This is a genomic window from Paenibacillus sp. GYB003, from assembly GCF_036577625.1.
Classification (GTDB): domain Bacteria; phylum Bacillota; class Bacilli; order Paenibacillales; family NBRC-103111; genus Paenibacillus_AB.
Map to the genome: position 1 here is coordinate 57,672 of NZ_JARBDC010000011.1, position 56,919 is coordinate 114,590.

53 protein-coding genes and 2 riboswitches (2 of these 55 running past the window's edge) are annotated in these 56,919 nt (G+C 60.1%); of the genes, 23 read left to right on the forward strand and 30 right to left on the reverse strand.

From position 1 onward, the window contains the following. Positions 1–640: the 3' portion of a sulfite exporter TauE/SafE family protein gene (locus PV407_RS06730; protein ID WP_332089135.1), read on the forward strand. It extends 125 nt beyond the left edge of the window; 640 of the gene's 765 nt are visible here — the last part of the coding sequence; its start codon lies off the left edge, out of view; it ends in the stop codon at positions 638–640. An 845-nt stretch (positions 641–1,485) separates the two neighbouring features. On the opposite strand, the gene PV407_RS06735 is transcribed toward PV407_RS06730, so the two are convergent. Beyond that, positions 1,486–2,535, reverse strand: a complete 1,050-nt coding sequence (locus PV407_RS06735; protein ID WP_332089136.1) for a HAMP domain-containing sensor histidine kinase — start codon at positions 2,533–2,535, stop codon at positions 1,486–1,488. Between the two features lie 189 nt (positions 2,536–2,724). On the opposite strand from PV407_RS06735, the gene PV407_RS06740 reads away from it, so the two are divergent. From PV407_RS06740 to PV407_RS06760, 5 genes are all read left to right on the forward strand, one after another. Then, positions 2,725–3,927 carry a hypothetical protein gene (locus PV407_RS06740; protein ID WP_332089137.1) on the forward strand — a complete coding sequence of 401 codons (1,203 nt, stop codon included), beginning with the start codon at positions 2,725–2,727 and terminating at the stop codon, positions 3,925–3,927. A gap of 41 nt (positions 3,928–3,968) precedes the next feature. After that, entirely contained in the window at positions 3,969–4,487 is a 519-nt protein-coding gene (gene lepB / locus PV407_RS06745) for a signal peptidase I (protein ID WP_332089138.1), read from the forward strand. A gap of 155 nt (positions 4,488–4,642) precedes the next feature. Continuing rightward, positions 4,643–5,911, forward strand: coding sequence for a DegT/DnrJ/EryC1/StrS family aminotransferase (locus PV407_RS06750; RefSeq protein WP_332089139.1), 1,269 nt, complete (start codon positions 4,643–4,645; stop codon positions 5,909–5,911). A 155-nt stretch (positions 5,912–6,066) separates the two neighbouring features. Next, a complete protein-coding gene (locus tag PV407_RS06755) occupies positions 6,067–6,393 on the forward strand; it encodes a winged helix-turn-helix transcriptional regulator (RefSeq protein WP_332089140.1) in 327 nt (108 codons plus the stop codon). A gap of 218 nt (positions 6,394–6,611) precedes the next feature. Continuing rightward, entirely contained in the window at positions 6,612–6,857 is a 246-nt protein-coding gene (locus tag PV407_RS06760; protein WP_332089141.1) for a hypothetical protein, read from the forward strand. 65 nt (positions 6,858–6,922) lie between these two features. Here PV407_RS06760 and yyaC read toward each other — a convergent pair whose 3' ends face one another. Then, complete coding sequence (yyaC, locus tag PV407_RS06765) at positions 6,923–7,435, reverse strand: spore protease YyaC (protein WP_332089142.1); 513 nt, start codon at positions 7,433–7,435, stop codon at positions 6,923–6,925. 139 nt (positions 7,436–7,574) lie between these two features. Here yyaC and PV407_RS06770 point away from each other — a divergent pair, with 139 nt between their 5' ends. Next, the gene (locus tag PV407_RS06770; RefSeq protein ID WP_332089143.1) at positions 7,575–8,747 is read left to right on the forward strand and encodes a glycosyltransferase; all 1,173 of its coding nucleotides are present in this window, start codon (positions 7,575–7,577) and stop codon (positions 8,745–8,747) included. Positions 8,748–8,789: 42 nt separating this feature from the next. On the opposite strand, the gene PV407_RS06775 is transcribed toward PV407_RS06770, so the two are convergent. Then, complete coding sequence (locus tag PV407_RS06775) at positions 8,790–9,011, reverse strand: DUF1128 domain-containing protein (protein WP_332089144.1); 222 nt, start codon at positions 9,009–9,011, stop codon at positions 8,790–8,792. 245 nt (positions 9,012–9,256) lie between these two features. On the opposite strand from PV407_RS06775, the gene PV407_RS06780 reads away from it, so the two are divergent. Then, positions 9,257–9,403, forward strand: coding sequence for a hypothetical protein (locus PV407_RS06780; RefSeq protein ID WP_332089145.1), 147 nt, complete (start codon positions 9,257–9,259; stop codon positions 9,401–9,403). Between the two features lie 96 nt (positions 9,404–9,499). On the opposite strand, the gene PV407_RS06785 is transcribed toward PV407_RS06780, so the two are convergent. The 3 genes from PV407_RS06785 to map form a co-directional block, all read right to left on the reverse strand. Continuing rightward, the gene (locus tag PV407_RS06785; protein WP_332089146.1) at positions 9,500–10,705 is read right to left on the reverse strand and encodes a glycerate kinase; all 1,206 of its coding nucleotides are present in this window, start codon (positions 10,703–10,705) and stop codon (positions 9,500–9,502) included. A gap of 58 nt (positions 10,706–10,763) precedes the next feature. Beyond that, a complete protein-coding gene (locus PV407_RS06790; protein ID WP_332089147.1) occupies positions 10,764–11,723 on the reverse strand; it encodes a D-2-hydroxyacid dehydrogenase in 960 nt (319 codons plus the stop codon). A 190-nt stretch (positions 11,724–11,913) separates the two neighbouring features. Next, on the reverse strand, positions 11,914–12,726 hold the full coding sequence (map, locus tag PV407_RS06795; protein ID WP_332089148.1) for a type I methionyl aminopeptidase: 813 nt from the start codon (positions 12,724–12,726) through the stop codon (positions 11,914–11,916). 127 nt (positions 12,727–12,853) lie between these two features. Between map and PV407_RS06800 the strand changes: the two genes are divergently transcribed. Further along, the gene (locus PV407_RS06800) at positions 12,854–13,912 is read left to right on the forward strand and encodes an acyltransferase (RefSeq protein WP_332089149.1); all 1,059 of its coding nucleotides are present in this window, start codon (positions 12,854–12,856) and stop codon (positions 13,910–13,912) included. 59 nt (positions 13,913–13,971) lie between these two features. Here PV407_RS06800 and PV407_RS06805 read toward each other — a convergent pair whose 3' ends face one another. Continuing rightward, positions 13,972–14,346, reverse strand: coding sequence for a LysM peptidoglycan-binding domain-containing protein (locus tag PV407_RS06805; RefSeq protein WP_332089150.1), 375 nt, complete (start codon positions 14,344–14,346; stop codon positions 13,972–13,974). A 210-nt stretch (positions 14,347–14,556) separates the two neighbouring features. Between PV407_RS06805 and PV407_RS06810 the strand changes: the two genes are divergently transcribed. Next, positions 14,557–15,243 carry an MOSC domain-containing protein gene (locus PV407_RS06810; protein ID WP_332089151.1) on the forward strand — a complete coding sequence of 229 codons (687 nt, stop codon included), beginning with the start codon at positions 14,557–14,559 and terminating at the stop codon, positions 15,241–15,243. Between the two features lie 101 nt (positions 15,244–15,344). Here PV407_RS06810 and PV407_RS06815 read toward each other — a convergent pair whose 3' ends face one another. Beyond that, the gene (locus tag PV407_RS06815) at positions 15,345–15,611 is read right to left on the reverse strand and encodes a hypothetical protein (RefSeq protein WP_332089152.1); all 267 of its coding nucleotides are present in this window, start codon (positions 15,609–15,611) and stop codon (positions 15,345–15,347) included. A 76-nt stretch (positions 15,612–15,687) separates the two neighbouring features. Beyond that, positions 15,688–15,774: riboswitch (cyclic di-GMP riboswitch) on the reverse strand. Positions 15,775–16,169: 395 nt separating this feature from the next. Here PV407_RS06815 and PV407_RS06820 point away from each other — a divergent pair. Next, on the forward strand, positions 16,170–17,690 hold the full coding sequence (locus PV407_RS06820; RefSeq protein WP_332089153.1) for a DNA-3-methyladenine glycosylase 2 family protein: 1,521 nt from the start codon (positions 16,170–16,172) through the stop codon (positions 17,688–17,690). A gap of 72 nt (positions 17,691–17,762) precedes the next feature. Then, positions 17,763–18,422, forward strand: a complete 660-nt coding sequence (locus PV407_RS06825; RefSeq protein WP_332089154.1) for a methylated-DNA--[protein]-cysteine S-methyltransferase — start codon at positions 17,763–17,765, stop codon at positions 18,420–18,422. 29 nt (positions 18,423–18,451) lie between these two features. On the opposite strand, the gene PV407_RS06830 is transcribed toward PV407_RS06825, so the two are convergent. Both PV407_RS06830 and PV407_RS06835 read right to left on the reverse strand, forming a co-directional pair. Beyond that, positions 18,452–19,735: an ABC transporter substrate-binding protein gene (locus PV407_RS06830; protein WP_332089155.1), complete on the reverse strand. Its 1,284-nt coding sequence runs from the start codon at positions 19,733–19,735 to the stop codon at positions 18,452–18,454. Between the two features lie 153 nt (positions 19,736–19,888). After that, entirely contained in the window at positions 19,889–20,737 is an 849-nt protein-coding gene (locus PV407_RS06835) for an AraC family transcriptional regulator (RefSeq protein ID WP_332089156.1), read from the reverse strand. 419 nt (positions 20,738–21,156) lie between these two features. Between PV407_RS06835 and PV407_RS06840 the strand changes: the two genes are divergently transcribed. Then, a complete protein-coding gene (locus PV407_RS06840; protein WP_332089157.1) occupies positions 21,157–21,429 on the forward strand; it encodes a hypothetical protein in 273 nt (90 codons plus the stop codon). Between the two features lie 164 nt (positions 21,430–21,593). Here PV407_RS06840 and PV407_RS06845 read toward each other — a convergent pair whose 3' ends face one another. Then, positions 21,594–22,934 carry an ABC transporter substrate-binding protein gene (locus PV407_RS06845; RefSeq protein ID WP_332089158.1) on the reverse strand — a complete coding sequence of 447 codons (1,341 nt, stop codon included), beginning with the start codon at positions 22,932–22,934 and terminating at the stop codon, positions 21,594–21,596. A gap of 283 nt (positions 22,935–23,217) precedes the next feature. On the opposite strand from PV407_RS06845, the gene PV407_RS06850 reads away from it, so the two are divergent. Next, positions 23,218–24,120 carry an AraC family transcriptional regulator gene (locus tag PV407_RS06850; RefSeq protein WP_332089159.1) on the forward strand — a complete coding sequence of 301 codons (903 nt, stop codon included), beginning with the start codon at positions 23,218–23,220 and terminating at the stop codon, positions 24,118–24,120. A 175-nt stretch (positions 24,121–24,295) separates the two neighbouring features. On the opposite strand, the gene PV407_RS06855 is transcribed toward PV407_RS06850, so the two are convergent. The 3 genes from PV407_RS06855 to PV407_RS06865 form a co-directional block, all read right to left on the reverse strand. Continuing rightward, on the reverse strand, positions 24,296–24,946 hold the full coding sequence (locus tag PV407_RS06855; protein WP_332089160.1) for a thiamine diphosphokinase: 651 nt from the start codon (positions 24,944–24,946) through the stop codon (positions 24,296–24,298). A gap of 97 nt (positions 24,947–25,043) precedes the next feature. After that, positions 25,044–25,676 carry a YigZ family protein gene (locus tag PV407_RS06860; RefSeq protein WP_332089161.1) on the reverse strand — a complete coding sequence of 211 codons (633 nt, stop codon included), beginning with the start codon at positions 25,674–25,676 and terminating at the stop codon, positions 25,044–25,046. A 96-nt stretch (positions 25,677–25,772) separates the two neighbouring features. Then, the gene (locus tag PV407_RS06865) at positions 25,773–27,128 is read right to left on the reverse strand and encodes a glucose-6-phosphate isomerase (protein ID WP_332089162.1); all 1,356 of its coding nucleotides are present in this window, start codon (positions 27,126–27,128) and stop codon (positions 25,773–25,775) included. Between the two features lie 232 nt (positions 27,129–27,360). Here PV407_RS06865 and PV407_RS06870 point away from each other — a divergent pair, with 232 nt between their 5' ends. Next, a complete protein-coding gene (locus PV407_RS06870) occupies positions 27,361–28,671 on the forward strand; it encodes an NAD(P)-binding domain-containing protein (RefSeq protein WP_332089163.1) in 1,311 nt (436 codons plus the stop codon). Here the strand turns inward: PV407_RS06870 and ppnP are convergent. The 3 genes from ppnP to PV407_RS06885 all read right to left on the reverse strand — a co-directional run bounded on the left by ppnP (position 28,641) and on the right by PV407_RS06885 (position 32,529). Further along, complete coding sequence (ppnP, locus tag PV407_RS06875) at positions 28,641–28,961, reverse strand: pyrimidine/purine nucleoside phosphorylase (RefSeq protein ID WP_332089164.1); 321 nt, start codon at positions 28,959–28,961, stop codon at positions 28,641–28,643. The genes PV407_RS06870 and ppnP overlap by 31 nt on opposite strands. Before the next feature lie 190 nt (positions 28,962–29,151). Next, positions 29,152–31,167, reverse strand: coding sequence for a transketolase (gene tkt / locus PV407_RS06880; protein ID WP_332089165.1), 2,016 nt, complete (start codon positions 31,165–31,167; stop codon positions 29,152–29,154). A 579-nt stretch (positions 31,168–31,746) separates the two neighbouring features. Beyond that, the gene (locus tag PV407_RS06885; protein ID WP_332089166.1) at positions 31,747–32,529 is read right to left on the reverse strand and encodes a CAP domain-containing protein; all 783 of its coding nucleotides are present in this window, start codon (positions 32,527–32,529) and stop codon (positions 31,747–31,749) included. Positions 32,530–32,536: 7 nt separating this feature from the next. Further along, positions 32,537–32,672: riboswitch (cyclic di-AMP (ydaO/yuaA leader) on the reverse strand. Positions 32,673–33,549: 877 nt separating this feature from the next. Between PV407_RS06885 and PV407_RS06890 the strand changes: the two genes are divergently transcribed. After that, positions 33,550–33,945, forward strand: a complete 396-nt coding sequence (locus tag PV407_RS06890) for a LuxR C-terminal-related transcriptional regulator (protein ID WP_332089167.1) — start codon at positions 33,550–33,552, stop codon at positions 33,943–33,945. A gap of 745 nt (positions 33,946–34,690) precedes the next feature. Here PV407_RS06890 and PV407_RS06895 read toward each other — a convergent pair. From PV407_RS06895 to PV407_RS06910, 4 genes are all read right to left on the reverse strand, one after another. Further along, on the reverse strand, positions 34,691–35,176 hold the full coding sequence (locus PV407_RS06895) for an anthrone oxygenase family protein (RefSeq protein WP_332089168.1): 486 nt from the start codon (positions 35,174–35,176) through the stop codon (positions 34,691–34,693). A gap of 84 nt (positions 35,177–35,260) precedes the next feature. After that, on the reverse strand, positions 35,261–35,689 hold the full coding sequence (locus tag PV407_RS06900; RefSeq protein ID WP_332089189.1) for a MarR family winged helix-turn-helix transcriptional regulator: 429 nt from the start codon (positions 35,687–35,689) through the stop codon (positions 35,261–35,263). Between the two features lie 135 nt (positions 35,690–35,824). After that, on the reverse strand, positions 35,825–36,724 hold the full coding sequence (gene purU, locus PV407_RS06905) for a formyltetrahydrofolate deformylase (protein WP_332089169.1): 900 nt from the start codon (positions 36,722–36,724) through the stop codon (positions 35,825–35,827). Between the two features lie 63 nt (positions 36,725–36,787). Beyond that, positions 36,788–37,915, reverse strand: a complete 1,128-nt coding sequence (locus PV407_RS06910) for a deoxyribonuclease IV (protein ID WP_332089170.1) — start codon at positions 37,913–37,915, stop codon at positions 36,788–36,790. A gap of 114 nt (positions 37,916–38,029) precedes the next feature. Here PV407_RS06910 and PV407_RS06915 point away from each other — a divergent pair, with 114 nt between their 5' ends. Beyond that, positions 38,030–38,458, forward strand: a complete 429-nt coding sequence (locus tag PV407_RS06915) for a DUF2621 family protein (protein WP_332089171.1) — start codon at positions 38,030–38,032, stop codon at positions 38,456–38,458. Positions 38,459–38,825: 367 nt separating this feature from the next. Here the strand turns inward: PV407_RS06915 and PV407_RS06920 are convergent, their stop codons facing one another. Then, positions 38,826–41,936, reverse strand: coding sequence for a glycosyl hydrolase family 95 catalytic domain-containing protein (locus tag PV407_RS06920; protein WP_332089172.1), 3,111 nt, complete (start codon positions 41,934–41,936; stop codon positions 38,826–38,828). Between the two features lie 125 nt (positions 41,937–42,061). Between PV407_RS06920 and PV407_RS06925 the strand changes: the two genes are divergently transcribed. The 4 genes from PV407_RS06925 to PV407_RS06940 all read left to right on the forward strand — a co-directional run bounded on the left by PV407_RS06925 (position 42,062) and on the right by PV407_RS06940 (position 44,872). Then, positions 42,062–42,910: an AraC family transcriptional regulator gene (locus PV407_RS06925; RefSeq protein WP_332089173.1), complete on the forward strand. Its 849-nt coding sequence runs from the start codon at positions 42,062–42,064 to the stop codon at positions 42,908–42,910. A 133-nt stretch (positions 42,911–43,043) separates the two neighbouring features. After that, the gene (locus tag PV407_RS06930; protein ID WP_442951634.1) at positions 43,044–43,571 is read left to right on the forward strand and encodes a LemA family protein; all 528 of its coding nucleotides are present in this window, start codon (positions 43,044–43,046) and stop codon (positions 43,569–43,571) included. Then, positions 43,568–44,332, forward strand: a complete 765-nt coding sequence (locus PV407_RS06935; RefSeq protein WP_332089175.1) for a TPM domain-containing protein — start codon at positions 43,568–43,570, stop codon at positions 44,330–44,332. The genes PV407_RS06930 and PV407_RS06935 overlap by 4 nt, the downstream gene beginning before the upstream one ends. Positions 44,333–44,434: 102 nt before the next feature. Further along, positions 44,435–44,872 (forward strand): NUDIX domain-containing protein, encoded by a 438-nt coding sequence (locus PV407_RS06940; protein WP_332089176.1) that lies wholly within the window; start codon positions 44,435–44,437, stop codon positions 44,870–44,872. Between the two features lie 630 nt (positions 44,873–45,502). On the opposite strand, the gene PV407_RS06945 is transcribed toward PV407_RS06940, so the two are convergent. From PV407_RS06945 to PV407_RS06960, 4 genes are all read right to left on the reverse strand, one after another. Beyond that, entirely contained in the window at positions 45,503–47,989 is a 2,487-nt protein-coding gene (locus PV407_RS06945; protein WP_332089177.1) for a family 78 glycoside hydrolase catalytic domain, read from the reverse strand. 649 nt (positions 47,990–48,638) lie between these two features. After that, a complete protein-coding gene (locus PV407_RS06950) occupies positions 48,639–49,013 on the reverse strand; it encodes an MmcQ/YjbR family DNA-binding protein (protein WP_332089178.1) in 375 nt (124 codons plus the stop codon). Between the two features lie 22 nt (positions 49,014–49,035). Next, positions 49,036–49,584: a DUF1697 domain-containing protein gene (locus tag PV407_RS06955; protein WP_332089179.1), complete on the reverse strand. Its 549-nt coding sequence runs from the start codon at positions 49,582–49,584 to the stop codon at positions 49,036–49,038. 223 nt (positions 49,585–49,807) lie between these two features. Next, positions 49,808–52,057 carry an FAD-dependent oxidoreductase gene (locus PV407_RS06960; RefSeq protein ID WP_332089180.1) on the reverse strand — a complete coding sequence of 750 codons (2,250 nt, stop codon included), beginning with the start codon at positions 52,055–52,057 and terminating at the stop codon, positions 49,808–49,810. 134 nt (positions 52,058–52,191) lie between these two features. On the opposite strand from PV407_RS06960, the gene PV407_RS06965 reads away from it, so the two are divergent. Together PV407_RS06965 and PV407_RS06970 are read left to right on the forward strand one after the other, a co-directional pair. Further along, complete coding sequence (locus tag PV407_RS06965; protein WP_332089181.1) at positions 52,192–53,064, forward strand: AraC family transcriptional regulator; 873 nt, start codon at positions 52,192–52,194, stop codon at positions 53,062–53,064. Between the two features lie 400 nt (positions 53,065–53,464). Beyond that, positions 53,465–53,809 carry a hypothetical protein gene (locus tag PV407_RS06970; protein ID WP_442951633.1) on the forward strand — a complete coding sequence of 115 codons (345 nt, stop codon included), beginning with the start codon at positions 53,465–53,467 and terminating at the stop codon, positions 53,807–53,809. A gap of 99 nt (positions 53,810–53,908) precedes the next feature. On the opposite strand, the gene PV407_RS06975 is transcribed toward PV407_RS06970, so the two are convergent. The 4 genes from PV407_RS06975 to PV407_RS06990 all read right to left on the reverse strand — a co-directional run. Further along, the gene (locus PV407_RS06975) at positions 53,909–54,589 is read right to left on the reverse strand and encodes a DUF4166 domain-containing protein (protein ID WP_332089182.1); all 681 of its coding nucleotides are present in this window, start codon (positions 54,587–54,589) and stop codon (positions 53,909–53,911) included. Between the two features lie 15 nt (positions 54,590–54,604). Beyond that, the gene (locus tag PV407_RS06980) at positions 54,605–55,528 is read right to left on the reverse strand and encodes a DoxX-like family protein (protein WP_332089183.1); all 924 of its coding nucleotides are present in this window, start codon (positions 55,526–55,528) and stop codon (positions 54,605–54,607) included. A gap of 16 nt (positions 55,529–55,544) precedes the next feature. Beyond that, positions 55,545–56,066, reverse strand: coding sequence for a thiol-disulfide oxidoreductase DCC family protein (locus PV407_RS06985; RefSeq protein ID WP_332089184.1), 522 nt, complete (start codon positions 56,064–56,066; stop codon positions 55,545–55,547). Between the two features lie 282 nt (positions 56,067–56,348). Continuing rightward, positions 56,349–56,919: the 3' portion of a response regulator transcription factor gene (locus PV407_RS06990; protein WP_332089185.1), read on the reverse strand. 107 nt of this gene lie beyond the right edge of the window; the window shows 571 of its 678 coding nt (coding positions 108–678); the start codon falls outside the window, past its right edge; the stop codon is at positions 56,349–56,351.

Consider the following 56,919-nt stretch of genomic DNA (forward strand, 5'->3'; position numbering starts at 1 on the left):
GCCTCCGGCCGTGGCGCTCGGCACGAACAAGCTCGGCGGAACGATTTCGTCGCTCACCAGCTCGATTTCGTTTTTGCTGTCCGGCAAAATGGACGTCCGGCTCGTCCTCAAATGGTTTCCGCTGTCGCTGATCGGCTCCGTCGCCGGAGCGTACACGGTCCGGCTCATCCCGCCCGACTTTTTAAAGCCGCTCGTCGTGGCGCTGCTCATCGCCGTCGCCTTGTACACGCTGTTCGGAAAAAAACGCGCGGCCCCGCGGGGCGTTCCGCGGCTGACGAACAAAATCGTCGTCGCCGGAGGACTGGTCGCATTGGCGTTCGGCTATTACGACGGCTTCTTCGGACCGGGCACCGGCTCTTTCCTGCTGTTCGCCTTCTTGCTGCTCGGCTTCGATTTCGTCATGGCGGCCGGCAACGCCAAAGCGCTCAATTTGGCCAGCAACGTCGGCAGTCTCGTTACGTTTGCGCTCATGGGGAACGTCAATTTGTATTACGGCATACCGATGGGACTGGCGATGGTCGCGGGGGCATTGATCGGCTCGAGGGTGGCGATTCGCAAAGGGGCCGCTTACGTCAAGCCGCTATTCATCGTCGTGACGACGGTTTTAATCGGCAAGCAATTGTGGGATTTGCTCCATTGAAGCGCCGGGAGCGACTCCGGGTGTTCAATGAGATTGTTCAATGGGAATGTTCAATGGGAATGTTCAATGGGAATGTTCAATGAGATTGTTCAATCGGATTGTTCAATCGGATTGTCAATGAAATCAATCCATGATAATGCTTCAACGAGAATCGAATCGGAGTCCGTACAATTACAAAGCAAAATTCGCTATTAGTGAATCTTCTGCCCTTATTTTCAACGGATAGCCGAATATTCGGTCAACTATAAACCTCGCTTCGCTATTTTGAAAATTATGTTCAGTATTTACGATATGAGGTTCAGTAGAATCGGAGTCCGTGCAATTACAAAGCAAAATTCGCTATTAGTGAATCTATTGCCCTTATTTTCAACGGATAGCCGAATATTCGGTTAACTATAAACCTCGCTTCGCTATTTTGAAAATTATGTTCAGTATTTACGATATGAGGTTCAGTAATTTCAAAAATCCCCTAAAATCCGGGGATTTAGCGTTGTTCAAGTTCACTAATAATGAAAAACGGTTCACTCACTCGATTCATTCGATCATTCGATCATTCGATCATTCGATCATTCGATCATTCGATCATTCGATCATTCGATCATTCGATCATTCGATCATTCGATTCATTCATTCGGTTCTTTCAATCGGTTCCTTCATTCGGTTCTTTCATTCGATTCATTCAACTCATTCGACTCATTCGACTCATTCGACTCATTCGACTCATTTGACTCATTCAACCCACTCGACTCACTCGACTCACTCGATTCACTCGACTCACTCGATTCACTCAAGTTCATTCGATTCGCCACGGGCACGGCACATTGGAGACGCATGCCCGGGACCGGTTACTCCGCGGGCATTTTCGGCAGCACGATGCGTACGAGCGTTCCGTTCTCATCCCCCGACAGCTCGTAATGGCCGCCCATTTTTTGCAGCACGACCTCGCAAAAGTTGAGCCCGAGTCCGATCGAATCTTCCTTGGTCGTAAAAAAGGGGTCTTTCACCAGCTTCATCATGTCGGCGGCGATGCCCGGCCCGGAATCCCGGATCAGGACGGTCGCCGTTTTTTCGTCCATATGAACCGACAGCCTTACGGCGCCGTCCGTGCCGTTCGTCGCGTCGAACGAATTTTTGACGAATTCGTCGAGCACCTCGCGCAAATAGTGAGGGTCGATCAGCAGCTGGCCGTCCGCGGAAGGAAATTCGCAAACGAGCGGCACCCCAAGCTTGATCGCTTCCCGCTGCAAGCCGGGAATGTAGCTTTCCAGAAACACCGACACCCATACCGGACGCAAGTCGAGCTGAAACGGCTTGCCCAGATGGAGCCAGCGCTGCACGTAATTGTTGATTTCCGTCACTTGATGGTTGGCGAGCGTAATGTAATGATCCACGCTTTGGGCGACGAGGCGATCGGCCAAATGGTTGGAAGCGAGATTCGTTTTCAGCGTCGTCTCGATCAGCTGCAGGCTCCCGCGCACGACCGCCAGCGGGTTCAAGATGCTGTTGGCCGTACCGGCCGCCATCTCGCCGATCAGCTTCCGCTTCTCGTTCGTCAGCTGCATTTCGTAAAACTGGCACAGTCCGGAAATGTCGAAAAGCGCGATTTGGCACCGCTCCTCGCCCCGCTCCTCCGTCCGGTAGCAATAGGCCATCAATCGATACGCCCGATCCCGGACGTTCTCTTCGATGACGACGCCGGCCACGTCCTGCTTCTGCTTGACCGCGAGCGCGGCGACTTTGCGAAGCTGGGACGATTCCGGTAGCGGCTGCTCCTCTTCGATCTGATAGATGGCTTTCATTTTGGCGTTTCCGTACGCCAACTGCATTTGCCCATTTATCGAAGCGATGGCAAAATCGATATTCGGGGATTGCGCGATGAAGTCGATAACGTTCATTCCGTCAACGTCCTTTGGTTTGTGGCTGAAATCGATCCAGCACGGGTTATGTCGAAAATTATTACTTGAAATTAATTCGAGTGTACCATAGAGGAGCGGCAAAGAAAAAGCTATTTCCGTTCGCACGAATCGTTCGGTATAATGATGGAGAACCAAACGGACCTTATTCGGCGAGAGGAGCGACCTTCCATGAATACTTTACATAACGCCGTCTGGCTCTATCTCGGTTCGGAAGCCCGAAACGGCGAAGAAATCGCCGCTTTTGTCGATTGGTGCGGGCGAAACCGGGTCGGCAAAGCGCTCGTCCACTTGAGTTTGGGCGGAAGCGCGGACGAATCGACCGAGCGGCGGATCGCCGCGCTCGCCGAGGCTTGCGAGGGCAAGGGCATCGAGCTGCACGGCATGGTATCGACGCTGCACAGACGGTTAAACGACAAGAACAAGCTGCCGTTCGCGGACCCGGCCTGCTACTGCGTCGACGCACACGGCATTTCGAATTACGAGGAGCCGATTTGCGGCCACGGCTACGTGCTGGACCCCCGCCATCCGGACGTCGTCCGGACCGTATCGGAGCAATGCGCCGAGCTGCTTCGTCGGTACCCGGGATTGAGCGGCATCCATTTGGACTTTATCCGCTACTACCATTATGAAAGCAAGCTGACGATCGATACGAAAAGCGCCGGCCATTGGATAGGGTTGCCGAAGGCGGGGCAGTCGATTCGCCTCGAAACGCAGGACGGAGTCCGGACGACGTATTTTATCGAAGAAGCGCGCAACCGGTACAACGATCCTCCGGTCGGGGACAAGCTCGTGCTGTCCCGCAGCTATCGCTATTGCTTTTGCGACGATTGCCTGGCCGGCTTCGAAACGTTCAGCGGCATCGCCATGCCCGCCTCGCTTCCGGATACCGCGGCCAAAGCCGGCTGGCTGCTCGGGGAGCATCCCGCCGAATGGGCGGAATACCGCGCGGGCATCGTTACCGATCTCGTCGGCTCGATCCGCGCCGCCATCAGGCGCGAGCGCCCCGATGCGCAGCTGTCCGCCGCCATCTGGTACAACGCCCCGTACGGCAACGAGCTGCGGGGAGAACCGCTTCGCCCCGAAAGCGAGTTCGAATGCTTCGGGCAAAAATGGTGGGAGTGGGTACGCCGCGGATATGTCGACTTCGTCTGCCCGATGGACTACTGGCTGAAGCCCGGCAGCTTCGGCGGCGTCGTGGACGGTCAAATCCGCAAAACGGAAAACCGCGTCCCCGTTTACGCCGGCCTGCTCAAGACGCCGGAATACGAAATCGACAAGGCCGGCTACGAGGAATATGCGAGGCGCGCGGCAGCGGGCGGGGCCGCCGGAATTTGCTTTTTCCATTACGGTTCCTGGAAGCAGCTGCTATGAACCGTTCCGTTCGTCCGCTAAGGGAAGGAGCTCAGCAGCCGATGCGCTTGAAAGCGATTTTGAAAGAATGGGTGCCGCCGCTCTTGATCGCCGTCGTTCTCAGTCTGCTTATCCAGACGTACGTGGCTCAGGCGGTCAAAGTGCCGAGCGGCTCGATGGAACCGAATATTCAGATCGGCGACCGGCTCGTGATGGAGAAGATGCTGAAGTTCACCGAATTCCGCCACGGAGACATCGTCGTATTCAATCATGCCGCGGAAAACAAAGAGAAAGTCCGCTACGTCAAACGGCTGATCGGCCTCCCCGGCGATACGATCGAGGTGAAAGACGGAGCGCTCTACCGGAACGGCGAAAAAGTCGACGAGCCGTATTTGACCGTCAAAATGGCGTACACGTTCGAGAAAGTGACCGTTCCCGAAGGCCATTATTTCTTCCTCGGGGACAACCGGAACAACAGCTACGACGGCCATTTATGGCCGAACCGCTTTGTCGCCGAAAGCGAGCTGGTCGGCAAAGTGATGTTCCGGTTTTTCCCGTTTCAGCACGCAGGACCGTTGTAATCGCAACGGTTCTTTTTTCGCTCATTTTTCGACATGATAAAGATAGGAAAGCGCGGCGAAAATACGGTACAATAACGTTACAGGTTCGATACAACTTAGCGACAACCCCGTCCGCGGGGTCCGCTTACCCCCACTCAGAAAGCGAAGGTGAGCCCATGAGCAAGCTGGCTATCGACGGAGGCGCTCCGGTCCGCGGCGCTCCGCTGCCTCCGAACTATCCCGGCGCCGTCGTGTACGGCAAAGAAGAAGCCGATTTCGCTTCGAAAGTCATTTATTCGCAGTCGCCGTTCCGGTATTACGGGCCGAACCTGCAGGGCGCCGTCGAAGCACTCGAAAACGCGATGACGTCCGATCTCGGCGCGGCGTACGCGCTGGCCGTCACCTCCGGCACCGCGGCGCTGATCGTGGCGATGAAGGCGCTCGGCATCGGCTACGGCGACAAAGTGATCGTCCCGGCGAATACGTTTCTCGCCACGCCCGGCGCCGTCGTATGCTGCAACGCCGTTCCCGTCTATTGCGACGTCGACGACAGCTTGAACATCGATCCGACCGACCTGGAGCGGGTATACGACGAGGACGTCAAGGCGATCATCGTCGTGCCGATTCTCGGCAACCCGGTCGACATGGACCCGATCGTCGCGTTCGCCAAAAGCAAACATATCGCCGTCATCGAAGATATGGCGCAATCGTGCGGCGTCCGCTACAAAGGCCGCTACGCGGGAACGATCGGCGACATCGGCACGTTCAGCTTCCAGATGAACAAGATCGTCACGTCCGGCGAAGGCGGAGCCGTCGTCACGAACGACAAGAAGCTGCTGGAACGAGCGATCCGCTATCACGATCAAGGCATCCTGCGCCATCGCGACCGGTACGGCATCGATTCGCCGGACGAGACGTTCGCCTTCTCCGGCCAAAACTACCGGATGAGCGAAATTTCCGGAGCGGTCATGCTGGAGCAGTGGAAAAAGCTGCCCGATATCGTCGGTACGATGAAACGGCATCACGACCGCATCGCCGCCGCGCTTCGGTCGGAAATTCCGGAAATCCGCTTCCGAAGCTGCCCGGACCCCGAGGGCGCGATCGGCTCGAACCTCGGAATCGTGTTCGCGACGTCGGAAGCGGCCGCGCTGTTCAACAAAGCGCTGAACGCCGAAAACGTGCAATCGTACGTGCTGTACGGCGGCAAGCCGGTTTACATGAACCCGTCGCTGTTCCATATGCGGACGGCGGAGAAAGACAATTTCCCGTACAACTATCCGTTCAAGCGTCCGGTAACCGTTACGGCAAACATGTGCCCGCGGGCGGTCGACTTGATCCCGCGCACGGCGTACATTCCGATATCGCCGATCCTGACCGACCGGGACGCATCCGACATAATCGAGGCGGTCGTCAAGGTTCATCGCGCATTGCGCGTGTTCGCTTGACGCATCCTAAGCAAGTCATCCGAAAACCGTTTCCGATCCGGAGACGGTTTTTCGTTTTCGTGCGCCTTCGGACCGGGCGATCGCCCAAAAGACTTACTATTGTCAAGTAACTATGCTAAAATAAAATTGTAGTACTGGACAGGAGATGAACCCGTATGGATAACGCAGACCACAACACGCACCTGTGTCCCAAGTTCGAGACGGCGTTCGAGCTGCTCGGGAAACGTTGGACCGGTTTGATCATCCATGTGCTGATGAACGGTCCGATGCGTTTCAAGGATATATCTGCCATGATCCCGGATATGAGCGACCGGATGCTGACCGAGCGGTTCAAAGAGCTGGAGCAGGCCGGCATCGTCGTCCGGAACGTATACCCGGAAATGCCGATCCGGATCGAGTACGAGCTGACCGAGAAAGGGAAAGCGCTCCGGCCCGTCATGGAGGCGGTGCAGGACTGGAGCGACGGCTGGATCAAACTATGAGGCGGCTTGCGGCGAAAAGCGAAATAAGGACATTTCCATAGCCCTTCGACAAACGGGCGGGAAGTGTCCTTATTTGCGTTTCCGGCAATGCGAACCCCGATCCGGCGCGGCAATCGATCCCGCATGCATAAAATGCGCCGGTTGCCGAATACTACTCGTACCGGCTTCCGATTGGACCGGATGCCGTTTTTTCGTTCGGCTGGAGGTGTCGTAAGCTTATGAAGTACAAGGCGACTTTCGTCCTGACGCTGTTCGCCGTCGCGCTCTGCTTGTTCAATTATTCGGGACTCGATCCGGACAACATTTTTTTGTTCATGCTGAGCGTCCCCGTATGGCTGATCGAAATCGTCGGCGACATTCATTACGTCAACCTGTTCGCCGTCTATTTGCTGACGATCGTGTCGTACGCCCTGTTCGGCGCCATCGGCGATTATTTCCGCCTCAAACGAAGAGCCCGCTCCTGACCGGAAACGTCCGTTTCCGCCGGAGGGGCTCTTCTGGCTTCCGACCGACCGTATGGGGTACAGGCTCAAATCGGAAACACCGTCTGCACCGCCGCCGTTATGTCCCGGGCCATCTTCAGCACGCGGCCGAGCGGCGTGTTTTGCAAAATCGAATATTGCCTCGGACCGTCCGCGTTCACGATCGCCGCTATCGAATAGCGGCCGACGGGAGGGAGCGTCCTTCCGACCGACTTGCCCGGCTCCAGCGGGTGGCACGCCACCTGATACAGGCCGACCGACGTCGACAGGCCGAGACAGGCGTCGATGGCGACGGGGATCAACTCCGGCGGAATGTCGCGAATGCGCTTCTCGAGGTTGCTGGCGTCGCACGGATCGTCCAGCGTGCCGATCACCTGCGTATAGCCGGCTTCGCGCAGCAGCGTGCCGGTCAGCGGCCCGAGCGCGTCGCCGGTCGAACGGTCCGTTCCGATGCATACGAAAACAAGCTGCGCGGCCGGGACGCCCTCGTCCCGGATTTGCCGGAAAAACTCGGGCAGCCGGTCCCCCGTCACTTTCCGGCGATTCGGTCCGGTCGCCATTTTGTCGTCCCTCCCCCTTCGCTTCGCCGCTCGCGCGGCCGTTATGGTACAATAGCTGCAGCGGCATGATCCTTCCGCTTATTTCCGCCCTCCGACCGATCCGGCATAACCGGGCTTGTCCAAAAAAAGGAGAACGTCCATGCGATTGCTCGACGCGCTCGCGAGTATAACGCTGCTCTACTGGCTCGCGATGCTAAGTATGTCCATTCCCGGCTTCCGGCGGCTTCGCCCTCTGCCGGCATCCGCCGGAGACCGGTCCGACAGCGTTCCGCTCGTTTCCGTCATTATCGCCGCCAAGGAGGAAGAAGCGTCCATCGCCGAGACGGTGCGGCATCTGATGGCGCAAACGTATCCGCGGCTCGAAATTATCGCCGTCAACGACCGTTCCGCCGACGGCACGGGCAGACGTCTGGACGAGCTGAAGCGTTGGTCCGAGCGCCGCCCCGACACGGGCATCCCGCTTCGCGTCATTCACGTCGCGAACCTCCCCGGCGGCTGGCTCGGCAAAAATCACGCGCTGTACCAAGGCTACTTGCAGGCGAAAGGGACGTATTTGCTGTTCACCGACGCCGACGTCAAGTTCGCTCCGTCCTGCATTCGCGACGCGGTCGACTATGCGACGGCGCATTCCGCGGCGCATGTAACGCTCGCTCCGAAGATGGTCGCGAAAACGTTATGGCTTCGCGTCTTCGTCCGCTACTTTATGTTTTCGTTGTTCCTGTTTTTGCGGCTGTGGCGCGCGAACGACGACCGCCGGAGCAAATTCGGGACGGGCATCGGCGCCTTCAACCTGATCCATCGCAAGGCGTACGAAGCGATCGGCACGCATCGCGCCTTCCGGATGCGTCCCGACGACGATTTGCGGCTCGGCCTGCTCGTGAAGCGGGCCGGCTTCAAGCAGCGGCTGCTGATCGGCAAAGACAGTCTGGAAGTCGAATGGTACGCTTCCTTGAAGGAAGCCGTCCATGGGCTCGAAAAAAATATATTTTCCGGGTTCGGCTACCGGCTCCCCGTCGCGGCCTTCGCCTTGATCGGCCAGCTGCTGGCGTTTTTCGGCCCGTTCGCCGGCTTGCTGCTTCTTCCCCGCTGGAGCGGAATCGCCTATGCCGCCAGCGCCGCGATCGTGACGGGCCTTTACGTCGCGAGCGTCCGCCGCCTGTCCGGCGATTCGGGCAAAGAAGCGGTTCTGCTTCCGCTCGCCGTATGGATGCTCGTCGCCGTGCTGGCGCGCTCCGTCTATTTGACCGTCCGGCGCGGCGGCATGTATTGGCGCGGCACGTTTTATCCGCTGTCGCGGCTGCGGGACAAGTAAGGAAAGCGCGTTCGACGGGAAGCGGCCGCTTACGAGAGCCGCTTACTTTTTGAGCAGGCGCAGCTCGTCGCACAGCGCTTCGATCTCGCTGATGCTGAAATGCTGCTTGCTCATGACGACGTCGTACATGTCCCTCAAATCCTCGTATTTGTCGAGGTCGAAATGATCCGCCTTGATCGATTGCGCGGCGACGACCTTCAGCTTGCCCTTGATGCCCTCCACCATGTACGCCACATTGGTTTCGGATTTGACGGTTAAGTCCATCGGTCCCATCCTTTCCCGGCTAACGTTTTATCAATTGTACCATGCGAGCCCGGGAAATGCCCACATCGCGCGGGCATATTCGCCAAGGCGGCATCCGTGCGGACGGCGGCGGCTCGCGAAGCCGCCCGGCCAAGAGGGCGTGCGCGCCTCCGACGCCGCGCTGCATAATCGGTCGCGGCGATGCGCACAGTATTACGTGTACGCGCGCCAGCCGCGATATATACCGGAAAAGGAGCGAACGACGCATGGAAAATAAATCGCACGAAGGCAACTACAAAGGCACGGCCCATATGAAGGCGGAAAATCAGGATATGGCGTTCGTGAACGATATCGTGGAAAAGGAAAAGTCCGAGCAAACCGTCCGGGGCGAAAAATCGGGAAAATCGGAATAGCGGACCGGAGAAGCGGCAAACCCCGCCGAGGCGTCGAGCCTTGGGCGGGGTTTTTGGCGCAGTCCGGTACAGGAGTATGAAAGGGGACGCCGCGGTCTAGTCTTCGTCGCGTGCCGTCCGCATCAGACCCGCACGATACAGGCGGACGATGTTTTCCGCCGCCTCGGCCAGCAGCGCGTCCGCGCTTTCCATCGCCGTCTCCAGCGGCATCGGCCGGTTCGCGATGCTGAACAAAGCGGTTATGCCGATTTCGTGCAGCGTCTCCGAGCCTTCGCCGAGCCCTCCCGACAAACAGACGACGGGGACGCCGGCTTGCCGGGCGGCCGCGGCTATGCCCGCCGGCACTTTGCCGAAGGCGGTCTGGCCGTCGGTCCGGCCCTCGCCGGTAATGACTAGCGCGGCGCCGCGAATGGACGACTCAAAGCCGGCCAATTCCATAATGACGCCGATGCCCGGCTTCAGCTCGGCGCCGCAGAACGCCAGCAGTCCCGCGCCCAAGCCGCCCGCCGCGCCGGCGCCCGGCACATCGTCCACGCGCTGCCCGTTGTGAGCCGCGATACGCTCGGCGTAACGCTTCAGCCCGCGGTCGAGCCGCTCCACCGTTTCGGGCGTCGCCCCCTTCTGCGGGCCGTACACCGCAGAAGCGCCGCTCGGTCCGCACAGCGGGTTCGTCACGTCGCTAAGGACGGTGACGGAAGCAGAGGAGAGCCGGCGGTCCAACCCGCTCGCGTCGATCGAAGCGATCCGCTCGAGCAGCCCGCCGCAGCCGTGCGCGGTGATTTCATTGCCCCCGTCGTCCAGAAACCGGACGCCGAGCGCCTGCGCCATGCCCATGCCGCCGTCGTTCGTCGCGCTGCCGCCGAGGCCGATCAAAATGCGCGTGGCTCCGCGCCCGAGCGCATCGCGAATCAGCTGCCCGGTGCCGAACGTCGTCGTCCGGAGCGGGTCGCGCGCTTCCGCCGGCACAAGCGGCAGCCCGGAAGCCGCGGCCATCTCGATCACCGCCGTCCGCCCGTCCGGCAGCAGGCCGTACGCCGCCTCCACCGGCTCGCCGAGCGGCCCGACGACCGTTACCGTGATCCGGTCTCCTCCGGCCGCGGCCAGCACCGCGTCGACCGTCCCCTCCCCGCCGTCGGCCATCGGCACGATCGTCGTTCCGGCGTCCGGCGCCGCCCGAAGAACGCCGGCCCGTATCGCCTCCGCCGCCGCTACCGACGATAAACTCCCTTTGAACGAATCCGGCGCGACCACTACGCGAAATGCCGGTCCCGTCGCGCCTCCGCTTGCTGCATCGATACTCATTCGCTTCCCTCTTTCGTCCGTGTCGATCGTTTCGATCATTCATCTTAAAGTTTGCAAGCTACCGACCGTTTACGACGTTTACCGGCGAGCCGTTCCGAAACGCCTCCACATTGGCCGCCGCCGTCTCCATGAGCCGCTCTCTCGCTTCCCGCGTCGCCCATCCGATATGCGGCGTCACGATGCAGTTCGGCGCGCCGAGCAGCGGGTTGTCCGCCGCCGGCGGCTCCGTCGACAGCACGTCCAGCCCCGCTCCGGCGATTGCGCCCGCGCGCAGCGCGTCGGCCAAATCCGGCTCGCGAATGAGCTTGCCCCGTCCCGTGTTGATCAGAAACGCCGTCTTTTTCATCCGCGACAACGTATCCGCGCGAATGAGCCCTTCCGTCTCGGGGGTCAGCGGCGTATGCAGCGTCACGACGTCCGCTTCGCCGAGCAGCCGCTCCAGCGGGACAAGCTCGACGCCCGCGACATTCGGCCGCTTGCCGCTCCGGTTCGTCGCGATGACGTTCATGCCGAACGCTTGTCCGATCACGGCCACCTTTTCGCCGATGCCGCCCATGCCGACGATGCCGAGCGTTTTGCCCGACAGCTCGACGAGCGGCGTTTTCCAGAAGCTGAAGTCGGGACTCGCCGTCCACGCCCCTTCGCGCACCGCCTCGTCGTGCACCCCGACCCGGTGACACAGCTCGAGCAGCAGCGAGAAGACGAGCTGGGCGACCGACGCGGAGCTGTACGCGGGCACATTCGTTACCGTAATGCCCAGCTCCGCGGCCGCTTCCGTATCGACCACGTCGTACCCGGTCGCCAGCACCCCGATATACCGGAGCTTCGGCAGCCGCCTCAGCAGCTCGGCGCGAAGCGGCGTTTTATTCGTCAGCACGATGTCCGCGTCTTTCGCCCGCTCGGCGATCAGATCGACCGGCGTCCGGTCGTACACCCGCAGGGGGCCGAGCGCCTCCAGCCGGCTCCAGCTCAAGTCTCCCGGATTCAGCGTATATCCGTCCAACACTACAATCGTCATGCCCGTATCCTCGCTCTCACGCTTTTGTGCGGACCGGCTTCAAGCCGGACCCCGCTTCGTCCACGGCGCATCTTCCCGCAAAGCCGTATAGATGCATTGTAACGCAACAGGGCGCTTCGATGCCAGCCGTTATCGCCTTCCCGATAGGCAAGAGCAAACGACGGCATAGCGCGACTGTCCGGAGGACAACCTAACGTGAAATCGGGCCGAAGGGCGCCGGAAACGGCCCCCGGGCGTCGGCCGTATACAGCTCCGGCTGCGGCAAAGTCAAAATAAGCGGACCTTTGCGCGTCAGGGCGATCGTATGCTCGTATTGCGCCGACCGTTTGCCGTCGACGGCCGTGGCCGTCCAGCCGTCGGCTCCGATTTTCGCCTTCGGCTTGCCCGCCGTCAAGATCGGCTCGATCGTAATGACCATCCCTTCCTCCAGCCGGACGCCTTTGCCCGCTTTGCCAACATGCGGCACGGACGGCCATTCGTGAATCCAATTGCCGATGCCGTGCCCGGTGAAATCGCCGAAAACGGAGTAGCCGTTCGCCCTGGCGACGCTTTGAATTTCGTGCGCGACATCGCCGAGCCGGTTGCCGATCTTCGCCTTGGCGATTCCGGCGTACAAGCAGGTTTGCGCCGCGCGCATCAGACGTCTGGACGACGCGGATACGTCGCCGACGGCGAACGTCCACGCCGAGTCGGCCAGCCAGCCGTCGCGGTTTACGACCATATCGATCGTCACGATATCGCCGTCCTTCAGCGGTTTATCGTCCGGCATGCCGTGGCATGCCACTTCGTTGACGGACGCGCAGGTCGCGTAAGGATACCCGCGGTACCCTTTCTGTTCGGGAGTCGCGCCGTTGTCCGCCAAAAAGCGTTCGACGAACGCGTCGATTTCGAGCGTCGTGACGCCGGGCTTGATGCGTCGGTTCAGCTCGCGGCGGCAGGCGGCGAGAATGGCGCCCGCTCTCGCGATGAGCGCGATTTGCTCCGCGGTTTTCCATCCTGTCATCGGAATTCCCCCTGGACGTGCCCCGAATGCGCGGATCGCTAGGCAATCGCATCGTTTTGCAGTATACTGACATAGATTGTTCGGCCTGCATCCGGGCTTTATTTTGAAAACGGAAAGGTAGATCGACTTGCGCAAACCGAAACTGCTCGAGCTGGACATCGTCCGCGGGGTCGCCATTTTGGCGGTGCTGCTTATCCACGGAACGGCGACGCCCCGAGTGGAGCTGCCGCTTGGCTCGCGTTCGCACACGCTCTATTTCGCCATCAACAATTTGAGCTATTTTCCCGTGCAGGCGTTCGTGCTGCTCAGCGGTCTCGTGCTGTTTTACAGCTATTACGACGACTGGAACGTGCGCCGCGTCCCCGGGTTTTACCGGAAACGGCTGCAATACATCCTCATTCCGTACATAATCTGGTCGTGCTTCTATTATTTGTTCGATCAATGGCTGAATCCCCAGACGAACGTCCGCTTCTCGCTGTCCGAGTTCGCCGGGCTGCTTCCTTGGGCGGAAGCCGGCTACCATCTGTACTTCATGTCGCTCATTATGCAATTTTATGCGCTGTTCCCGATTCTCGTCACACTGGCCCGGTGGCGTCCGCTCGGCCGCTATTTGTGGCTGTTCGGTGTCGTCGTGCAAATCGGCTATTTCGTCTACGGCCAGCTCGCCGAGTCCCCGGTTCCGCATAGCGACCGCTTGTTCGTTTCGTACTTCGCGCTGTTTTGCATCGGCGGCTCGATCGGCATGAACTATGAGCGGGTCGTCCAGTGGCTCGGCCGCAACGTTTGGTGGGTTACCGCGGCAACGGTCGCCGCCGGGTTCGTCTTCCTGCTGCTGAGCCTGCAGGCGCAGTACGGCATGCGGTTCGAATCGTGGGAGTTCGAGCTGCTGTTCCACGGATATCCGGTCCTCGTCGCGATCAGCCTCATGTGGGTCGGCCGCCATCTGCTGGCGAACGCCCCGCGTTGGGCCAAGGCGTTGTCGTCGCTCGGCGCGGCGTCGTTCGGCATCTACTTCATGCATCCGGCGCTGCTCGGCTATTACGGCATGCACGCCGCCGTCGCTCCCGGCCAGTCCGGGTACCATCTGGCCGTATGGGGAGGCATCCTGCTCATCGCGATCGTGCCGTGGGCGGTCGTGAGCCGGTTGAAGCGCATCAAGGCGTCGTGGCTGTTGTTCGGCAAATGAAGGAGAAAAACGGAAAGGACATCCGCTCCGCGCAGGAGTGCGAATGTCCTTTCGTCGTTTTACCGGCCTTCCAGTCTTCGGACCCGATCCTCCAGCCGGTCCACGCGCTGCCGCAGCCGGTCGACCTCGTTGTCCGTGCGCCGCAACCGCTGCTGCAGGCGGTCGGTTTCCGCTTCGAGGCGGGCGACCCGCTGCTCGAGCCGGCGATCCCCTCCGGGCGGGAACAGTCCCGGCGGAAACAGCCCTGGCGGAATGCCCGCTTGGCCCGGCCCTTGAACCGGCTGGCCTCCCCCCGTCGGAATATAAATGGTTTGTCCGGCATAGAGCGGGCTCGAGGCCGTCAAGCCGTTCGCCTGCATGATCGCCTGCACGGTGACGCCGAATCGGCTCGCGATGGAATAAAGCGTGTCGCCGGACTGCACGACGTAGTTCATCGGAATTCCTCCATATCGTTGTGTTTGGGAAGCAACGAATATCCGATACCACTATATGCGGCCCCTGGGTATTTGACCCGGGGCATTCGCCCATTTCGGCCGGTTTTCCAGCCGGCCTCGCGCGGACGGCGAGCTCCTGCCGCCTGATGCCGCGGACCGTTTTTTGTGATAAAATGGGAGCCAATCGCCGGAAGATCGGAGGAATACGCCTTGACTATCGAAATCGTATCGCTCAATGTCGGAAAACCGCAAACGTTCGCTTACAAAGGAACGGACGTCGCAACCGGCATATTCAAAAACCCGGCGCCCGAAGGGCCGGTCCGGTTAACCGCCCTTAACTTCGACGGCGACGGACAAGCCGACCTCGTCCATCACGGGGGGCCGGACAAAGCCGTTTGCGTATATCCGTACGAGCATTATTCGTATTGGGAGCGGGAGCTGGGCCGGAAGCTGGAATTCGGGGCGTTCGGGGAAAATTTGACCGTGCTCGGGATGACCGAATCCCGGGTTTGCATCGGCGATATTTACGCCAGCGGCGACGTGCGGCTGCAGGTTACGCAGCCGAGGCAGCCGTGCCACAAGCTAGCCAAAAAATACGACGTGCCGGACCTCGCTTTGCGCGTCCAGCAAACGGGCTATACCGGCTTTTATTTTCGGGTGCTTACCCCCGGCCTGTTTGACCGGACGCTCGGGCTTACGCTGGAGCGCCGGCATCCGGCGGGGCTTACGGTCGAATTCGCCAATACGATCAAGCATCACGACAAATCCAACCTGGAAGGCGTCCGCGCACTGCTGGCGGTCGAGGAGCTGTCGGCCAACTGGCGGGCTTCGTTCCAGAAAAGGCTGGACGGCGACGAGCCTTCCTCCGAAGAACGGCTGAACGGAACGAAGCCATAGAAGCGGCTTGTCGTTTGCTCGATTGCAGGGAAAGACGAATAGACCGCGCGCCCGCTTCCTCCTTCGCGGAAAAAGCGGATGCGCGGTCTTATAAACGGCCGTCAGCAAGCGAACGGCTTGAACGAATGGTCTTTGACGGTTCGCAGCACTCTGACCGAAATGACGGAAGTCGACGGCGGATGCTTCGGCTTGAACGTCAAATCGATAAAGTCTTTCAGCTCCACGTCCAGTCCCGCTTTTTGGAACGCCTCGATAAAATCGCCGACCGTCGGCTTTTTGCCGACCTCGCAATAAATATGCATTTCCTTGTTCGTTTTGCCGTACCGGTCCACATATTCCACCGTCGAATAGTACCGTTCCTTCAGCATAATGCGCCTCCCTTAGCCCGAAATCCGTAAATCGACAGACCGAAGGGTGCTGGCTCGTTTTCCCGATTCCAACACTTCCGGCAACCCGGCCGCCGTAGAAGAGGTATTCCGTAGGCCCGCGGCTTTGCGTCCTTGCCTTTCGGCAAGTTTGCCCTGATCCGTTTGTTTCGAGAAATCACGTTCTCCCTTCATCATAAACGATTCGCCGGCCGTTTCATAGACCTTTCCTCCCATTTTAGTGAATCGTTTTTCCTATGAATCCGGCCGTAAATAGTCCTAAAGAACCTGCATGCCGGTTTTGGAAGCGGGCGAACGACCCGATATCCGTAAAGAAACTGTAATGTTATTTTCACTTTCGTTTAAGGTAGTCGTCCTATAATAAAGATCGACCCCCCTTTTCATATATAGATTTCATGCAGACCCGCGGCCCGTTGCTTGCGGGTCCCTTTTTTTGTTCCGCGCCGGGCGGCGGGCTGTCGAAATGTTGCTCTCCTATTGCCGAACCGTTGTTCGCCGCTTCGTCTGGGGCTATACTGACAATGAAGGCAGGTGAACGGGATGGATGAAGATTTATGGAACACGATCTTGACGAGGGACCGAAAATATGACGGCATTTACTACCTGGGCATTAAAACGACCGGCATTTACTGCCGCCCGTCGTGCCGCTCCCGGCTGCCCAAGCGGGAAAACGTGTCGGTCTACCGCAGCGCCGAAGAAGCGCGCCGGGCCGGCTACCGCGCCTGCAAGCGGTGCAAGCCGGACAACCCCGGCCCCGACGGGCCGGATGCGGAGCTGGCGGCGCAGGTGAAAGCCGCCATCGCCCGGCGTCTGCCGCAAGCGCCGACGCTGGCGCAGCTGGCCGCGGAAACCGGCGTCAGCCCGTTTCACCTGCAGCGGACGTTCAAGCGGGTTACGGGCACGACGCCGGCCGCCTTCGCGCTCGGCGCCAAGCTGGAGCTGGGCCGGGGGCTGCTGGAGCGCACCGCCGAGCCGGCCGGGCAAATCGCCGTCAAAGCCGGCTTCCGCAGCCCGTCGCATTTTTCCGCCGCGTTTCAGAAGGCGTTCGGCCTGACGCCGACCGAGTATCGGAACGCGGGCGATCGGTCGGTCGCGGCCCGGCCGGCCGAATCGAACCGGCCGACGCGGCCGGCTCCCGTCCGGATCGGCGCCGGCCCGCTGACGGTCGATACGCCGGAGCCGTTCGATTTCCGGCAGGCGCTCGCTTATCTCGGCCGCTCGCCGCTCGAGTGCATGTACCGGATCGAAGGGGATCGCGTCGTCCAGGCGGCGCGGCTGGAAGGCGAAACGGTCGTGCTGGATGTCGGCGCCGAATCGCCCGGCCGGCTGCAAATCCGGATCGCCGACCGTTACGGACGGCCGCATGAGGCGGACCGGTCGATGCGCGAAGCCGCGGTCCGCCGCGTTCGCGAATGGTTCGATCTGGATACCGACATTCGCCCGTTTTACGCGCTGGCGGAGCGGGACCCGGTGCTTCGGCGTTTGACGCGCGATTACGCCGGATTTCGCCTCGTCCGCATTCCGGATCTGTTCGAAGCGCTTTGCTGGGCCGTCATCGGCCAGCAAATCACGCTTTCGTTCGCCTACAAGCTGAAACGGAGCTTCGTGGAAACGTTCGGCACATCCGTGGAGCATCGCGGCGGTCCGCTATGGCTGTTTCCGTCGCCGGAGCGCGTCGCGGAAGCGAGTCCGGACCGATTGGCCGATCTGCAATTTTCCCGGCAAAAAGCCGCCTATATTCTCGAAATCGCCCGTCTGATGGCGGCCGGCGAGCTGACGAAGGACATGCTGCAGCGGCTGCCGGATCGTGACGCCGTTTGCGCCAGGCTGACGGCGATCAAAGGGATCGGTCCCTGGACGGCGCACTACGTCCTTCTGCGCTGCCTGGGCGATCCGTCGGCGTTTCCGGTTCGGGACGCCGGCATTCACCAGGCGGTCCGGCGATTGTGGCGGCTGCCGCACAAGCCGACGGTGCAGGAGCTGCAGGACCGGTTCGCCGCATGGTCGCCGTGGAACGGCTATGTCACGTTCTATATGTGGCGAAGCCTGCAGGACGACTGACGGTACGCGCGTGAAAAAGCCGCCAATACCGCTATGCTATGCCATGTCAAAAACGAACAGGAGGCACGTCCCATGATAATCGCCGAAACCGACCGCCTTGCGTCCCGGAACAACCGGGGCAACGGGAACAACCGGAACAACCGGAACGGCCCTACCGATCATACCGGTCCTGCCGGCCGCACCCGAACGGAACGGGCCCATTTGTACTATGCGCCCGTTTCCCTCGAAGACCGCACGATGACGATCGCCGCCACCGAAGCCGGCCTCTGCTTCGTCTCGCTGACCGCCGATTCCGAAGAAGAGCTGTTCGCCTGGGCCGGGAAACGGCTCCCGGACGCGCGGCCGCTGCCGGACGCAAAACGGCTGGCCGTGTACGCGCGGCAGCTCGAGCGCTATTTCGCCGGAACGCTGACCGCCTTCGACTTGCCGCTCGATATGGTCGGAACGCCGTTTCAGCAGGCGGTATGGAAAGCCGTCGCGGCCATCCCGTTCGGCGAAGTGCGCACGTATGCGCAAATCGCCGAGGCCGCCGGCTCGCCGAAGGCGGTGCGCGCCGTCGGCGCGGCCAACGGGGCCAACCCGATCCCGATCGTCGTTCCGTGCCACCGCGTCATCGGGACGAACGGCACGCTCACAGGCTATCGCGGAGGAATGGAGCTGAAGCGGCGTCTGCTGCATCACGAAGGCTTCCGCGACTTTGCGGATCGCGGCCACGAGCGGTTTCGCTTTTGAACGGCCCGTCAGCCGACACACGGCGGCCGTTACTGTTTTCCTTTGCGCTGCTCGATCTTTTGATTCGCCAGCTCGTTTGCGTCGCGCAGCGCCGTATTCACGTCTTTGCGCCCGGCGAGCACTTCGTCCAGCGCTTTGCCGAGAAACTCTTGGGCGATCGGGTCGTCCTTCGTCACTTTGTATAGGGGGGCCGACTTCAGCTTGAAGATGGCCTCTACGTTTTTCCCTTTCAGCGACTGCAGATTGGCGCCGAACGCCTTTTCCAAGTCCGGGTCGACGAGCGCGGACACGTAGCCGTCCTTGACGATTTCGGACTGCGCTTCCTTGGACGTCAAGTACGCGATGACCCGGAACGCTTCCTCCTTATGCTTGCTGAGCGACGAAATGCTCAAATTGTGCGAGTCGACCTGATACGATCGCCCCGGCGCCTGCTTGTACGTCGGCAGCGACACCATGTCCCAGTTCATCGGCGTTCCCTTTTTGTGCATATCCTCGAAATTGCCGATTACGTTCCAGAAGGCCGACATCGCGACCGTGCCTTTGTAAAAATCCTGCATATTGGCTCCCCGCTTGTTGCCGGGAATCGTATAAATGCGCGCGAGGTTGTTCATCATCGTCACGAAGGGCTCCGCCTGCAAATTCGCCTTGCCCGACGCGTCCACGAACGCGGCCGACAGCTGGGACACCCCTTCGTACGTGCCGCTGGCGTCCAGCCCCCTGTATTCGGTCCCTCCGTCCGTGCGGGCCACCTTGCGGGCGATGTCCGCCGCTTCGTCCCACGTCATGCCGTCCTTCGGATAGGGCACCCCGAATTTGTCGAAAATGTCTTTGTTGTAGTACAGCACGCCGAAGTTGCGGTAAAACGGGATCGCGTACACTTCCCCTTTCGCACCCCACATTTTGATCGCGTCCATCGCCAGCGGATCGAGCTTGTTCAGATCGTATTTATGCTTTTGGACGAGCGCGTTCAGGTCGTAGAGCAGGTTCAGGTCGAGCAGCTCGGCGTACCAGGGGGTGCTCTGGTAGATCATGTCGGGAAACGTTCCCGCCGCGAGCAGCTCCTCGGGCTGCTTGCCGGCTCCCCGTACGATCGGCTCGATCGTAATATGGGGATATTTCTTTTTGACGGCGCTCACGATGTAATCTTTGATCGGAAACGCCGCCGGCATGTACAACGTCAACGTCACTGGCTCGGAAACGCCCGTTTTGCCCCCGTCCCCGCCGGACGGCTCTTGTCCCGATCCTTGGCCGCAGCCCGCCTGAACGGCGCAAGCGAGCGCCGCGAGGAGCACGGTGCAGGTTAACCGCTTCATCCGAAAATCCCCCTTCGACCTTTCGTTTTCCACCACAACCCTACAGTACAACGCATTCGGGGCTGCCGTCTTTAGAGGAAATGTATCAGCTGAAGCGGCCCGGGAACCGGATGAAAGCACTTTCAACCGGACGTTCGAAGCTCGCTTTGCACGCTATTGACTTTTTGGCCCGGGCGCTCCCGTCTTCGTCTGCGACTGTCTCCACTGCTGCGGACTTAAGCCGTACTTCTGCTTGAACAGCCGGGAAAAGTAATGGATGCTGCCGAATCCGGTCGCCTCGGCGATTTGCTGCACCCCCATGTCCGTGTTCGCCAAAAAGCTGACGGCGGCGCTGAGGCGCAGCCGGTTCAAATACTGCATCGGCGTGGCGCCGGCCGTCCATTTGAACGCGCGGACCAGGTAGGACGGATTCAGATGGACGAACTTCGCGAAGGCGTCCAAATTCCAATCGAGAAAATAGTTGCTCTCCATATGGCGCATAAGCTGGTGAATGAGCTCCTGCGTCGTGCCGTCGCGGATGCCGGGGGCGCCCGGCTTTCTCCCGAGATAGCTCTGGACGAGCCGGATCGTCTTCTTCACGTCCAGCAGCATGATTTCTTCGCCGAACAGCGGCTTGCTGCGTTCCCGGTTTTCCATCGATTCGGTCAGCGCCTCCAGCGTCCGTCCGATGCCGCGCAGCACGGGGCTGGCGTCGCGGCGGATGCCGGTTTGCACCCGATTCCAGCGGATCGCCTGCTCCTCGGTGACGAACAGGTCCGGATCGCCGATATCCAGCTCGATATACCAGAAGCTGAACGGCTCCGATCGATAGACGAGCCGGTGCGGCGTATCCCGGTTCAGCAAAAACAAACTGCCGGCAGGCGCTTCGTAGGCGTTGCCCCGCCATTCGAGCAGAGCCGCTCCTTCCCGGATGTACAGCATTTCGTCGTAAGGGTGAATGCCTCCGCTCGATCCGTTGAATGGGGAATCGACCGTACAATAATGACACGACCTTAGAAACATTCCGTTTCTCCTCCCGCTTCCGGGCGCGGCGGCGCTCGTTCGGAGCGCGACGTTCGATGGCGGTTGGGCGGCGCCGCTTCCCGTTCCTGCCCGATCGGTTTAACTGTATGCCGAATCGGCCGGATTGTAAAGGCGCAAGCGTTCGGGCGAGTCGCCGGCGGCTCGTTGCTCCTCCAACTATTTGGCGGACATTTTGCGCGCCGTCGACGCGCCTAGCGTCAAGCTGCGGTTGACCGGCAGGCTTGGCCCGATCGTGGCCGAGCCCGACGAGAGCAATGGTTCGTCCGTCTATTTGCTGACGCCGATCCGTACGGCGATAGGAGCGCGCCGATGAATCGATTCGGGCTGCGGCGGGGAAAATAAGGCGAATGTTGGGGGAGCCCCCGGAACTATTCCAATCTTCCCGGAGGTGTTCGGCTATGGAACAACGAGGCAAAGACCAATTGGAGCAGCAGCTTGCCAACGCCTTGAACGAAGGAAACATGGAAGGCAAAAACCCGGACGTGGCGGCGCTGCGCCGCCTCAGCCCGAGATACGAAATCCGGACGCAGACGGCGCGCGATCCGATCGTCGAGGAGACGAAAATCGTAAGAAGCATCGCCCGCGAGGTGGACGACCGGTACGACGCCTATATGTCCAGGGCGTCGCGCGGCGACAAAGATGCCGGAGACGGGACGACGGAGCAAGAATGAATGCTTCTTGCGGATGAAAAGAAGTAAGCCGATCCGGACGTCTTGCTCGAATCGGCTTTTTTATGGACCGACGGCGTCCGCACGTTGCAAAGACTTCCGCTTCCTGCCGCTGGCGTCCCCGCTCCGCACGATCATCGCTGTACGGCGTTTCCGCGCCGCTCGGCTTACTTTTTCCTCGCCGCCTTCATTTCTTCGATCGCCTTGTTCGCCTCCTGCTCGGCGTTGCGGAACGCGGTGTTGAGATCGATTTCGCCGTAGATCACCTTTTTGATATTTGCATCGAGCGGTCCGGCCACTTTATCGTCATACACCGTTTTGGCGTGCGGCTCGGCGAATTTGTTGTAGTATACCGCGTTTTTCATGTTTTTCCCTTTATAGATCGTCTCTTGCCCGAACACCTTTTTAATTTCTTCGTTTTTCAGCACCGGGATGTTTCCTTTTTTCGATTCGATCGTCTCGTGTTCGTCCGAAGTGACGTATTTCAACACGTTCATTGCGGCATCTTTCGCCTTGCTGGCGGACGTAATGTAGAAATAATTCGGATAAGGCTGCGTGCCGACGCCCGGCCGGTCTTTGAACGTCGGAATGGCCGTCATGTCCCAGTTGAGCGTTTCGAATTCCTTGACCGCGTACTGCAGGCCGAAATTCATCATGAACATGGCCAAATTTTGCTGCTTGGCGAAATCGTCGGTCCAGAGCCCTCCCTTTTTCTGCGTAAACAGCTGCCGGTACCCGTCGTCCTGAACGATCGGCTGGATCATGACCGTTTGCAGAAGCGTCTTCCATTTTTCGTTGCCGATTGCGGCGGTCAGCGTCTTTCGGTCGACGACGTCCAGGGAGAACGGATTCATCCGCATCGGGTGAACGACAGACGTGGCGAAGCCGGCATACTGCTTGCCGCCGTCCATCCGGGTCACTTTTTTGGACAGCTCGAGCAGCTCCTCCCAGCTCATCCCGTCCTTCGGGTAAGGGGCGCCGAACTTGTCGAAAATATCTTTGTTGTAGTAAATGACGAGCCCCCCGCCGTTGACCGGAAGTCCGTACAAGCCGCCCATCTGCTTGATCGCGTCGATAAAGGTCGGCTCGAACCGGTTCAAATCGACGCTATGCTTCTTCGCCAGCTCCGTGATGTCGTACTGGAACCCGTTATCGATCAAGTTGGAGGCCGTTCCGCCGATCGAGTCGAATATGATATCGATCGTTTCCCCGGCGGCGATGAGCTCGGGCAGCGTTTTGCCTTTTTCGTTCATGATGTACTTCAGCGTATAGTTCGGAAACTGTTTGCGGATGTAGTCTCCCCATCTGGCGTTGAACTCCGCCTCGGTATTGCCCGCCGCCCCGTAAAACACGAGCTCGGCCGGCTCGTTGTTTCCGGCGGCGCCGCCCGCAGCGCCGCCTTTCGAGGTCGGGACGCCGCCCGTTGCGGTACCTCCGCCGCCGCAAGCCGCCAAAGGCAGCGCAACCATCGCCATGGCCAACATGGAAGCAAAAGTCGTTCGCATCATTCGATGACTCCCCCTTCACGCATAAAGTCTTTTCGCACGCACCGTTCGCCATCGGCGAGAAAGCGCTTACTCGATTGCCGGCGCTTGCGGCTCCCGCCTGCGCCGCGAATGCGGCGGTCGTTACGTCGTATACGGTAAGCCTACTATAGGAGACACGCCGCTTTCTTGGATTATTTACCAAATAATTGAGTCGAAATAACGACGTCGTCCGGACGCCGGCGGACGGCTTCGGTTATTGTGTTTGCGCATGTTCTTTTCTACAATGGGAGTGGAGGTGCTCCCCGTGAATCTGTACTCGAAGGAACAATATTTGGAGTGCGACGAATTTCCGTTTCGCGCCTTTTTGTACCCGACGCTGCCGGATCGGCCGAAAATGCCCCATTGCCACGATTTCATCGAGCTGGTGTACGTTGCGGAAGGCCGGGGCGAGCATCTGTACAAAGGCGTCTCGTATCCGATTTCGAAGGGCGACATTTTCGTCATCCCTCCGTTCGTCGAGCACGATTACGCCGTTATCGGCGACGAGCCGCTCGACGTGTACAACGTCTTGTTCCTTCCTTCGTTTTTAACCTATGAACTGCAAGCGCTGTCACAGGTGACGCCCTTTTTCAACTTTTTTTACGTCGAGCCGTTTTTCCGGCAGTCGCTCGATTTCGAATCCCATATCAAGCTGTCCGTCCTCGAAGGACGCGAATTTCGGCATCGGCTCGACCGCATCATCGACGAATTCGACCGGAAAGCGCTCGGCTACCGGATCTCGATCAAAGCGCTGCTGATCGAAATGCTCGTCTGGCTCAGCCGCAAATACGAGCAGCGGTTCGTCGCTCCTTTGCTCCAGGCGAACGAGTCCAAAGTCATTCAGTCCGTCTGCCGGTTCGTCGAGCACCATTACGCCCAGGACATCAGTCTCGAGCAGGCGTGCCAAATGTGCGGCATGAGCCAGTCGAGCTTTACGTACAAATTCAAGCAGACGATGGGCAAAACGTTCACCGAATACCGCAACGAGGTGCGAATTCACGCGTCGCTCAAGCTGCTGCGCGAAACCGAGGATAAAATTATCGCGATCGCGGAAAACGTCGGCATTCGCGATTTGAGCTATTTCAACAAGCTGTTCAAACAGCATACCGGACTGACGCCGCGGGAATACCGCGGCAAGTATCGAAGCGGCCGGAGCGAGGGGCGATAAGGGCGGAGCCGGGCCGTTCCCGGGCCGTACCGCCTTATAGCCCGTCATGCCGCGCAACACCCGGTAACGCCGCCCGTTTCGGGCAACCGCAGGTCGTGAAAAAAGCAGCCGGCGCCCAAAACGCCAGCTGCTTTATGCTTGCTTTTCCGCAATCGTTATATAGGGAAACCCCGCCCTACTCGCCGTCGCTGCTCCGAATGACGAGCAGCAGCCCTTCGCGGATGCGCACCCGTCCCGACGTTCCGTCGATTACGTTGCTGATGCCGAGCGACTGACCGACGGTCAGCGTCGCGTCCGTCAGCGGGTACTTGAACCCTTCCAGCGTAATGCCCTTCACTTCCATACTGAGCGGAAGCAGCGAAACGTGAGCGTACGCGCCGGATGTCAAAGTCAAAACCCGCTCCGGACCGAGCAGCCGGATTTCGTTGCACCGGTCGACGATCGAGCAGTCGATGCCGCGCTCCAGCGCTTTACGGAGCAGATGCACGTTGGCGAGCGAATGATCGAAGCGGGTGCCGAGCGCGCCGAGCAGCACGATCTCCCGCGGCCGTTTTTCCAGCGCCCACCGGAAGGCCATCTCGGTGTCGGTCAAATCCTTCATGACCGGGTCGCAATCGACGAACGTTTCGCTGTGCCGCCGAATGTATTCCCGCTCCTCCGGCGTGACCGAATCGAAATCGCCGAGCGAAAGCAGCGGCTTGATGCCGTGCCGGACCAAAAACAGCGCTCCGCGGTCCGCGCCGACGATCCGCGCATCCCGATCCAGATGTCCCAACGCCCACTCCCCGAGCGTTCCGCCCGTTACAATGACGATACGATCCGACATGCGAAATCCTTCTTCCTCTCTTTTCCCGCTTTCGCCGATCGGCGACTAGAGCGTTCGATGCCGGGCGAAAGCCGTGCCCCGCCTTCCCGAACGCCGCCTATTCCGGCATTTCCTTGTATTCCGCATCGCCGGTTTCGATAAGCGCCTGTCCTTGCGTCAAGTCGGTCATCCAGGCGACGAACGATTCCGCCTCCGGTTCGAGCGGCCAGCAGCTGAGCGTCACTTTGTCGGTAAATTGCGTTTCTCCGAGCATCGTCCCTTTGCCGCGCAGCTCGTTCTCGACTTTGCCGTGCCACGTATAGTCGATCGTAACGAGCACCTCCCTGTGCAGCGCAAGCGTTACGGGCCGCGCGGCGGCGAGCCCTTCCACGGTCGCGTCCGTATAGGCGCGAATCAACCCCCCGGCGCCGAGCATAATGCCGCCAAAGTAACGGGTGACGACGACGACGGTATCCTTGAGCCCCTGCTGCTTGATGACCTCGAGAATCGGCTTGCCCGCCGTGCCGCTCGGCTCTCCGTCGTCGGACTGCTTCTGAAACTGGTCCCGCTCCCCGACCACGTAAGCGGAGCAGTTATGCGTCGCGGACCAATGCTCCTTCTTGATTTCTTCGATGAAGCGGATCGCTTCCTCCTCGCTCCGTACCGGCTTTACGTGACCGATAAAGCGCGATTTTTTGATGACGATCTCGGCGGACGCCTGCCGCCGCACCGTCCGGTATCGCTCCAGCATGCGCCTTCGCCTCCTCCCCTCGCAGGCCCCTGCAACGCGTACGGAGCCCCGGAGCGCATGCCGCGCCGCTTCCGGGACCCCGTATCCGAATGCGAATTAGTTGCCGAGCCGCGCTTCGAGCGCCGCTTTTTCTTTCTCGTAGCCCGGTTTGCCGAGCAGGGCGAACATGTTTTTCTTATACGCTTCGACGCCCGGCTGATCGAACGGATTGACGCCGAGCAGATAGCCGCTTACGCCGCACGCCTTTTCGAAAAAGTAAACCATATAGCCGAACGAGTACGCCGAAATATCCGGAAGCGTCACGATCAGATTCGGCACGCCGCCGTCCGTATGCGCCAGCATCGTGCCCTGGAACGCCTTCTTGTTGACGAAATCCATCGTTTGGCCGGCGAGGAAATTGAGGCCGTCCAAATTTTCGCTGTCCGTGCCGATGACGATCTGCTCGGGAACGTTCGCCACCTGAATGACCGTCTCGAACAAATTGCGCGCGCCCTCTTGAATGAATTGTCCCATCGAATGCAGGTCGGCGGAAAAATCGACCGAGGCGGGATAAATCCCTTTCTGGTCTTTGCCTTCGCTCTCGCCGTACAGCTGCTTCCACCATTCGGATACGTAATGGAGCGACGGCTCGTAGTTGACCAAAATTTCGATCGCCTTTCCTTTGCGGTACAGCGCGTTGCGCACGGCGGCGTATTGGTAGCTCGCGTTCCGGGCCAAATCCGGATTCGCGTATTCCCGGGACGCGTCGGCCGCGCCCTGCATCATCGCGTCGATGTCGATGCCGGCGACGGCGATCGGCAGCAAGCCGACGGCGGTCAATACCGAGTACCGTCCGCCTACGTCGTCCGGAATGACGAACGTTTCGTAGCCTTCGGCGTCGGCCAGCTTTTTCAGCGCGCCCTTCTCGCGGTCGGTCGTCGCGTAAATGCGCTTGCGCGCCCCGTCCTTGCCGTACTTGCGCTCCAGCAGCTCGCGGAAAATGCGGAACGCGATCGCCGGCTCCGTCGTCGTGCCCGATTTCGAAATGACGTTGACGGAAACGTCTTTGCCTTCGAGCAGCTGCAGCAAATGCGTCACGTACGTGGAGCTGATATTGTTGCCGACGAAGTAAACTTCCGGCGTTTTTCTTTTATCCTTCGGCAGCATGTTGTAAAACGAATGCGACAGCATCTCGATCGCCGCTCTCGCGCCGAGGTACGATCCGCCGATGCCGATGACGACGAGCGCGTCCGAATCGGACTGAATCCGCTTCGCCGCCTCGTGGATGCGCGCGAACTCGGCTTTGTCGTATTGGTTCGGCAGCTCGATCCAGCCCAAATAGTCGGAGCCGGCCCCCGTCCCGCGGTGAAGCTGCTCGTGCGCGAGCTTGACCGGCTCGCGGAAATAATCGATTTCGTGCTGCTGCACGAAGGTTAGCGCGCGGCTATAGTCGAATTGAACGTTTTGACCCATTGTGTTTTCCTCCTTAAAGCTTTACGAAGTAAAGCTGGCTTCGTAAGCATAGTCTGAGCGTTTCCCTTCCCTTATGTACGGTCTCGTCCCGCTGTTCCTTCTGTCACCTAGAATACTTGAACTGCCCCGGGAAAAGCAAGTACGGCCGGGTCTTTCGCAGAGGGTGTCGGAAGTGCTACAATGGGTCTAGGACCAGCAGCACTCCAGGCTCTACGTCGCTGCAAAATTCGAGGTGAATACGATGAAAAAAATCGGCTTTATCGGCCTGGGAACGATGGGACAGCCTATGGCGGCCAATTTGCTGCGCAAAGGCTATTCCTTGTCCGTATACAACCGTACGACCGAAAAAACCGCGGAGCTGGTCAGTCAAGGGGCGACAGCCGCCGAAACTCCCGCCGACGCCGCCAAAGACGCGGACGTTTTGATTACGATGCTGAGCAACGATACCGCCATCCGGCAAACGTTTTACGATCCGAAAGGCATCATGGAGGGCATCCATCCCGGAATGACCGTCATCGATTGCAGCACGATCTCTCCGCATATGAGCAAAACGCTTCAAGCCGAGCTCGCCGAGCTCGCCGTTCATTTTCTCGACGCTCCCGTCACGGGAAGCAAGCCGGCCGCCGTAAACGGCACGCTGCTGTTCATGGTCGGCGGCAATGAGGAAGCGCTCTCCGAGCATATGGACGTCTTTCAGGCGATGGGCAGCCGCATCGTGTATATGGGGCCGTCCGGATCGGGCTCGTACGCCAAGCTCGCGCACAATACGATGGTCGGCATCAACGCCATCGGCTTCATCGAAGGGATGGCGCTGGCGGCCAAGGCGAACATCGATCTGGCGAAATTTTACGAAATCGTCATGGCCGGCGCCGCCAGCAGCAAGCAAGCCGACCTGAAAGGCTCGAAAATATTGAACCGCGATTTCGAAACCCAATTTTCGATGCAGCTGATGCACAAAGATTTGCGGCTCGCCTCGCAGCTGACCGATCAGCTCCAGGTAACCGCGCCGCTGCTGGGTCTCGCCAAAAACATATACGAGATGGGACTGAGCAAAGGTCTCGGCGAGCTGGATTTGTCCGCGATCGTCCAGTGCTACGAAGAATGGATGGACAAAACGATCGAATCGCGCAAGCGCGAAGATAATCAGCCCGAATCGCTGCTCACGACCCAGGACCTGAACATCGAGCGCCGCCGCAGCGTGCGCGTGCCGATGAATATTCGGCTGCTCCTGTCCGTCTATCAGTGGGAGCAGGAAGGCGCGTTTTCCGGCCAAAATATCGAAGGAACGCTGTACGATTTGTCGGACAGCGGCCTCCAAGTAACGAGCACGTTCCCGCTTGCGCAGGATATGTTCATCGTCATCCATTTCCCGCAGGAAGCGCAGCTGCCGCCGATTACGGCGCGCATTATCCGCATTGTCTCGGAGAACGGGCTGTTTCGGTACGGCTGCATGCTGTCCGGCCTACCGCCGTATACGCGCATCAAGCTGGAGGAATACATTCAGCAGAAGCTTCAGGAAACCGGCAAAAACGAGCAAACGTAATCGGTTATCGCCTTCACGTCCATTTTGAACGTCGCATTCGCCGGCACCTCGAACTGCATGCCCGCCGTAAACGGCTTCCATTCCGTTTCGCCCGGAAGCAGCACGAGCAGATCGCCGGCGGTGATTTCCATAATTTCTACCGTATCGGTCGTAAACTCGTACGTGCCCGGCAGCATCAGGCCGAGCGTTTTTTTGGAGCCGTCGGCGAAAAGGACCGTACGGCTCGTTACGCCGCCGTTAAAGTAGACGTTCGCTTTTTTCGATACGGTAACGTTCGTAAATTGGGACATGGGGGATCCATTCTCCTCGGTATGCAAAATAGGAAAAGTGCACCGGTCGAACGGCGAAGGCGCCGAAAGCCGGTTTGACGAAAGAGTCCCGCAAGGGGCTCTTTTTTGGCGTTCGCCCTTGAAAGGGAAAGAAAAATAAGAGTCCCTTCGCGAGAAACTCTTATTTTTCCGATTGCCGAACCGTTCGCGCTTACAGGAGCGCCTTCAGCTTGGCCACGACATTGTCGACCGTGAAGCCGTATTCGGCGATCACTTTGGCCGCAGGCGCGGACGCGCCGAACTTGTCGATGCCGAGCACCGCGCCGCCGTCGCCGACGTAGCGTTCCCAGCCGAGCGGGTAAGCCATCTCTACCGCAAGGCGGGCTTTGACGCCCGACGGAAGCACCGACTGCTTATACTCGGCGGACTGCTTCTCGAACAGCTCCCAGCTCGGCATGCTGACGACGCGTACGCGTACGCCTTCCGCCGCAAGCTTCTGCTGCGCCTCGACGGCGAGAGACACTTCCGAGCCCGTGGCGAGGAGGATCGCCTGCGGTTCGCCGCCGGCCGCTTCGGATACGACGTACGCGCCGCGGGCGACGCCTTCGCGCGCCTTGTCGGCCGTACCTTCGAGGTTCGGCACCGCTTGGCGGGTCAAGACGAGTGCGACCGGGCCGTTTTTGTTTTCCAGCGCGTAGCGCCATGCCTGCGTCGTTTCGTTCGCGTCGGCCGGACGGATGACCGTCACGTTCGGGATGATGCGCAGCGCCGCGAGCTGCTCGATCGGCTCGTGGGTCGGGCCGTCTTCGCCGACGCCGATGCTGTCGTGCGTCAGCACGTACGTGACCGGCAAGTCCATAATGGCGGCAAGACGGACGGCCGGGCGCAAATAGTCGGAGAAGACGAAGAACGTGCCGCCGTAAGGCTTGACGCCTTTATGCAGCGCCATTCCGTTCAGCGCAGCGCCCATCGCGAATTCGCGAACGCCGAAGTACACGTTGCGGCCGCTGTAGTCGTTTCGGGTAAATTGGCCGAGCCCTTTCATGTGCGTCATCGTCGAAGATTCCAGGTCGGCCGAGCCGCCGATGAACGACGGCACTTTCGCCGCGAACGCATTGATCGCGTTGCCGGACGCGTTCCGCGTTCCGATCCCTTTGTCGGCCGGGCTGTACGTCGGCAAGTCCGCGTCCCAGCCTTCCGGCAAGTCTCCGGCCACCGCCTGCTTGAACTGGATCGCCAGCTCCGGATACGCCTTCTCGTACCGGGCGAACGTCTCGTTCCACGCCGCTTCCGCTTCGGCGCCTCTCGCTTTCGCTTCGGCGAAATGGGCGTATACTTCGTCCGGCACATGGAAATGCCGGTCTTCCGGCCATTCATACGCTTTTTTCGTCAGCGCGACTTCGTCGACGCCGAGCGGGGAGCCGTGCGGGCCGACGTGGCCGCCTTTGCCCGCCTTGTTCGGGCTGCCGTAGCCGATAACCGTTTTCACTTCGATCAGCGACGGGCGCGGATCGTTTTGCGCCTCCCGAACCGCCCGCTCGATCGCGGCCAGATCGTTGCCGTCCTCGACGCGGCTGTAATGCCAGTTGTAGCCCTCGAAGCGCGCTTTCACGTTTTCCGAGAACGACAAATTCAGCTCCCCGTCGAGCGAAATATCGTTGGAATCGTACAATACGATCAATTTGCCGAGCTGCAGGTGGCCGGCCAGCGACGCCGCTTCGCCGGAAATGCCTTCCATCAAGTCCCCGTCGCCGCAAATGACATATGTATAATGGTCGATCAATTTCAGTTCGTCGCGATTGTAAACGGCGGCCATATGCGCCTCCGCCATAGCCATGCCGACCGCGCTGGCAAAGCCTTGTCCGAGCGGACCCGTCGTGGCGTCGACGCCGGCCGTATGGCCGTATTCCGGATGGCCCGGCGTTTTGCTGCCCCATTGGCGGAAATTTTTCAGCTCGTCCATGGACAAGTCGTAGCCGCTCAGGTGAAGCAGGCTGTACAGCAGCATCGAGCCGTGTCCGGCGGACAGCACGAACCGGTCGCGGTCGATCCATTCCGGGTTCGCCGGATTGTGCTTCATGAGCCGCGCATACAGCGCGTAGCCCATCGGAGCGGCGCCCATCGGCATGCCGGGATGCCCGGAATTCGCTTTTTGCACGGCATCGATAGACAGTGTGCGGATCGTATCGATCGACAGACGGTCAATCGATTTCGCTTGAGACGTCATTCTTCCATTCCTCCCAAAAGTCGGTAGTCGCCCGCGCCACGTGATGTCTACCCGACGCGAACTTCCCTCTATGTCCAGCGGACATTTGCAGTCGCTGTGCATTATTGTACCATTTGCTTTAAGCGTTTACCACAATCGGCCCCCGAAAAAGCGTTTCTAGTTTTCCCCAAGATGCCGTCTTTTCCGTCGCGAAAAAAAGCGCTGCCGGTTCGCGTTCCGTTCCGTCGGGCCACGGGCCGGAGCAAAATGCGCGACCGCCGCTCGGAGGGGCGAAGCCGGAGGTAACGGTCGCCACGGACGCTATTTCGCAAAAAACGGCCTTTTTCAAACGGTAACGGACGCCGTTGCGCTTATTCGCCCCGAATGATGGTCCAAAAAGAGATTTTCCGTCAAATAGCTGCTCCCCTGTCCGTAAAAAATCCAAACCGTCGAAATCGACCTTCCTAACGGCTGCCATGTCCGTAAGGCTTGGAACCGTCCCATCCTGCGCACGGCTTGCTTCCCGAGTTCCGACGCAGCCAAACGTCCGACTTTTTTTGCATGAAAAAACCGGAAGCGGACGCTCCCGGTTTTTCCCGATCAGTTTGCGATAAATTCTTGTACCCATTCGCCGTTATAGTAAGCAACGCCGATCTTCGTAAAGTTCGGGCTCAAAATGTTTTGGCGATGGCCCGCGCTGTTCATCCAGGCGTTCATCACTTCCTGCGGATTGCGCTGACCTTTGGCGATATTTTCGCCGGCATACGAATAGCTGATGCCGTAAGCTTTCATCATGTCGAACGGCGAACCGTAAGTCGGCGAATTATGGTCGAAGTAGTTGTTGTTGTACATGTCCTTCGCTTTGTCCAACGCCATTTTCGTCAAGGCCGGATCGCTGGCCAGCGGCGAAAGACCGGCTTTGGCGCGTTCTTGGTTCACGAGCGACACGACTTGATCCGCATATGCGGACGCCGTCGTCGCCGTTTCGCCGGCATTGCCCGCCGGCTCGCTTCCGGCACCGTTTCCGGCGTTTCCGGCATTGCCCGCTTGTCCGGCATCCGAACCGGTACCGGCTCCCGTTTCCGTTCCGGTTGCCGCGCCGTTATTGGAGCCTTGGCCGCCGTTGTAGGATCCGTTCCCCGATCCGTAATCCGTGTTAGGCATATGCCAAGACCATTGCGGATATACTACCCGTACGTTCCAACCTTGTTCCTGAAGGCTGCGAATCCAGTCGTTCAGCGAAAAACCGGATCCGGCATATATGGGATTCAGAGCTTCATTGCCGATATTCGAAGGCTGGGACGGAGCGGCGTAAGCCGAGCCTGCGCCCGCCAAAACGCTGAGCGCCAAAGCGCCGGTCAACACCGATTTTTTGAAACGCATGAAAAGATCCTCTCCTTATGACGGCCTGCGAGGTTAGCTGACGGGTTCGGGTCAAAGAGCAACCACCCGGCCACGGACCGTGGCTTCACCCCGGATACGTTGGGTTCCCCGCGCTTCGCTAGAAGCTTCGGCCTTAATTTGGTTTTCCCCATGAAAAGAACGGCAAAACCATGCGGCGTGCCGTCTTCCCTGCGGTTTTTCCATCATAACACGCTCCCGCTCGCCCGGTCATTGCGCAATGATTTCCAATGCGCCGAAAACCCGCGCCGTTAGCGGCTTCCGCGATCCGTTGGTTCCATTAAGAAATGCCGTCCGGAAATACGGCGGATGTTCCTTTTATGTATGAAGCTGAACTTGGCTCCAACCGCCGGTCGAATCGTTTTCGAGGCTTAGCGGCAACAACACGACATCAAAGGCGACGCGATCATTCCGCGCCAGGATTCCATTCCCTCCGAGATCCCAATAGCTGATGTTCGACTTCATTCCGCTCGCAACCGGTGTTCGGACATGTTGCTAACGAATCGAGCGATCGTTATCGGAGGCAAAAGCGAGGGGGTGAATTGGTTTACGAACTCCAGTATCGTTATTGCCGGCAAATCGGATCGTTTTCTTCCATTTTGGGCCGGATAGCGATGTCCGGATTCGTTAGCCTGAACAAACGACCGGTTTTTCCGCCGTTAAGCAAACTACGATTCGTTCCATGCCGCATCGGCCGACACGGGTTACGGTTGCCAGTGGTCCTTTGGTCTTTCTATCCGAACGATCCTTTTTGCACGCCGAAACGGCAGTGGATCGGGAAACGAGATGGAAACGCTCCCGCTATTTTCGGTCTTTTCCCGTTATTGGGCAAAATAACTGGAAAACGTCCCGCTACATTCGTCCATGCCGCGCTTTTCGCCGATTTGGCGCCTTTTTAACTGGAGCTTCTCCCTGTAAATTTGAAACGATGCCTATAGGAAAGCGTGTTAGCTGGAGGTTTTCCCGTTCGTTCGATTCCATTGGCCCGGCAGGATAACCCATGTGCTAATCCTGACCTCGCAGCCCGACGATGAACTGATCGTTCAGGCGATGATGGAAGGGGCGAGCGGCTTTTTGCTCAAAGATTGGGAAACCGACGATATCATCATCCGGGCGATCAAGTCCGTCGTCTCGGGCCAAATGACGCTGCCTGCCCGAATTTCCGCCAGGCTGTCCGAAGGATTGTCCAGACTGCACAAGCAGCAAAGCCGGTTGGACGAGGACGAAATCATGCGCCGGAACGAGCGGCTGCCGTGGGAGCGATTGGATGTTTCTTTCTCGCTGCGGGAGCGGCAGATTATATGCTTGCTGATGCAGGAGCATACCAATTCCGATATCGCGGACCTGCTTCATCTGTCCGTCGGCACGGTGAAAAAATTATATCAGCACCGTCTATAAAGCATTGGGCGTGTCGAGCCGCGCCGAAGCCGTGCTTGCGGATCGAATCCCGGTATACGGAATAAGGGACCTTGATGCATCCTTTTGATTTCCATGCGGCGTCCCCCGCCTTCGTCTATGCCCCGAACCTACCATACCGTCCTCGTCCCGGTACATGCGCGAGCGGCGCCAATGTCCGGATCGGCAATCATTGTCCGGGTCGCCATTTTCGCGGCCGTTTTTACTATCGTGGAACTGCAGCCGAATCGGTACGAAAAGATGGTTTTACGAAGGATTCGGGACGATGGCCGCTGTAAACGAAACTGTGCTGGAGCGGCTGAGAAAGCCGTTCCTGGAGCCGGACGACGAGTACGGGCAAGCCGACGTCAAATCCCGGAGCCCCGCCTTCGGCCGATCTGCTCAATCCGCGGGCGACGGAGGCGTTCATCCGGCTGACGCACGACGCCTATTACGCGCGGCTGAAACGATTTTTCGGCAATACCGATCGAACGATTCGGCTCGACCTGGGAGACGTGCAGGAGACGGCGTCGGTCTAATTAAACGGCAATCCGCTCGGCGTCCGCCTCTGGAAGCCATACGCGTATGCGGATATTTCGGCGGCGGCCCGCCCGGGCTCGAACCTGCTGCGCATCCGGGTCGCCAACAGCTTGGCGAACGCCTATAATAAAGCGTCTCTTCCGTCCGGTTTGCTCGGTCCGGTAACGGCGAGCGTGCCGGAGACGGTCCTGCAAGCCGCGTTTGTCCTCTACCCGCGAAGCCGGAGCGCAATGATGAACGACGCCAAAGCGGCAATCGACGCCGCGGTCCGAACATGGTTCCAGGCCGTCCAACGGACCAGGTATCGCGCCCATATGTCGGCTCCGGCGGCGCTGCCCGGCTTCGCGGCGGCGAGCGTATCGTTCAAAGGCACGTTGAAAGCGACCGTCACCAGAAAAACGAGCAAATAAAGCAAGCTGCCCGCAAGCAAATAAATCGTGCCGGCTTCGCCCCATCGGAAATACGAGACGATCGCCAAAGCGGCGCTCGCAAGCGCCGTACCGATAAAGACGAAGCTGAATAACGAATTCAGTATCGTAACGTTTATCGATTGCATGGCGGCCATGCCTTGATGCGGCGGAATACGGCCCAGCGCGGTCATGACGAATGCCGAAAAGGCGAAGAACAGCCCGGCGATCAGACCGGAGCCAAGCGCCGATGCGAAAGTCAAAACAAAAAGCAAACGTTCGTTCATATGAAACCTCCCGCGGTCCGACAAAGCGTTCGGACGTGTTTTATATTGCTTGTACATACAACTATTTTCCGAAACGGGGGCGATTCACCCCTTGTTTTCCAATCGATCGCACGCTTGATCCAGCCGAAACGACAGCTCGTCGCCTTCCCGTTCCCCCAATATCGCGCCGTATCGGCTGCGAAGATTGTTCCAGCAGCGGTGAATGACGGCTTCCAGCGCTTTGCCTTTGTCCGTCGTGCAGATCAGCGACAACCGCCCTTCCGTACGGCTGTAGATCAGTCCTTTTCCCGCAAGCTTCTCGATCAGGCGGGTTACCGTCGAAGGCTGGAGATGAAGAATTTCGCCCAGCTCCTTCTGGGAAATCCCTTCTTTTTCATACACCGCCATAAGCAAAAACGCGTAGGTCGGCGACAATCCGCTCTCGGCAAACTCGTCCTCGGCCATTTTGGTTATGACCCTGCCGAGCCGATTGGCCGTGAAATACAAGCATTCCTTCAAATAATGGTCGAGCATGTTCATCCCTGCGTTTCTAAAATTGTTTGCACATACAACTATATCCCTTTTCCAGCCCCGAGTAAAGTACCTTTTCCGGATTTCCGCAAAAAAATATCCCGAACCGCTTCTGTCGGAGCGGAACGGGACATTTGTTCAGTTAAACACGACCGTTTTGTTTTGATGCGTCAAAATGCGGTCCTCCACATGCCAGGCGACGGCGCGCGCCAGGACGATCCGCTCGATGTGCCGGCCGATCCGCTTCAGCGCCTCGACGTTGTCGCGGTGGCTGACGCGCTGCACGTCCTGCTCGATGATCGGCCCGCCGTCCAGCTCCTCGGTCACGTAGTGAGCCGTCGCGCCGATAATTTTCACGCCGCGCTCGTACGCTTGCGCGTACGGCTTCCCTCCGACGAATGCCGGCAAAAACGAATGGTGAATGTTGATGATCCGGTTCGGGAAATGCGCGATGAACGACGGCGAAATAATTTGCATATACCGCGCCAGGATGACGGTATCCACGTCGCCGACGAGCTCCAGCTGCTTCGCCTCGGCCTCGCGCTTCGTATCCGCCGTAACCGGGACGTGGTGGTACGGAATGCCGAACGATTCGACCGTCTCCCGCATGTCCGGGTGATTGCTGACGACCATGGCGATATCGGCGTACAGATCGCCGGACTTCCATTGCCACAGCAGCTCCAGCAGGCAATGGTCCTCCTTCGAGACGAACACGGCCAGCCGCTGCTTCCGGCCCGCCTGCGTCACCCGCCAATCCATGGCAAACTCGCGCGCGGTCGTTTCGGCGAAATCCCGCTTCAGCCCGTCCAGCCGCTTGTCCAGCTCGGGCAGGTCGAACTCGAGACGGATGAAAAACAGTCCGCCCTGCGGGTCCATCGTATATTGATCCGATTGGACGATATTGGCGCCGTGCCGGGCCAAAAACTGCGAAACCCCCGCCACGATGCCCGGGCGGTCGGGGCATGAAATCAGCATGCGCGCCCGGTCCGTTTGCCGGTCCGAACGCTGCATGTTCGGTGGTGTGACTAGTGGACTCATGTGTCGGTTACGTTCCTCTCATTTCCGGTTGCCGGAAAGCGCAGCTTGTCCGCTTCCGGGTCGTCACACGGTTGCGAGCAGCTCCTTGCCCGCGAACCATGCGGTAATGCGCTGGTTGATTTGCTCCTCGCTCAATTCCGGGAACAGCCGGCTTTCGACGACCATGTCGTACAGCCGTTCCATCGGCTCGCGCGGGTCGGCTTTTTTCGCCTTGGCGTCGTTTTTGAGCACGTCCCACGTCGAGACGACAAAATCGCGATGATCGATATCCTGCTTGCCGAAATAATGATGCAGCCGGTCCAAATGATCGAGAAACTCGGCGCCGAACCGGCCGTTCAAATCGCCGCGCAGCAGCGCGATTTCCGCCTCGTACATCGGACGGACCGTCTTGTCTTCCTTGCCGATCCACGGCGTTTCCAGCACCATCGGCAAATGCTGCAGGCTGTCGTGATGGACGATGTAGTTCATCGCCTTGTAGCCGATCAGCCCGGCCCCTACCGGAGCGTGGCGGTCTTTGCCGGCGCCGCGGACGTTTTTGCTGTCGTTCAGGTGGATGACGGCGAGACGGTCCAGCCCGACGATTTTGTCGAAATGGTTCAGGACGCCGTCGAAATCGTCCACGATATCGTAGCCCGCATCGTGTACGTGGCACGTGTCGAGGCAGACGGTAAGCCGCTCGTTGTCTTCGACCTTGTCGATAATTTGCGCCAGCTCCTCGAACGAACGGCCGATTTCCGAGCCTTTGCCGGCCATCGTCTCGAGCGCGATGTTGACGTTCGTTTCCTTCGTGCCGCGCAGCACCTCGTTCAAGCCTTCGACGATGCGGGCGATGCCGTACTCGGCGTCCTTGTCCGTGTAGGCTCCCGGATGCAGCACGATGTTGCGCACGCCGAGATAGTCGGTGCGGCGAATTTCGTCCTGCAGGAAGCGGACGGCCAACTCGTACGTGTCTTCCTTGTAAGAGCCGAGGTTGATGATGTAAGGCGCGTGCACGACGATTTCGTCGATCCCGTGCTCCGCCATGAGCGCCTTGCCTTCTTCGATATATTGCTCCTCGATCGGTTTGCGTCTTGTATTCTGCGGAGCCCCGGTATAGATCATAAAAGTGCTGGATCCGTACGATACGGCTTCCTGCGCCGCGTTCAGCAGTCCTTTGTCGGAAAAAGAGACGTGCGATCCAATTTTCAACATCGGCTTCGACTCCTTTGCATATACTTTCCCTATTGTACTAAGAAACTACAAATAAATCTACGAATGCGGTATAATTCCAAGTAATACTTGTTATCGCCGTAAGGAGAATGAACGATGCCTTCGCAAAGCTTCATGCTGTTTTTGCTGTTTTGGGGGTTCGTGCTGCTGTTTTTCATGTCGGTCGGCGGTTACTTCATGTTCCGCAAATTCATGAAGGTGCTGCCGAAAGCCGACGGCAGGTCGAAGCTGGACTGGCAAAACCATTACGTCGAAGCGTCCCGCCACTTATGGACCGATGCTTCCAAAGAGTTTCTGGAAAAGCTGGTCGCCCCCGTTCCCGGTCCGTTCCGGGACATCGCCCGGCATTCGATCGCCGCGAAAATCGGCGAAGTCGCCCTGGAGAAAGGCGTCCCCGAGGTGACGGAGCAAATATGCATCGAGGGCTACATCAAAGCGACGCCGAAGCGCGACCATAAAAGCCTCGTTTCGTTTTTGGAGAAAAACGGCATCGACTACAGCGCGTACCGGCATTTGCTGAACTAGCGGTTTCGCCCGCAACACAACAACAAGACCTTCGTTCGCATCGCAAGCGGACGAAGGTCTTTCGTTTTGATTTTGAAAACCGACGACAAGTCGGCCGTCTTGTAAGCACACGTCGGTCTCGCATCCCGGCTTTTGCCATGAATGCGGCTTGAAGTTAACCGGATTTCCTCCCTCTAATCCGGCAACGCTTCAACTTCGCTTCGATATAGCAGGAAAAGCTCCGGTTAAATGGCGTCACGTCGGCGTAAAGAGCATTTCTTGCAAAAATTAGCGGGACTTTTTCCCTGTAACCCGGCCGGCAGTCGGAAACCCGGCAAATGACCGGGAGCTTTTTCGGTAATCTGTTCCGCCCACAACCGGAACGTCCCTACAAATACGGATAGTTTTTGTTGACGATCATCAAGCATACTTTCCACATCAAGCCTTCCTTCGTCCGAAAACGAACCTTCGCGTAGCCGTCCTTCCGCTGGTCGATCGCCAGCAGCGTCGAGGCGAACTCTCCCGCGCGCAGGACGCGCTCCGGCTTCCGCGAGCACTGCCCGGCGATTTCGATCTCCGTGTACGACGGCGCGTCGTAATCGCCGCAGACGAACAGCGCGTCGTACCGCCCTCTCGGCAGCTCGAGCACGAACGTTCGCTCGACGGTCCCGCCGATATAATCGCGCCGCAGCAAGTCCGCTCCGCCCGTATCGGCGGCGAGCAAGCCGTCCGCCTCCTCCCAGCCGATTCCGGTGTAGGGGCGGAAGACGTGCTCCGTCGTCATTTTGCGGAACGTTTGGCCGAGTATGCCTTGATCCATATGCACCTGCCGCGGCAAAACCCGGCTGTAGTCTTTGTCGAGCTTCTCTTTCGGAACGCCGAAATCGATCCGGTATGCGGCCAGCCGCGATTCCCGATGGTTGCCGGCAACGTAATCGAACGTGAAGTGGTCGAGCAGCTTGTCGTGATCCGTATCCCGATTTTTGCCCAAAAAGATTCTCCGGTTCGTATGCGCGACATGGACGCGCGGACCTGCCCCGGCATCGCTGCCGTCGGCCGCCGGTTCCGCTCCCGCAGCCGGAACGTCCGCTCCGGTCGGATGAATCGCATACTCGCCGCCCGCCTCCGTGGCGAATACGATCACGCCGTCGTCCAGCCGGCTTTCCGCCGGAACCCATCCGCCGCCGTCCCAACGCGAAACCGATGCTTCCGCGCCTTCGGCAAACGGGTTGCGCACCGCCGCCCGCGAGCCGGCCAAGCTTTTGATCCGCACCCAGGCGGTGCGTCCGCCGGACATCGCCGCGCTGACCTCGAACGCGCCGACGGCGAGCAGACCGCGAAACGAGCAGTCCTCCCATTTCGGGTAAACGCGCACCTTTTTCGCCACGTCGTGCTCGTACATGCCGATCGTTCGTTCCGGCTCCGGTTCCCCCGACGGCACCGCCGGGAATACGTCGATGACGCCGTCGTAGCTCTGCAGCAGCATTTCGTTCACGGCGGCGACGACTTCGCCGGAAGCTTCCATCATGTGCGGGTAGTACAGCGGCTCGTTCGTGATGTTGCAATAGTTCATCCAGCGTTCGGTTTCTTCGGCGAACAGCCCGTTGCCGCGCAGCGACAAGTCGATGCCCTGCTCGTACAGCAGCCGCAGCGCCCAATTGCCTTTGCCGAGCCGCGACGCCGCCGCGGACAGCCAGCCGAACTGGAACACGCCGTATTCGGTATGACGCTCCGCATAGCGCAGCGTATGTTCGGCCCGCCTGCGCAGCTCCTCGCCGCTGCGGCGGTCGATCTCGCCGATCGGGTAAATCGGCATAAGCAGCGACGGATGGCGCAAATGCAAATCGGCTGGCGCCCATTCCGAGTCTTTGAAGACGTCGCCGTACCGGCCGGACACGGCCGTCGGATACGGGGCGAGACGGTCCAGAATGGCCGCCCACCTGCTCCGCTCCGCCTCCGGCTCGCCGAGCCGCGCGCTCGCTTCGATCGTCAGCTTCAGCAAATAGGCGACCGAGGACAGCGTGCTGACCGAATTGCGGGTCAGCGGCCCCTGCTCCGGCGAAATGTCGGGGAAGACGTCGTAGCGGTCCTTCTCGGCGTCGTACTGCAAATACCCTTCGAAAAAGCGGACGATCTGTTTGAACAGCGGGTACGCTTTTTCCCGCAAAAACGTCTCGTCCATGCTGTACCGGTAATAGTCCCACGCAAACTGCGCGCACCACGGCCATATGCTCAAATACAAGGCGTGCGGATAGTCGGCGGCATAGCCGTCCAGACCGTAAAACTGCTTCGCCATTTTTTCCGCCTGGGCGGTGTAGGAGAACAGCCCGTCGTTGAACGCCTCGGCCACCTCCAGATGGTTCGCCGTATACAGCGGCCAGAAGGCGGCCTGGATGTTGACGTCCCAATACCACATGCTGCCCCACTTCGTCGGCTGCTTGATGTCCCACAAGCCGTTGAGCCCGCACGCCTGCTCGTACATGCGGCCGCCCTTCCCGCTGCTTGCCGCGATCGCGTACAAATTGACGTGCCACAAGTCTTCCAGCATTTTATCGGGCAAAGTGACCGAGGAACGGCTCCAAAACCGGCGCCAATGCTCCTCGTGAGTTTCGCGCAGACGGCTCGATTGCGAGCCCGCTTCGCTAACGCGCCGCAGGGCGGTCGGCAGCAGCTGCTTCGTCTCTTCCTCCGTCACGACCGTCGTGATAACGGTCACTTTCTTCCCGGCGTCCCGCAGCCGTACGCGAACCGCTTCGTCCGTGATCTCGGCGCTTCCCTTGGCCCCGACGAGCCTCGTCATGACGAGAAACGAAAACGGTTCGTACCGCTCCCGGTCTTCGCCGTCCGGGTAAAACGAGCCCGTGTAATAAAACGTCGCGTCGTCGACTTGACCGTATGTCACGGTCATCTCCGCATATCGGCGCACCGGAACGGCCATCTCCAGCGCTTCGAGCAGCCCTCCGCTCGTTTGCCCGACCTCCGTGACGATCAGATCCGCCTCGGTCGCGACGAACGTTCGGACGTCGAGCGACTCCGTCCCTTTCTCGATTCGCAGGTCGACCTTCGCCGTTTCGACCGTAAGCCGCAGCGAGTAACGGTCCGGCTCGGCGAGCCCGGCCGCGGGAAACAGGCGAATTTCGCCGGTCGGATAGTGGGACACGCCTCCGGGCGGCTTGCCGTACCGTCTATACATGTTGTTGTCGGAAAACGAGTCCCCGTACAAATAAAACGGACCTTCCTCGGGGTTCCGGTACAGCTCGAACGCCCGCCGCTTCAGCTCCTCGAACGTAAAGCCGTATTGGCGCCCGAAATCCCGCCCTTCTCCGCTGCGGGCTTTGCGGCTGTACCGGTGCAGCTTCCGGTAATATACCTCGTAATGATTCATCGCCATCGTCAGCGTATTTTCCTCGAAAAACACCATGCCGCCGAAACGGCCGTTGCCCAGCGGCAGCGCCTCGTTCCAGCCGCTCGGCGCGTTTTCGTACGTAATCGCGTGCATGCGCGCACTCTCCCTTTTGCTTTCGTCCGGAATTTATATATATTGTAGCGCAACGGTTTTATAATAGATTTGAACAAAGCTACGGCAATCCGATAAAACTTCCATAAATTGGGTGATCTGTCCGCATGGATCCGAACCGCAACGAATTTTTAAAGCAATGCTTGTCCAACATGCAGGTGAACGTCACGGTGGCGCACTTGACGAAAGTTTCGCCGAGCTGGGGGCATTCGAATTATACGCCGGAAATCCACAAGTTTTACTACATGCTGGACGGGGAAGGCCGCTTCAAGCTGGGCGATACGGTGTACGAGGCTCGGGCCGGGCAGCTGTATTTGCTGCCGGCCGGCGTGCAGCAGACGCTGACGACGTCCGCCTCCCGCCCGTGCTACAAATATTGGTGCCACTTTACGGCGGCGATCGGGGAGCTGAATCCGTTCCAAATGCTGAAGCTTCCGTTTGTGATCGAGGTCGGCGGCGCCGAGGCGGACGCCGTCGAAACGATGTTCGCCGATCTGGTCGCGCACATGCGCCGGAAGGAGCTTGCGGCCTCGCTGAAGGTGAAGTCGATTTTGTACGATTTGCTTCACTTCTACATGGAGCGCTGCGACATTACGGAGGTGCGGACGAAGGCGACGCTTACGTACGAGAAAATGAAGGCGGCGGCCGCCTACATGAGAGACCATATGGCGTCCGAGGTGACGGTGGAGGAGCTGTCGCGCCTGTTTCATCTGACCCCGAACTATTTCGCGCAGCAGTTCAAGGCGATGCTCGGCGTGTCGCCGATCCAGTATTTGAAGCGCATCCGGCTGGCCAAAGCGGTCGAGCTGCTGCGGGCGACCGACATGTCCGTCACGGAAGTGGCCGCCGCGGTCGGCATGGAGCTTCATTATTTCAGCCGGCTGTTCAAAAGCTCGCAAAACTTTTCGCCGAAAGACTACCGGCAGCTGTACCGGCGGCGGCCCGGCGGACCGTAAGCCGCACTTCCTTCTGGACGGCCGACCGGCCCTCTTATACAATATATGGCAGTACAACCGTGTGAGAAGGGGGAGCGACAGTCTGAAAACAAAAACGAACGCGACGCTGCTCATAGGCGTCATCGTCGCGGCGATGGCGATCTATGCGATCGTCGCCCACAACAAGCTGGTCGCCGCCGAAGAGAACGCCGCCGGGAAGTGGGCGCAGGTCGACAATCAATTGAAGCGCAGAGCCGATTTGATCCCGAATTTGGTCGAAACGGTCAAAGGGTACGCGGCTCACGAAAACGAAGCGATCGAAGCGGTTTCCGCGGCGCGCAGCCGGGTCGCGGGCGCGTCGTCCCCGACCGACCTGATTCAGTCGAACCTGCTTCTGACGAGCGCCCTGGGCAACTTCCGGTCCGTGTTCAGCGGTTACCCGGAGCTGAAGGCGAACGAAAACTTTCAGAAGCTGATGGATTCGCTCGAAGGAACGGAAAACCGCATCGCCGTCGCGAGAAAAGACTACAACGAAGCGGTCGCCGCCTATAACGGCAAGCGGCGGCAATTTCCCGGCAGCTTGATCGCGTCCGTGACCGGACTGGATGCGATGCCGTACTTCGAGGCATCGGAACAAGACAAGGCGACGCCCGTCGTCGACTTCGGGGGAGCGAAGCGTTGAGGGCGATCGTGCTTGCGCTGCTCGCCGTCCTGCTGCATGCCGCCGGAGGCGCGCAGACCGGGGCGGCCGCCGCTCCCGCTTCCGGCGTTCCCGCTCCGGTCGGCGACATCTACGTCCAGGACTTTGCCCGTATTCTGGACGACGACGCCAAGCAAGAGCTCGTTTCCTACGGCGAAACGCTCGAGACGATGAGCGGCGCGCAGCTGGCGCTGCTTACGGTCGCCTCGCTCGAAGGACGTCCGCTGGAGCAGTTCGCGAACGAAGCGCTGCGGGCTTACGGGCTCGGACAGCGGGGCAAGGACAACGGCGTATTGATCGTCTTGGCGGCGAAAGAGAAGCAAATCCGCATCGAGGTCGGCTACGGGCTGGAATCCGTCATCCCGGACTCGAGAGCGGGCAGCCTCCTCGACGAGCATGCCGCGCCCTACGTAAAGGCAGGCAAGCTGAACGACGCCGCGGTCGGCATTTATTTGGCCGTGTTCGAGGCGATTGCCTCCGAAGCCGTCCTCGGGGCGGGCGCCGGCGCCGAGCCGGGTCCGTCGTCGTTTTGGGAACGGGCGCTGTTTGCGTTGCTCGAATCGAGCGCGCTTCGCTGGACGGCGGGCATCGCGCTCGCGCTGCTGATGCTGGCCGATTTTATCTTTTTGAAAGGCTTCGTCACCCGCAGCCTGCTGCTCCTGCTGTCCTTGCTTGCCGGCAGACGTTCGGCCGCGCGCGGCCGGGGCGGCAGCTCGGGCGGGGGCGGCGCGAGCCGAAGATAAACCTTTTTCACAAAAGCTCCATCATTCGCCCCGCCGCGGCCCGACGGTTCGTGATACGCTACATGTGAAATCATTTTCGCTTTGGGAGGAGAGTGCCGCTCTATGCTCAAACGAATCGATGCGCTTCCGAACGACAAACGAATCGCGGGAGTCCACAGCATTCCGGTGCTGGAGGACGGCTCGATCGTCATGGCATGGGACCGCAACGAACGGGCGCTGACGACCGTCGGCGGCCGGCTCGAGCCGGGCGAAACGGTTGACGACGCGTTGGACCGGGAAACCGTCGAAGAAGCGGGGCTCGTGCTGAAGGTGGATCGGCGGCCCGTAGCGGCCTGGTATTGGGAGTCGACCGATACGTATACCGTCTTCTTCGTCGCCCGGGTCGACCGCTTCGTTCCGATGCCGGACGGCTTCGAGACGACCGGCCGGGTGACGATGAATTTCGAGACGGCGCGGCAAATGGTCGACAAGCTCGAAGGCGAAGGCTTGCGCAGCCAACTGCTCGAATGGGCGGAAGAGGAGGCGGCCAAGCTGCCGTAGCCGGCCGGCCCGGCGATGGATCGGATGACGATATTGTTCATGATCGTTCCGTTCGCGTATGCGGGCGGAACCATGTCGAACCGTACGGCCGTTTTCAGCCGATCACGAAATGGCGGAGCAGGCGATCCGCCTCCTGATCGGGAACGACGATGCCGATTCGTCCGGCGTCCGGCACGACCTGACGCTGCCGTCCGAGCTCGTCGCGCGGCAATCGACGGCGCCGCCGAACGTTCGCGGCTGAGGAGGCCGGGATGTCGGGAACAGCTTCCGAATGTTTTCGAAAAAAACAAGGTTGTCTCGGGCCGCTAACGAACCGAGACAACCTTGTTTTTTTCGCATTGCGCCGATTCAACGAACCGCGCCAACGCTATGAAGCTCGCAGCGCCTCGGATAGCGCCCGTTTCCGCGAAATAAGGTCGGCTCGGTTCGTTACCGCGGGAGAGCCCTTTTTTCCGCAAATAGCGATTCTGCGATTCGTCGGCATCGTTCCGTCAGCGACCGGTCGTTCAAACGATACGCCGACGCGACGCATGATTATAAACCAAACCGCTTCGCCTTCCGAATCATCGAGCGATCCGTTTCGCGCGCCATTTTGCCCGACTCGTTTGCCGACAACCGAAGTATCTCTGCTCAAGCTTCTTCCCGCGCGTCCCAGTCGAGCGCGTGCCGGCCGGCGGGGCAGACCCGCCCCCTGACGATCGCCTCGGCGCCTTCGGGCACGTCCAGTTCCAGGCCGATCCGGTCTCCCCGCCTCCGCACGCCGATTCGATATTTCCCCGCCGGAGTCGATACCGTCCCTTCGGCGTAGTCCATCCCGTACAACCGCGGGGAAACGCGCACCTGCTTGAAGCCGGGAGCCGACGGAGTCAGCCCGAGTATTTGCTCCGCCATAAACACGATCGGCATGGCCGCCCAGGCATGGCTGGCGCTCTGATACCGCACTTCCCCTTGCGCCGTTTTGTAAAACAGGCTCCAATTTTCCCATGTCGTCGTAGCGCCGGCTTTTGCCATCGCGCCGTACCTGTCGCGAATCATGTCCAGCACGAGCTCGGCGCGGCCGTGCTTCTCGAGCGCCCGATAAACGTACAGCATGAAGTAGGGGCTTGCCTTTAAAACCGGATGGCCCGACTCCTCCCGGACAAACACGCTCCGGACGATGCGCTCCGCCCGTTGCTCGCCCGGATCGTGCAAATGCAGCAGCGCGAGACAGTTCGTAATTTCGCTGACTCTCCCGCTCATCGCCCCGTTTACGACGCAGTCCGCATATGCGCCCGCTTGTTCGTTCCACAGCAGCCGTTCGATTCCTTCGGCCAGACGATCGGCCAGACGGCCGAAGACGTCCGCCGCTTCGGCATCGTTCACCTGGCGCGCGAAACGGACGGCGACGCGCAGCGCCTCCAAATATTGCAGGTTCAGCGCGCAGACGATGCCGCCCCTCGTCACGTCGGGACCCGGGCCCGCCGGCATTTCCCCCCAATCGATGAACGGCCAGTACGGCACGTCCGCAAGCACGCCCTCCTCGTTCAAATAAGCGGTAAACCAGCGGAGCGCCTGAACGATATTGGGCCACCAGGGTCCGACCAGGCTGCTGTCGGCGGCGTAGAACGCGTATTCGTCGAAGGAGCAAATCCACTGCAGACAAAACGAAGGAATCGGCGGGTAGTTGTGATGCCCGTCCGGATAGCGGGACTTCGTCATGCCCGATTCGTCCTGGGACTGCCCGACCTGCTTGAGCAGCTTCGCGTGCAGCCGGCTGTCGCCGGAATAATAATAATTATAGACGGCCTGCACGCGGCCGTCCCCCATCCACTGCTGCTGCTCGCGGCTGGACGAGTCCAGAAAGCCGTCCTGCATGCAGCTGCGCAGCGTATGGGCCGATATCGCCCATATACGTTCCAGCTCGCGATCCGGGCATGCAAAGCTGGCCGGCTTGGCAACGGGATAATGCCTCGTCCGCACTCCGACGCGATGAAACGTAACCGCCCCCGCGAAGTTTCGCACGCGGATTTGCACGTAACGGAACGCCTTCCAGCCGAAAGCGACCTCCAGCTCGTTGCGTCCGGCGGCGAGAACGAACCGGTCGACGGAACGGTTGTTGTTCGCGTTGAGCAGCGCCTTGCCTTCCCACAGTTCCTCGGCGTAGACGACGTCGAGAACATCGCCCTCCGTACCGGTCGCCTCCACCTGCAGGCAGCCGACCTCCAGCCGTCCGAAATCGAAGGTGACGACGGTCGCTTTGCCCTTCTCCGTCCGCGGCACCGCGTAATTCGCAGCCGGTACTCCAGGCAAGGGGCGGACGGTCAAGCTCTCCTCCTCGGCCATGATCTGCTTGTGCAGCCGCTCGACAGCCTCCGGCCGTTCGACAAGCTCGCCGATCCCGACAACGCCGGACGCCTCGGCCGTTCCTTCCTCGAGCAGCGGAATGTCGCGCGGGACGAGATTCCAGAACGGCGACAGCTCGCGATTCCGCCCTTTCGCCCGCTCCCAGCCGCTATCGTCGTACTCGGGCCGTATCCAAAGCGCATCCGCCCGGCGCGCATCGCAGATTTCAATCGGACCTTGGCACCCGTTGATCCGCGGCGCATTTCGTTCGTACGCGGGATGGAAGCTGCATGTCCAGCGGCCGTCGCTCGCGATCCGCACGACGCCCCCGTCCTTGCCTTCGACCGCGCATTCCGCCAGCAGCGCGGGAATCCGATGTACGGAGTGACCCGTGCCGTAGCCGTAATGAAGCACGAAAACGGCGATCGCGTTCAACCCGGGCGCGAGCAGCGGACCGACGTCCCAGACGTCGTAAGATTGCCAGCGCGGGTCGCTTCGGCACGGGCCGCGGCCTACGTATCGGCCGTTCACGTACAGCACGTATCGCGTATCGGCGAAAATGCGCAGCTCGCCCCGTGCGACCGGCCCGGGCAGCTCGAACGCGCGACGAAACCGGCAAAACGATTGCTTCGGCTGCTCGTAATGCGTCTCGACCTCGGACGGATGCCAGATGATCGCCGTCCCGCGATCCCAAGCGATGCGCTCATGCGCCGGACGCTGCCGGACCAATCGGTGCGCCGCTCCCGCTTCGGCCGATCCCGGCCCGTCCTTGACGAACGTATCGTTTCCTTCCATTCGGATCGTCCTTTCGCTTCGTCGTTTGTTTCCGGGACTTTCCCGGCTTAACGTCTGTCCGTTTTGCCCCCTAACCCTGTCTTCATTTGTATTATAAAATCAATGTTCGGCGATAAACATGCACTTTCCGTTTCGAAATCCTATACATATTTTCCCGAGAAGGGGGCCCGGATCACGGCCGAATGCTTTGATAGGAGAAAAGACCGTCGGAACCAAGCTTCCGCAGCCGCTTTCGACTTCATCACGCTTCTTCCGGTTTTCGGACATACGGCTAACGAACCGAACGATCGTTATCGGGGCTACATACGGAGGTTTGAAATTGTAACGAACTCTAGTAACGTTATTACCCGCAAATCGGATCGTTTTCTCCATGTTTCGGCTCGATAACGATACACGGATTCGTAAGCCTTAGAAAACGATCGTTTTTCCGCTTATAAGCATCGTAAGATTCGTAAGCCATCGAATCGACCCGGAGGCACGGTACGGGCGCCGTTTCCGGTACGGAATGCCGCACTGCGCTTTAATGCTTTTAGCGAAATTCTTTACCTGCGAAAAAAACGGCCGGAGAAGCGGAAATTCCGCCTCCGGCAGCCCCGCATGGGCCCGAAGCGAAGCGCTCCAAGCGCCTGCATTGCGCAGAACTGTGCCATCAGGACCAGTACTGCTTGACGAGCCGTTTCGGGGCGGCCCGCAAATACGCTTCCTTGAGCAAATCTTCGAGCGCGTCCCAATTTTGCGGATTTCGCACCGATACCCAGCCGTGCTGGCCGATGTACGGCGTCCGGAAAAAGCCTTCCTGCTGAACGAGTAGCTCCTGGTTTTCGCGATCCGACTTGAACGACAAATTCACGCCGTATTGCTCGCTTTCGCCCAGCATGATGAACGTTTTACCCCGTACTTTAAACACCGTGTGGCCGAACCCGTCGACGATTTCTTCCGTTTCCGGCAAGCCGCCGCATATGCGGCGCACGCGCTCGACGACTTCGATCGCCTCCGGCGACGTCATCTGTCTTTCATGCCCCATCGCAATCGTCCTCCCGTTCGAACTATTCCGCGGCCATGGCGGCCAGCTTGTTCACCGTCTGCCAATTTCTCGTCGTCGCGACAACGCCCAGCTTTTTCTCCAGAAAGTTGTTCGAAAAAAGCGACTTTCCGTACTGGCCGCGGCAGCGGACATACACCTCGCGCCCCTTCAGCCGGTATTCGTCGACATCGCTTTGGCACGAAGCCAGCACGTTCGCGGCGTCTTCCGTCGGCTCCGCGGACAGAAACGAGACGTATATGCTTCCTTCCGTCTCGCCCTCCGCACCGCCGAACGGATTGCCCCCGATCGTTTCGTTCAGCTCCTCCTTCGTCCTGACGACGACGTCGACGTCGTAGCCGAGCTCCTCCTTCAGCTTGCTCTCGATGGCGCTGCGCCACCGTTCCGTACTTTCCGGCGCCCCTGCGAACACCACGTTCCCGCTCTGGATGTACGTTCGCACCCGCTCGACCCGCATCGATTCGAAAATCGCCTTCAGCCGGTCCATCTTGATCAGCTTCTGTCCGTTTACATTAATTCCGCGCAGCAGCGCGACGTACGTTTCGAGGCTCATCCGCCCCCTCCTCCCGCACCTTCTTCGACTCGGTCCTATCTCCATTATCGTCCATTTCGGCTTGCAAATACAGCCCTGCCGGCAACGCGGCGCTTAAAAGCATGGCCGGGAGAGAAATCCGCACGCTGCCGTAAAAACGCAGCGATGGCGCTACCGCCGCCCGATCGCACGCGAAAACGGCCGTCGCTGCCGACGGCCGTCCGCCATGGACGTATTCGGTTCGTTACCCGTATACCCGCACCTCGACGATTTCCGCAAACTTGCTGCCGTTCGTCGCCTCCACGACGACGCGCAGCCGCTCCGTCTTCGCCGCCTCGGACAGCGCGTGCACCCGTCTGCGCTTCCGGTTGTCCGTTTCGCGCAGCAGCGTCCTCCAGCTCTCGCCGTCCCACACCTCGATCCGGTAGTCCCGGACGAGCTCCGGCACGATTTCGAACGGGGTCCGATGATGGTGCAGGTTGATCAAATCTTCGTTCACGTCGTCGTTGAACGTCAGGTGCACTTCCCGCACCGGCACGGCTTCGTCCCAGTCCAGCTGCAGCCATTCCTCCCGCCCTTCCCGCATCGGCGACATCCACTGCTGCGGGCCGCCGTAAGGGCGGCGATATCCGTTCGTCGCCTTGTCCGGTCCGTATGCCGCCGATTCGCCGAGCGCGCGGAAGCAGAACGGCTTCCGGGCTTTGCGCCTCATCCCCCATTGGACGATCGGCTGCGTCGCCTTATGCTGCTCCAGCTTCGACGAGACGTGAGGCGCCCCGCCGTTGAAAAAAATGAGCACGCCGGACAGCGGTTCGTCCGCATGGTGCAGCTTGACGGCCTCGTTCGCTTTGACGATGACGAAGGCGTTTTGCGCCTCGTCCGGCGTCCACGTCAAGTCGAACCGGACCCATTGGCCGTCGCCCGGTCCGACTTCGGCCGAAGCTTTCGCTCGCAGCGTATGCGGCACGTAGTTTTCTTTGCGCCCGGTATCCCACAGCTCCACTTCGACCGTCGCCGCCGCCCCGGCGTCGAGCAGCAGCTCGAAGCCGTCCAGCCGCGGATCGACGGGGAAGAGCAGCGCGGCGTCGCTCGTCAGCTGCCAGCGCCCCTCCCCGCTCCGCTCCACGGCGAGCCGGGCGAGCGCGCCGGAGGCGCTGCTGCGCGCCTGCCGCGCCAGATCGAGGCCGTCCTCGTTGCGGAGGCCGACGATCGACGCGTCCTGACGCAGCAGCGTCTGCAGCAGTTCGCCGCGGTGCGCGGCGTACAGCTCGCGCGGCGTGACGCCTTTGGCGGCGCACAGCGCGGCGCCCGTGCCGGCCGCTTCGCCGATGACGGCGCACGTCGCCATGACGCGCGTCGTGCCGAAGGCGACGTGCGAGGCGCTGATGTCGCGGCCGGCCATCAGCATGTTGCGCACGTTGACGGAGTAGAGCGAGCGGAACGGAACGTGGTAGACGCCGTCCACGTGCAGATGCTTCGAGCCGCTCTCGGTCGAGTACATCCCTTGCGGCGGATGCAGGTCGATCGACCAGCCGCCGATCGCCACGCCGTCCTCGAACGGCCGCTGGGCGAGAATGTCGTTCTGGTTCAGCACGTAATCGCCGATGAACCGGCGGTATTCCCGCTTGCCGGGAAGCGCCCCGACCCATTCCAGCGTCATGTTGTCCGCCTGAAACTTGCCGGAGTTTTTAATATAGTCCCAGATGCCGTAAATGACCGACCACAGCTCGTCGCGTATTTTCTCGTTATCGTGCACCGTGTCCAGCTCGCCGCCCCATTCGATCCACCAATAGTGACAGCCGGAATCGCCGCTGCGGATGACGCGCTTCATCGGAATCGTCGTTTGCGTAATGTCCTTGGCGAATGACGGCGGCACGTATTTGACCGGATGCCCGACATCCTTCGTATAAAATAATATGGTGCTGCCGAGCGTAATGTCGTCGGCCGTATCGGGCGCCCATTCTTCGTTGTACTCGTGACGGGCTTCCCGGCCGATCCGGTATTTCGCCCCGGCCAAAAAGCCGACGAGCCCGTCTCCCGTGCAATCGAGATAAAAGTCGCTCTCGAACCGGATGCGCCGCTCCGAAGCCATCATCCAGCCGGTCACGGACGCGATCGTCCGGTCGTGCTCGTCGCCGTATGCCTCCACCTCGTGCACGTCGGTGTTCAGAAACAGACGGATATTCGGCTCCGCCTTAACCGCCTCCAATACGACCAAATCCCATATATACGGATTGCCGTCCGGGTTGCGGTACTGATTTTCCACGAACAGCTCGCCCATAATGCCCGTTTCACGCGCGTAGCGGTGCGTGCCGTGCGCCGTAGCGCCGCATACCCAAACGCGAACTTCGCTGCTCGAATTGCCGCCGAGCACCGGCCGGTTTTGCACGAGCGCCACCGTTCGGCCGAGGCGCGCCGCGGCAATCGCCGCGCAGACACCGGCAAGCCCGCCCCCTACGACCGTTATATCCGTACGAATCGTTTCATTGCGCATGGCAAAACCACCTTAGGTTGAGTTATAGAGTAATCGTATATATAATTTCATCATACCAGTAACATTTCGCTATAAAATGCACGATACGATCATCTTTTGTATCTTTTATTTCATTCGCGGGAAGGAGTACGGCCATGCCGGACATCGGAGGGGGAAGCGGCAAAGCGGCGAATGCGTCGGCCGGCCGGCCGACGCTGCAGCTCGCCGAGCTGGAGTGGGAGGTGAAAGGGTACACGTTTTGGAACAACAAGCGGGAATTTACGCTCCAGTCGGACACGTACCCGGCCTGGTGCCTGTTCGCCGTGGAGAACGGCTCCTTCGCCTACGAAATCGGCGATAACCGAGGGGTTGCCGGCGGCGGCTCGCTCGTGCTGTGTCCGCCCGGCGTTCCGTTTCGGCGCCGCATCGTCTCCGCCTCGCTGACGTTTCATTTCGTCCTGCTCCGCCGGAACGAACCGTATCCGGCCTATGCGCCCGAAGCCGGAGACGAAGACGCGTTCCCCGTCTGCTTCACGCCCGGCGACCGGCTGCGGCTGTTCGATACGTACGACAAATGGAAGACGATCGGCGCTTTGACCGGTTATAAACAGCTTTCGCTGTTCGCCCATTATTGGAACGATATTTGGAAAACCTGGTGTCTCGAGCATGCGGGCGGCGGCGATTCGGCGGACCCCGCCCGTTCCTCCGACCGGCTGATGAACCGGGCCGCCAGACGGCTCGAAGAGCGGTTCTCCGAGCCGTACGGCGTCAAGGAGCTGGCCGGCGAGCTGGGCCTCAGCCCGGTGCAGCTGATCCGGCGGTTCCGCGCCGCGTACGGCGTGACGCCCGGCGATTATTTGACCGGCCTGCGGCTGGAGAAGGCGTGCCGGCTGCTGCGGGAGACGCGGATGACCGTGGAGCAGGTCGCCTCCGCCTGCGGCTATGCGACCGGCTACTACTTGAGCCGGCTGTTCGCCGCCCGCATCGGCGCCGCTCCTTCGGAGTACCGGAAGAGGCACCGGGTGTAGCGGCTCTTCCGTTTTGCGTTGCGCCCGCAAGCCGCGGCTATCCGCCGGAGCAACCGGCGCTGCCGCCAAGCGGCAGCCCATTTTCCGCGAATGGCGGGACCGTTTTTCCGCAATGCCAAATCCGTCATACCGGACAATCGGCCAAAACACAAAAACGGCCCGCCGCCTCTCGGACGACAAGCCTTCACAACCTTCCCTGCGCGCCTTGCCTTGCTCCGCCTCCCGGCCGAACGCAATTCGAACGGGCAAACGCCGGGCTTTCATATACCGTTTCCATAGCAGAATCACTCCTTGCTTGCTTTCCTCCGGCTTGGAACCTCTATCATTATGCCCCCTCTTTATTTGCGCGGTATGAAAGCGGCGTTAAGCTTGCGTAAATCGGAACGGACGACGGTTCGCGATGTGCCGGGACGGCGGCCAACCCGGATCGGGCGGCAAAACCGAAATCGGGGAAACGATTTTCGCCACAGGGAGCTTTCCGCCCGTACGTCTTCACGTGCCGCCTTCCGACGCCTATACGCCGCGCCAGCCGGAGAGCAAGGAGCGGCTCGCGGAAGGGCTGCGGGAAGTCGTCTTGCGCATGCGCCAGGTCGAGCCGGTTCTGGATGAAATCCCGCCGTCCAACACGGTTTCGCACCCCCGCTTCGGCGGGCTGAACGCCAAGGAATGGTTTTTGCTCGTCGGGATGCATTACCGCCACCATCTGCTGCAAAAAGAGCGGCTGGATGCGTTTCTTGCCGTATAGGCCGTTTCGGCGGTCCGGCTCGTTAACGCCGTTAATGGTTTCGGCCGTTTACAATACCGGCCGCCATCGCGGCGCTTTCACCGCCGGGCGCCGCGGCGCTTACTCGCGCGCCTCTTCCCGCAGCGGCTTCACGTCGTCCGGAATCGCCCCGCGCGAATCGATCAACTCCGCCTGAAACGTCCCGCTGTATCCGAACACGGGCCCGAACATCGGGTTCGTCACGTTCACCTCGATTTTGTACGCCCGCGCTTCATCGTCGTACCATTCGCAGACGTCGGCGACTCCCGTCAGCGGACGCGGAAAGCGAAATTGCAGCGGGCCTTCGTAAAAGCGCTGCTCGCCCGAACGAATGCGTATCCCGCCGTTCGGAGCCGGGGCGATGTTCAGGTCGACGGCCAAATGCTGGCGGTCTCCCAAATAATCGACGATCGTACCGCGCGATCGGCTGTAAATCATCGTGGCGTCGAACCTGCGGATTTTGCCGGGAAATCGAAATTTGCGAACCCACGTTACCGTCTCGCGGCCGAACGAATCGATATAAGCGTAATTTTCGATCGTGAACGGAACGCGGCTGCCGGCGTCCGGAAACATAATGTGCCGTTTCGTGCCGATATACAAAGGGACGGCCGCCCATTTCGCATACCAGATGCGATCCATCGTCCCCCGGCCGATCGAAGCGATTCCGCCTTCGCTCGTCAATCCGAACCGCTCGCGGATTCGCGGATGCAGCTTGGCGAAGCTCGCGCCGAGCGCCCGCTCGTAAATGGATTTGGCCGGCATGATCGTTCTCCTCCTCTATCGTTCCGGCGTCGCCGGCTTTCTTCGGCAGTTGCGGGCCGAAGGCAGATCGGCCGACGTCGCCGCAACGGCGCCATGGAGTCCGATCATCGCCGCATTAAGCGCAATCGGGCTCACGGGCGCCGCCCATAGGCTCGGATCCGCGATCAGAGCCGGAACGGCAAGTGCGGCGAGCGCCGCGCATGCCAGCGCATGCACCTTTTTGTCCGCGGCGCGAAACGCAACGAGCAGCCCCATCGCCGCTTCGAGCAGCCCGAGCGCGATCAGCGCCTCCCGCTCCCGCCCGGGGAACGCGCCCGCCGCCCGCATCAGCTCCAGCTCGCCCGCCCAAGGGGCGATCAGCTTCGGCACGACGGCCTGGTACAGCCACAGCAGGGCGAGCAGAACCGCGCCTCCTTTGTGGGACAACCAGCGGCCGAACGAAACGGCGGGCGGGATGCCGCATTCCAGCCACAGCCGCAGCCGGTCGAAGCTCCACGCCGTCGCCCACCCGATCAGGGGGCGGAATATGACCCGGTCGAACGCCCGTCCTAACGGCCCGAACCGCGTTTTGTAATCGTAGCGGGTCAAAAACGTAACCGTTCCCCCATGCGGCACGTACCGCCAAAATCCCCCGCCCTCGCGAATGAGCGACAACCGGCTGTCCGAGCCGAAGCGAAGCGCCGACGTGCGTACTCCCTCCGCGCCGTTCGCCGTTTCCGTCGTTTCGCCCGTTCCGGCGATACGGAGGCCGAAGCCGATTCGCGTAGCGTACAAAAAACGCTGCGGACCGCCCGCCTCTCTCGGCAAATAGCGGATTTCGCTAAAGCGCAAATCCCACCGCTCATGCAGCTCGGGCGTCTGCGTACGTTCCCACAGCGCTTCGATATCCGCGCGAATGTCAAGCTCCACATAAACGGGCTTCGCCTTTCCAACGCCCATATCGTTCCCTCCGTCGCTATTCGATGAATCGCTCCTTGTTGTCCGGGGTTGGCAGCATGCAGGAGTCGTATTGCCCGAACCAACGATACCGGTTGCGCGCGATATAATCGTATACCCGGTCCCGAAGCGGCCGAGGGATGACGATCAACGCGTACAGCAGCGGCCATGGAGCCCGCAGCCGCCGGACGACCTCCAGCCCCGCACGCGATTTGACGTAGATGCGACTGCCGCGCACGAGCATGAACGTATCCGGGCGCGCCGCCCCCGTACGATCTCTCTCTGTGCCGGGGACGACGGCCCCGGTGACATCGCCGTTCGAGCGGCTTCGCCCGGGCTGCGCATGCAGCTGCGTCGAGCCCCCGCCCGCGAGCGCCCGTTCCAATACGTCGTGCCCCGCCTCCGACGCGAGAGCGGCAAACCGAAACCGCTTCTTCGGGTCGAAATGGATGACGAACCGGACGATCCGGCTGCACAGCATGCAATTTCCGTCGAACAAAATGATGTCGTACTCCGGTTGTGGCTTTGTATGTCCGGTCATGCCCGCTTCCGCCTTTCCGGCCGCTCCGTACGTTCATTGTACGACGGACGGCCCCGCTTCTACAGTTCCAACTTTCTTGGAGCGATAAGCAAAAAGGGTACTATGATCCGTAGTACCCCGCACTCGTCCCTATTTCATTTTCGAAGGCGCAGCCGGCGCGTCTTACGTCCCCCAACGCCGACGCGTTCGATGAGCCGCTGCCGACCGGCATGCTCGCCTCTCCTTCGCCGCCTTGCATCGGCGCCCGGCGGATCCGGATCCGGTTCCGCTTACCCGCCTCGCCTACCGCTTATCTCCGTCCCGACGCTCTCCGCTTTCGGCGCCGCCGTCCGGCGGCTCCGGCACAATTCCTCTCCGCCGCACCTTTTCGACCGCTTCCTTGCTGCTCTTGACGCGCAGCTTTTTGAGCATCCGGTTGACCTGGTTTTTCAGCGTGCTTTCCGCCTTGAACAGCTTCCGGCCGATTTGCGCTCCCGTATACCCTTGTTCGAGCAACTCGAACAGCTCGCGCTCCGCTCCGGTCAGCTCCTTCAGTTGTTCTTCCCGCTTCAGCCTCGCAAACTCCTTGAGCAGCGCTTCCATCGGGTTCGTCTTGCGCAATGCGCCGCGGATCGTCTGCGGGAGAAGGCGGTAATCGGATTTCGCCACATACTGCACCGCCCCGGCCGTAAAAGCTTGCGTCACGACCGTTTCCTCGTCGAGCGACGTCAGCATGATCACCTTCGCCTCGCGCACGTCGAGCAGCTCCGCGGCCGCGTAAATGCCGTCCAGCTTCCCGGGCGTAAGGCAAATGTCGAGCAAAGCGACGTCGAATTCGAGCGTGCCGGCCATCCGAACGGCTTCCTCGCGGCTC

Bases quoted from the DNA above. Each gene is read 5' to 3' on its own strand.
- PV407_RS06960 (WP_332089180.1), bottom strand. From the start codon at position 52,057: ATGCGCAATGAAACGATTCGTACGGATATAACGGTCGTAGGGGGCGGG.
- PV407_RS06735 (WP_332089136.1), bottom strand. From the start codon at position 2,535: ATGAACGTTATCGACTTCATCGCGCAATCCCCGAATATCGATTTTGCC.
- PV407_RS06860 (WP_332089161.1), bottom strand. From the start codon at position 25,676: ATGCTGGAGCGATACCGGACGGTGCGGCGGCAGGCGTCCGCCGAGATC.
- PV407_RS06865 (WP_332089162.1), bottom strand. From the start codon at position 27,128: ATGGGTCAAAACGTTCAATTCGACTATAGCCGCGCGCTAACCTTCGTG.
- PV407_RS06770 (WP_332089143.1), top strand. From the start codon at position 7,575: ATGCGATTGCTCGACGCGCTCGCGAGTATAACGCTGCTCTACTGGCTC.
- PV407_RS06845 (WP_332089158.1), bottom strand. From the start codon at position 22,934: ATGATGCGAACGACTTTTGCTTCCATGTTGGCCATGGCGATGGTTGCG.
- PV407_RS06780 (WP_332089145.1), top strand. From the start codon at position 9,257: ATGGAAAATAAATCGCACGAAGGCAACTACAAAGGCACGGCCCATATG.
- PV407_RS06815 (WP_332089152.1), bottom strand. From the start codon at position 15,611: ATGCTGAAGGAACGGTACTATTCGACGGTGGAATATGTGGACCGGTAC.
- PV407_RS06920 (WP_332089172.1), bottom strand. From the start codon at position 41,936: ATGCACGCGATTACGTACGAAAACGCGCCGAGCGGCTGGAACGAGGCG.
- PV407_RS06835 (WP_332089156.1), bottom strand. From the start codon at position 20,737: ATGTTTCTAAGGTCGTGTCATTATTGTACGGTCGATTCCCCATTCAAC.
- PV407_RS06910 (WP_332089170.1), bottom strand. From the start codon at position 37,915: ATGTTGAAAATTGGATCGCACGTCTCTTTTTCCGACAAAGGACTGCTG.
- PV407_RS06805 (WP_332089150.1), bottom strand. From the start codon at position 14,346: ATGAACTACGTCGTGCAGTCCGGCGACACGCTTTATTCCATCGCGAGC.
- PV407_RS06930 (WP_442951634.1), top strand. From the start codon at position 43,044: ATGGCGATCTATGCGATCGTCGCCCACAACAAGCTGGTCGCCGCCGAA.
- PV407_RS06985 (WP_332089184.1), bottom strand. From the start codon at position 56,066: ATGACCGGACATACAAAGCCACAACCGGAGTACGACATCATTTTGTTC.
- map (WP_332089148.1), bottom strand. From the start codon at position 12,726: ATGACAGGATGGAAAACCGCGGAGCAAATCGCGCTCATCGCGAGAGCG.
- PV407_RS06950 (WP_332089178.1), bottom strand. From the start codon at position 49,013: ATGGGGCATGAAAGACAGATGACGTCGCCGGAGGCGATCGAAGTCGTC.
- lepB (WP_332089138.1), top strand. From the start codon at position 3,969: ATGCGCTTGAAAGCGATTTTGAAAGAATGGGTGCCGCCGCTCTTGATC.
- PV407_RS06915 (WP_332089171.1), top strand. From the start codon at position 38,030: ATGCCTTCGCAAAGCTTCATGCTGTTTTTGCTGTTTTGGGGGTTCGTG.
- tkt (WP_332089165.1), bottom strand. From the start codon at position 31,167: ATGACGTCTCAAGCGAAATCGATTGACCGTCTGTCGATCGATACGATC.
- ppnP (WP_332089164.1), bottom strand. From the start codon at position 28,961: ATGTCCCAATTTACGAACGTTACCGTATCGAAAAAAGCGAACGTCTAC.
- PV407_RS06785 (WP_332089146.1), bottom strand. From the start codon at position 10,705: ATGAGTATCGATGCAGCAAGCGGAGGCGCGACGGGACCGGCATTTCGC.
- PV407_RS06945 (WP_332089177.1), bottom strand. From the start codon at position 47,989: ATGGAAGGAAACGATACGTTCGTCAAGGACGGGCCGGGATCGGCCGAA.
- PV407_RS06970 (WP_442951633.1), top strand. From the start codon at position 53,465: ATGTGCCGGGACGGCGGCCAACCCGGATCGGGCGGCAAAACCGAAATC.
- PV407_RS06895 (WP_332089168.1), bottom strand. From the start codon at position 35,176: ATGAACGAACGTTTGCTTTTTGTTTTGACTTTCGCATCGGCGCTTGGC.
- PV407_RS06885 (WP_332089166.1), bottom strand. From the start codon at position 32,529: ATGCGTTTCAAAAAATCGGTGTTGACCGGCGCTTTGGCGCTCAGCGTT.
- PV407_RS06980 (WP_332089183.1), bottom strand. From the start codon at position 55,528: ATGGGCGTTGGAAAGGCGAAGCCCGTTTATGTGGAGCTTGACATTCGC.
- yyaC (WP_332089142.1), bottom strand. From the start codon at position 7,435: ATGGCGACCGGACCGAATCGCCGGAAAGTGACGGGGGACCGGCTGCCC.
- PV407_RS06825 (WP_332089154.1), top strand. From the start codon at position 17,763: ATGATAATCGCCGAAACCGACCGCCTTGCGTCCCGGAACAACCGGGGC.
- PV407_RS06740 (WP_332089137.1), top strand. From the start codon at position 2,725: ATGAATACTTTACATAACGCCGTCTGGCTCTATCTCGGTTCGGAAGCC.
- PV407_RS06900 (WP_332089189.1), bottom strand. From the start codon at position 35,689: ATGCTCGACCATTATTTGAAGGAATGCTTGTATTTCACGGCCAATCGG.
- PV407_RS06840 (WP_332089157.1), top strand. From the start codon at position 21,157: ATGGAACAACGAGGCAAAGACCAATTGGAGCAGCAGCTTGCCAACGCC.
- PV407_RS06955 (WP_332089179.1), bottom strand. From the start codon at position 49,584: ATGAGCCTCGAAACGTACGTCGCGCTGCTGCGCGGAATTAATGTAAAC.
- PV407_RS06940 (WP_332089176.1), top strand. From the start codon at position 44,435: ATGCTCAAACGAATCGATGCGCTTCCGAACGACAAACGAATCGCGGGA.
- PV407_RS06975 (WP_332089182.1), bottom strand. From the start codon at position 54,589: ATGCCGGCCAAATCCATTTACGAGCGGGCGCTCGGCGCGAGCTTCGCC.
- purU (WP_332089169.1), bottom strand. From the start codon at position 36,724: ATGAGTCCACTAGTCACACCACCGAACATGCAGCGTTCGGACCGGCAA.
- PV407_RS06755 (WP_332089140.1), top strand. From the start codon at position 6,067: ATGGATAACGCAGACCACAACACGCACCTGTGTCCCAAGTTCGAGACG.
- PV407_RS06820 (WP_332089153.1), top strand. From the start codon at position 16,170: ATGGATGAAGATTTATGGAACACGATCTTGACGAGGGACCGAAAATAT.
- PV407_RS06750 (WP_332089139.1), top strand. From the start codon at position 4,643: ATGAGCAAGCTGGCTATCGACGGAGGCGCTCCGGTCCGCGGCGCTCCG.
- PV407_RS06965 (WP_332089181.1), top strand. From the start codon at position 52,192: ATGCCGGACATCGGAGGGGGAAGCGGCAAAGCGGCGAATGCGTCGGCC.
- PV407_RS06830 (WP_332089155.1), bottom strand. From the start codon at position 19,735: ATGAAGCGGTTAACCTGCACCGTGCTCCTCGCGGCGCTCGCTTGCGCC.
- PV407_RS06925 (WP_332089173.1), top strand. From the start codon at position 42,062: ATGGATCCGAACCGCAACGAATTTTTAAAGCAATGCTTGTCCAACATG.
- PV407_RS06760 (WP_332089141.1), top strand. From the start codon at position 6,612: ATGAAGTACAAGGCGACTTTCGTCCTGACGCTGTTCGCCGTCGCGCTC.
- PV407_RS06855 (WP_332089160.1), bottom strand. From the start codon at position 24,946: ATGTCGGATCGTATCGTCATTGTAACGGGCGGAACGCTCGGGGAGTGG.
- PV407_RS06790 (WP_332089147.1), bottom strand. From the start codon at position 11,723: ATGACGATTGTAGTGTTGGACGGATATACGCTGAATCCGGGAGACTTG.
- PV407_RS06775 (WP_332089144.1), bottom strand. From the start codon at position 9,011: ATGGACTTAACCGTCAAATCCGAAACCAATGTGGCGTACATGGTGGAG.